The following is a 57671-nucleotide window of genomic DNA, read 5'->3' as shown; positions in this document are numbered from 1 at the left end:
TAGAAAAGACTTTTCGTATTAATATTTTTTCTTATTTTCACGTTGCGAAAGCAGCCCTTTCTCATTTGAAGAAAGGGGATGTCATTATAAATACGGCATCTATCGTTGCATATGAAGGAAATGAAACGTTAATTGATTATTCCGCGACGAAAGGAGCAATCGTAGCTTTTACAAGATCACTTTCTCAATCGTTAGTGCAAAAAGGGATTCGGGTAAATGGTGTTGCACCAGGACCGATTTGGACACCGCTTATTCCATCGAGCTTTGATGAGAAGAAAGTCTCTCAGTTTGGGAGCAATGTCCCAATGCAAAGGCCTGGTCAACCATATGAGTTAGCGCCGGCATACGTATATTTAGCGTCTGGTGATTCTTCTTATGTTACTGGACAAATGATACATGTAAATGGGGGCGTTATTGTAAATGGATAGTTTTCATTTATAAGAGCAAAGTAATGTTAATTCCACTTATTATAGTGAGCGCTAGGGGGGATATAGCTGAAAAAGTTATGTTTCGTCATACTATTATTTTTCATCCTACCGGTTAGTGCTTTTGCTAATACAGATCATTTAATATTAGTGAATCTTACGACAAATCAGTTGTCTTTTTTTGAGAATGGAAATTATACAAAAACATTTCCAGTAACGACTGGAAGAGATCGTACACCTACGCCTGAAGGTAACTTTTGTATTATAACTAAATTTAAAAATAAAGAATACCATCGAAAAAAAATACCTGGGGGTGCACCGAATAACCCTCTCGGTACGAGGTGGCTTGGACTAGATAAGAATGAATATGCGATTCACGGGACGAACCGGGAATGGACGATTGGAAGTAGGGAATCAAATGGTTGTATTCGCATGCATGACAGGGATATACAATGGTTATATGACAGAGTACAATTACAAACAAAAGTAATCATTTCTCGTTTTCATACGAGCCCCGAATATGAAGCGAATAAGCTTGGTTATCGCGTTGTGAGCTGGAATGGTCGAAAAATAGAAGAAGAACAAATTGGAGTACTAACGCTAGTAGACCGCGCGGATATATATTGGCAAGAACCAAATGGACAGTTAACGAAAGTGAAAACGGTATTGCCAAATGAAAGATATCCAGTGTACTCAAAACGCAAAGACGGAATATATTATATAGGAAACAATTCGTATATTATAGATGAAACAGGAGAGAAAATTCGTTACGAGCAAATTCCTTCTTCGATTTTAAGTAATATATATAAACGGAAATACAATGTTCCGTAATGGCTACCGTATTATAGACGGTAGCTTATTTATACTTGGAGTTTAACTGCAACTATTGTATTTTGCTGAATATAATACAGTACAGATAGGGGGCGGTTATATTATGAAAAGTGAATTTGCGTTTAAAGTTTTTTTAGTAACGACCTGTTTATTTATCGTGTATTTATATGCGTTTCTCGTCTTTTCTTTTTATGTTCCATATGTTGATTTAATATTGTTCTTCGGATTTATTTGGGCGTTTGTGAAAGCGAGGGAAGGAGAGAAGAGTATATATCGGCGCATTACCTTATGCGGGACGGCCGTTCTCGTTATTTTGTACTTTTTTATTATGCATGATTTTTGGAGGGGAATGTAAAAAAGCATACGATGAATCGTATGCTTTTTTGTTTAATATTTAGGCTTAAATGTATGACAACAAGTCTCTACACTCGTTGCTACAGAACTTTCTAGCGTCTCGTTTGTTAAAACAGCAGCTGTATATGAATCATTTTCAGTTTGACCAGTTTCATCTGCATCAGGCTGAACGATGATCGCACTTGCTTGACAAAAGTTACCTTGTCCCCAAAAAGAACAGTTGGAAACAGAACATCTTACTTCTGGCATAAAAACCCCTCCTTATACATTAGTGTGGGATTTTACACCCATTTCATGTGTAGAAGGAGTTTCCTTTTCTCGTTACTTTTTCGTTTGCTCAAGCCATTCTTTTAATTTATCTTTCGGCTGTTCACCGCTAATACGGCTCACTTCTTTGCCATCTTTAAAATGAATGATTGTTGGTGTTCCTTGAATTTTATATTCATCCCAAGGAGCATCTAATTTTTCAATATCCATAACTTTCATATCAACGTTTAAGTCTTTAGCCATTGGCACTAGGACAGGAGATAATTTTTGGCAATGAACGCAAGATGTTTGATAAAAGTATACTGTTTCTTCTTTTTTCTCTTTTAAGTTCTTTTGAAGATCTGAAAGAGAGATTTTATTTGTGTAGTAGTCAGGACCGTTTGTCTTACTTTCAGTAGGATTATCAATCTTTTGGCTAGTTGAAGCGTTTTTTTCTTCCATTTGTGTTACAGCGAAAATTGCCGCAAACAAGGCGATAATAATACCACCAAATATAAGCATTTTTTTCATTCTTTCATCTCCTTATTTGTTTTTGATGACAATAAAGCTACAAACAGCGATTGTAATAAAGCCGATAAGTGCTAAAAACGGGATTGTAATAAAACCAAACCAGTTTATAAATTCTCCGGTGCAGGGTACACGACCGCAAGCTGCTCCAGCAGCTGAAAACGCTGGGACTTTTTGAATTGCATAGTGATATAAAGAAATACAAGCACCAATACTTGCAATTGGTAAAGAATAACTTGCGATGCGATAATCTTTTTTTGCTACAGCGATACCGAGCCATAAAACGAATGGATACATAAAAATACGTTGATACCAACAAAGTACACAAGGCTCAAATTTCATGATTTCGGAAAAATAAAGACTTCCCAGTGTAGCGATAAAAGAAGCTCCCCATGCGGTAAGTAAAGCATATTCTTGCTTTTTTTCTCGTCCCATATTTTATACCTCTCTTATAATAGTTACATACTAAATTATAGTATGAAGTGGTATGGAAAAGAAAGAAAAAATATGTTTATCAATAAAAGTTTTATGAGGAGAAACTTTTATTGATATAAAAATTTAAAAAAAGCGCCATTCTCCGGAAGAGAATAGCGCTATAGTTTACATTTGAATTTGTTCTACTTCTTCTACATGCGACTTTTGGGATGCGTGGTCAATATATTGAAATAGGAGCTGCAATTGTTTATCAACTTCTGGCAGTTCCTTGCTGTATTGATAAGCGTGTAAAAAATGCTCAATACGCTTAGAAAATAATTGATCGTTCGTTTGAACCATGAGAACGAGTAATTTATCCCAATTACAGCAATACGTGTAATAGAGAGCTTTATCATAGTCGTTATATGTTTGCACTGTGTACCCTCCTTACCGAGAGTTATATATAGTGTGTGATAAGTAAGGAGAAATACACTTGAAAGAATTTGTTAAGAAAAAATGAGAATGAAAAGAAAAAACGAGGAATTCCCTCGTTTTTTAAGCTTTTGGCATTGGCGTAGGTGTTGGTTTGCCATAGCCTTCTTTGTATTTATTATCGATATAGTTACGAATTTCAAGCGTTGATTTTCCTTTTTGTTTCATGGAAGCAGATTCAACTGCAATTTCTAGGCAATTGACGCAAGTCGTTGCATGGGAGTCCCAAACAACTTCACCATTCTTTTTAATTTCACGAATAAAGCAGTTTTTATTATTTTTATGTCCTACACTTTCACCGCAACCACAATAGCATGGAATCCAATCTAATAGCTCTGCATTTTGTCCAGCGACGGTGTAGATATCTTTCATTTGTGGATCAAGCTTATCTAGGAAGGTTGGAAGTGTGTCGACTCCTTTTGTTTTCTCTTGAATGTCAGCTTGCTGAGTGTGCGATGCGTGGTCATGTTCTTCTTGTTTTGATTCAGAAGATTTTTGGTCATTTGTACCAGTACTTCCGCATCCAGCAAGAATTAAGCTTAGTACTGCAAGTAAAGAAAATACATACTTTTTCATTCGCTTGTCCCCTTTACAAATGTATTAATCAAATTGTATCAGAGATTACGGTGTATCGGTTGAAGATTTTTTTGACTGATTTTTGAAGCGCCATCTTAGCGAATGGAATAGAAATAAAATTGGGATATAAGCGTATACAATATATAAACCCGCTTGAGATAGTACGGTATTTAATGTGTTGATACTTTCACGGTTTGTGAAAAGTAGAGAAGCTGAAAATATGATGAAAATAAAAAACGGTAATGTAAATTTAAATGAAATATGAAAGGAACGCTTCATCGTTTGACATGATGACCAAATGGTTAAGCAAAGGTTTGGTAAAATAATTAAAAACCAAACGAAAATAATAATATATTCAAAGCGCTGAATAAAAGGAACTTTAATTATTTTTAACATCGTTAAAGTAGGCCAAATAGTACGGTTTAATTGTCCCTCGCTGTAATACATAAAAGATACGATAGCTAAAACTACATAAATTAAAGTGCTAAAAGCAATTCCAGCATGGGCCCATCTTTTTAAAGATTTTCCTTTTTCAATAAAGGGATAAAAGATAAGAATTGTTTCAAACCCTAGAAATTCCAATGCAGAGTGTTTTGCAGATATAAGCATGTCAAAAGGTGAATGTGTAAAAATAGGTAAAATATTACGAAAATGTGCATACTTCATCGGATAGACTAAAAAGAATACAACGAACATAGGAAGAACAATACCCCAAAAACATATCCCTGTCACAGAACGGAAGCCACCTTTTATAATGTAGTAAGTGACTAATAAAAACATAAGCGTAAGCTTCCATAACTTAATGGTAGGGAAAATCCAAACTTGTATCACTTCCATATATGTACGAAGAACAGTAAGGCAAAATAATAAGCAATAAAGAGTGAAAATTACAGAAAATATAGAGCCAACCCATTTTCCAAAGGTTGTTGTATGAATACTAATTAAATCTCCGTCTTTTTCAAGCATTTTTAACATACAAAACAGTACAATATGAGTTGCAATACCTGCAATAATAAGAGAAATCCAAGCATCATAACCTGCATTTTTCAAAATTACACGTTGATATCCGAGAATTCCTATACCAATCTGGAGAGAATGCAATAAAATAAATGCAAAATATGGAGATACTGTCTTTGTTTTATTCATTGTATTCATTGCTTATTTCACCTCACTATTCTCCGATTCCAGATTGTACAATATTAAGATCTAAATTTATATCTACCGCTACATTTTTATACATATTTCGAATTTGTCTTATATTCCATTTTCTCGTATGGCTTCTAATTTCATCTCGTATTCCTAACGGATCAATTTCCTTTTCTTGAAATTGTTTTATTAAATCTTCACAGTCTTTTTCGACATTTCGTTCAATTTGTTTTTTTATATAGTTGATATTTGTTTCTTTTCTTAAATCAATCCAATTAGGAGAGTTTTTAATTAATCCATTTAATTTTAAATGGATTTTTACTTTTGGTATGTCGCCAGTTTGATCTATATCATATTTGTTTTTCCCAGCTAAGTTTTGTATCACAACCATACCTTTATGTTTATCCTTTTTTATTGCTGCTTCGTAACGTCCATTTTTCGTAGGATTAATAAGTAATTTTGCTAAAACAGAATGTCTTTTATCCGTATACATGACGACTTTATCGTCTTTTAAAAAGGCAAGTCCTTTGACAGCGACAGAATGATTATCGTCCATTTTAATATAAGGAACATAGGCATCACATACAGAAGAGTAATAATTATATAAAAAAATGTTTAATTCAGTTTGTGGAATGTTCTCATTTCTTATATTTTGCTCGAGTAAATCAGCAATATATAAAGACCCATTTTTTTTCCCGTAATTTAAAAGCTCTTCAGCCGATCCATCTACAATGGCTAGTTGTACATCACGCCCGATATTTGGGTCACGTTGTAAGTTAGTAATAACCTCTCCCATTCCGCGTTCCCCTAGAGCCTTTCCAAATAGGACGACACGCATTTGACCTACAACAACATTGTGAGGAGATTTCGCATTTAATCGTGAAGCAATTGTTTCAAGTGAACGGGCAGATGTTGTTTGCGTCTCTGGTTTAGACTTTACACCATGTGTGTACTCTGGGAATAGAATAGTTCCTTGGAATTTTTTGTTTTTTGTGATGTCAAATCCAGCAATATGAATAATACGCTGTGCATCCACTATATACGTTTGTGTACAGCCAGTTTGTAAAACGAAGAAGATAATGATAAGGTGCAATAAAATTTTTTTCATTCATTCTCACCATCACGTTTTTGCTTCGATTTGTTTGGATTGTAGCGCCATTTTGATTTTGGTCTAAGAAAAGAAGGTCTTTGTGCCGTTTGACTAAATGGTAATCGAAGAAAACCTTCTGCTGTACCTAAACCACGAAATGGATATAAAGGTAACAAATAAGGTGATCCAAGCGATTTTAATTTAATTAAATGAGCTAAAATAAATACAAATCCGACAGCGAGGCCTAATCCTCCGAATGCACCGGCTAAGAGAATAAGCGGAAAGCGTAACAACCGGATAGTAGAAGACATCTTTACAGTCGGTGTTGTGAAAGATGCAAGGGCGGATAAAGCAACTGCAATTAATAAAATTGTACTTGTTAAAGCTGCTTCAACAGATGCTTGGCCAATTACAATCCCCCCAACAATCCCGATCGTTTGTCCGACTTTTGTTGGTAAACGCGCCCCTGCTTCACGAAGCAATTCGATTGTAATTTCTAAAAAGAGTGCTTCTAGAATAGGAGGGAAAGGTACGTTAGCTCTCGAGAAAATAATAGGACCTAGTAGATCGGCAGGGATCATTTGATAATGATATGTTAAAGCCGCTGTATAAATAGCGGAGGAAAAAAGAGAAAATATAGCTCCGAAAAAACGAATAATACGAAAGAACGATCCAATCATCCACGGTAAATAATAATCTTCTGGTGAAATGAAAAAATCCAGTAACGTTGTTGGTCCTGATAAAGCATATGGAGAGCCATCTGTTAAAATTAAAACTTCCCCGTTAATTAATGCAAATACAGCTCGATCTAATCGTTCTGTAGGTAATAGAACAGGAAAAGGTGAATTGCTATTATCACTAATAAATTGCTCAATCATAGTTGAATCAAATGGGACATCAAAGTCAATGTCTTCTAGCCGTTGAATTGCGGTGTTGACAAATTGTTCATTTGTAATTCCTTCTATATAAGCAACTGCTACTTTCGTTTTTGATATAGATCCGACGGTAACTTCTTTAAAAATGAGTTGCTCCGTTACGATATTTCGGCGTAATAAGTGGATATTTGTATCAAGGTTTTCAACGAAACCGATTTTAGGCCCGATTACGCTATACTCATTTTCTGTATCGTTATATAATCGTTTTCCTAAAACAGTACTTTCGGCACGAATTAAAGCATATTGATCAGGATTCGAATTGTTTTTTAAGCGTATTAAAATATATCCACCTAATAATTTTTCACGAATATCATCAATAGAAGGGGAGGTAATAATGTCTTCAATAGAGATAATATTACATAAATCAGAGATGTTTTGGATTTGTTCCGATTCCTTTTTTATAGGAGTTAAAATGAATTGTTTAATAATAAGTGCTTCCACGACAGATTTATAATAAAACAAGCACAACGTTTCATCTTTAAGTATATTATAAGAGACAAAATCGCTTGATTCTTTCATGGTTTGTATAAATTCTGGAATAGAACAAAGTGTTTTTGTATTAGTCTTTTTTGATTTCTTAGATGATAAACCGAACATTTTCTCACCCCTAACTTACATCATTTACTTGTGTTAGTTTTTGGGAAAGACGGGAATTTATACTTAAAAATTGAAAGTTCATAAAGAAAAGGAAGAGTGGTGAAAGCCTCTTCCTTTTTAGCAGTTTAATTTGTTTTTTGTTCTTTAATAGACTTCACTAATTTCATCATTTCCGCTCGTATATCTTCTCTTTTTACATTTAATTTTTCGGCAATTTGTTTAATGTCCATTCCATCTTTTTTCATCTTTAATACATCATCAAGAGGGGTATTGCTTTTTTGAGAGATGATTGTTAACACAGTAAGATGACGCAATTTGATGTTATATTCTTTCATTTTTTGCTTTAGCTGATCAGGTGTGGATTTTTGCATAGTTGCTAACTGTTGTAGCAGTGCTTGCTTTGTTTCTTTATTCATATGATGCTTTTTCAGCTTACTTGGATCTACACCGAAATGCTCGGCTGTTTTCTCCCAAGATTTATTTTGCTTATAGTAAGCTAAAACATCTTTTATTTCTTTATTACTAATTCTTGCAATATGAGCAGCTTTCCAAATTTCATGTTTGTTATAGCCGAGTTTTTCTAGCGATTGCACTTCTTCTTCTGGAATTGGTTTATGGTGATGCATTGTTACTTCTTTTGGTGTGGCAGCGGATGTAGGGAAGGTGGATATCCCGCATAATAATGCTGCCATAGTCATACAAACAGCGATTTTTTTGTACATGTAAACTCCTCCTAGATGGATAATGTAGAAAACTGTACACATATCATTTCCATAAAATGTGAAATACTTGTGAACAAATCAAGTTTTTTTATTCACAGTATGAAATGACGTTTTTAGAAGTTTTCCAACATAAAACATTGATTAATAGTAAAAAACTAAGGTATAATCGAAATTGAAAATCAATATCAATGATGACGATAAACTTATACATATAGATAAAAATAAGGGAGAGATAAATATGACTACATATACTTCCATCGCTAATGTGATTAAAGAAAGACGCTCTGTTCGTACATTTACAGACAAAGCAGTAGAAAAAGATTTATTAATTGAACTATTAAACGATGCAACATGGGCACCAAATCATAAGCACCGTGAACCATGGAATTGTAAACTATACATCGGAGAAGGCCGCAAGAAATTAGTAGATGCAGTATTAAACTCTTTCACGGAAGAAGAAAGAGCGAAACGCGGTAAAATTTTATCAGATCGTTTTTTAAGCACGCCTGCACAAATCGTTGTATATATAAATGAAGATCCGCGTCAAATTCAACGTGATGAAGATTATGCTGCAACATGTGCATTCATGCAAAACTTCCAACTTCTTGCTTGGGAACGCGGATTAGGTTGCGTTTGGAAATCAGGCGGATTAAACTACAATCCATTATTTATAGAAGGAATCGGTTTAACAAGAGGCCAACGTATCGTTGGAATTCTTCATATCGGCTATTTCGATAAAGCGCCAGAAGGAAAAGCACGTACTCCGATTACGGAGAAGATGGAGATTATTGAAGGTTAATAGATGAGACATTCTCGTTTTTGCGGGGGTGTCTTTTTATTATGCAATCAATCCTCATGAAAGCTTGTTCTTCATCATACACTTTCTTAAGGGAAAGTGTAAGGAGGGAAAATAATGAGAGCAAGTGACGATAAAGCACTGCAATATGCGATTGCGGAAATTACGGAAATTGCGACTGGATTTGGGCTTGATTTTTATCCGATGCGTTATGAAATATGTCCAGCGGAAATTATTTATACATTTGGTGCATATGGGATGCCGACAAGGTTTTCACATTGGAGTTTTGGAAAACAATTTTTCAGAATGAAATTACAATACGATTTAGGACTTAGTAAAATATACGAACTCGTTATTAACTCTGATCCATGTTACGCCTTTTTATTAGATACGAACTCTTTAATTCAAAACAAATTAATTGTAGCGCACGTTTTAGCACACTGTGACTTCTTCAAAAATAATATTCGTTTTTCAAATACGAAGCGAGATATGGTAGAGAGTATGGCCGCAACAGCGGACCGTGTGAAAGCTTATGAGCATAAGTATGGAAAAGCAGAGGTAGAAACATTTTTAGATGCCGTACTTGCCATTCAAGAGCATATTGATCCGTCGCTTATGCGTCCGAAGCTCGCATGGAGTATTGATGATTTAGAAGAGGAAGAAGTAGAAAAGAAAAAGGTATCGCAATACGATGATTTATGGAATTTAGATAACCGAAATAAAAAACAAGAGCGCTCTAATATACGTAAAAAGAAGAAAATCCCACCGCAACCAGAGAAGGATTTACTTCTCTTTATTGAAGAATATAGCCGTGAGTTAGAAGATTGGCAGCGTGATATATTAACGATGATGCGCGAAGAAATGTTATATTTTTGGCCGCAGCTTGAAACGAAAATCATGAACGAAGGCTGGGCATCCTACTGGCATCAACGCATACTTCGTGAAATGGACTTAACCTCTGATGAAGCAATTGAATTTGCGAAACTAAATGCAGGTGTCGTTCAGCCATCAAAAACAAGTATTAATCCATACTACCTCGGTATTAAAATCTTTGAAGATATTGAAGAACGGTACAACAATCCGACTGAAGAAATGAAGCGACGGGGCGTAAAACCAGGATCGGGCCGTGACAAAATGTTTGAAGTACGCGAAATTGAATGGGACGTATCGTTCTTAAGAAACTACTTAAATAAAGATCTTGTTATGCGAGAAGATATGTACTTATTCCAGCGCCAAGGAAAAGAATATAAGGTAATAGATAAAGAATGGGAAAATGTACGTGATCAACTCGTAAATATGCGTACAAATGGTGGGTTCCCGTACTTAGTAGTAGAAGATGGAGACTACTTAAAGAACGGAGAATTATACATTAAACATAGTTACGAAGGAATCGAGCTCGATTTAAAATACTTAGAAAAAGTATTACCATATCTTCATCAACTATGGGGAAGAACGGTGCATATGGAGTCCATTGTGGAGAGTAAGGGCGTTGTGTTTTCTTATGATGGTAAGATGGTGCATCGGAAGTATGTGTGAGGGGAAGAACGGACATAGGATACTGTGTCCGTTCTTTTTATTTGGAACCAAGTTAAATATGCTATTCTTGAAAAAAGGGAGTTATATAGAGAAATGGAGTGATTTAAATGAGCAAAATAGGGGTATGTAAGGTTGATATTACGCCGCCTGTAGGTATTGATTTTGTCGGATATCATAGAGAGACAGGAATAAATAATATTGAAGAGCGTATTTATGGGACAGTTTTTGTATTTGAAAAAGATGAAATGAAAACTGTGTTTATAAGTATCGATAATATTGGGATGTTAGTAGAAGATACGAATATGATTCGTGAGCGAGTAGCAAGTAGGCTTCATGTGCCATTTGAGCGAATAACGGTTGTTTATACTCATACGCATTCCGGTCCAGAGACAGTCGGTGATGATCCGCTAGTGCAGTCGTATAAAATGATTTTAGTAAATAATGTAGTACATGGTGCTGTTACTGCAAATAACAATTTAAAGCGATGCGAAGTTGGATGGGGTGTTACGACAGGTGATATCGGTGTAAACCGACGAGAGAGAACATCTGATGGAAGAGCAAAGATGGGAACAAATATTGAGGGTGTTGTAGATAAACGAATTGGCATGTTGGCAATCAGAAATGCTGAAACGAAGGAGCTATCTGGGATTATAGTATTTTGTACTGCGCATCCGAATGTTTTAAAAGGTGATAGCGATGAATTATCAGCAGATTATCCTGGAATAACGAGAGAGATTCTAGAGCAGATAGTGAACTGCCCTGTTATTATTGTTCAAGGTGCCGCTGGAAATGTGAATGCGAAATATCGCGGTTCAAGGGAAGCGTTAAAACAAATGGCTTACATACTTAGTGGACATGTATTAACGATGTTACCAACAGTTACATATAGTCCAATTGTAAAATTAAGGACAGTTTCAAGTATGATGCAAATGAAGTTGAAGGATATTCCTGAAATTGATGAGATACGAAGCATGGCTCGATTAGCCGAGAAGCAGTGGGGCGTGAATACGGATGAATGGCTTGCTATCGTATTAGAGAAATATAGGCAAGGTATTCGGAAGTTACGTATAGATTTAGAAGTTCAACTGTTTCAAGTTAATGGTGGTATGTTTTCAGGTATACCGATGGAACCTTTTTCAGAAACTGCCTTAGCAATGAAAGAGAGCCTTCAAAATGAATTGGCTTTCTTTGGTGGATATATGAACGGATATCTTGGTTATTTACCGACAAAAGACGAATATGCATATGGCGGATATGAAGTAGAATTAAGTCCTATTGTGTATGGAACAGTTACAAATTTGTTAATGCCACCGGGAGAGAATACTGCGGAGTTGATTGTGAAAAAGGTTATGGATTTATGTAATATGGTGAAACTTTAATGAGACAGGTTTTTGAACGCAGAGTAAAGAATATGACTTATTGTTTGATTTTGTTAAGTCAATGTAATTAATGATGATAATCATTATTAATTACATTGACTTCTAAAAAAAGAAAAACTAGAATTTATAAAGGGATCTTCAATTGTTCGCTATCATTTGTATAGGAGGTAAGTTATGTTGGATAGCTTTATTTCTATAAGATGTAGGTTGGCTCTTTATAGTTTTGGTGTTCTTTTTATCTTTTTTTGTACAGTATTTTTGGTGAATCAGAAGGTGTATGCAGAAGATGTACCGTGGACATCAGTTTCAAATGAGGGAGAACGTGTACTTTTTCAAGAACAATCTTTGTATAGTAATGATCGAAGGGGAGAAGATCTTGTTTCACCTTCATTTGAAGGGCGTAAACATGGTGGGGAAGATTGGGGAGCCTTCTTAGAAAATACGAAGTTAAATTATTCACCTAACATTCTTACCTATTCTGTTATAGGAATAGATGATCGAATACGGGTTAATGATACAACTTCATATCCGTATAGTGCTGTAGTCCATATAGCAACTCAGTATAATAGTGGAGAAATTTATGGATGTACAGGAGCACTAATTAGTAAAGATACAGTGCTGACAGCTGGACATTGTATTTACAATAAAGAAATTGGTGGATGGGCGACAAATGTTATTGTAACTCCAGGACGTAATGGAGGACAAGCACCGTATTTACCTTATAAAGGAACAAAACTTTACTCGGTAAGTGGATGGACTGATAACGAAAATTCAAATTATGATTATGGAACGATTAAATTAAATGGGTCTCCAGGAGATTATACGGGTTGGTTTGGATATAGAACTACCTATGTAGAATCACCAAAAGGTTTACTTGCGGTGATTCCTGGATATCCAGCTGATAAAATAGGAAATGAACGTTACACAATGTGGAGAGATTATGGTCCAATTGAAGGTGTTAATCCTAGCAGACTAACATACAAGATTGATACTTATGAAGGGCAAAGTGGATCACCTGTATATCATTATTTTGATACAGGTATCAAAATAATAGCCATTCATACAAGAGGAAATAAAAATATGAATTTTGGAAATCGGATAACAGACAATGTGTTTAATAATATTAAAAGATGGTCTGAATAAATATAGTAAATCCATTTGGAGTCATTTTCTTAGATTGTGGTATTTAAGAATTTTAAGCGAAATATATTCAACTTCAAGTGAAACTATTGAGTTTGGAAATTTAAATGTAGGTGTAGTTCAGTTATCTAAAACAAGTATTCCCTCATACTACACCATCTTTAGGTATTGATGTAATAGTAAAGAAAGTTATAGAACAGAACTATATGAAAAAGAACTTGGAAATATCTAAGTTCTTTTTTGTTTCAAATTTGTGAAAGAAAGACATATTGATTGAAATTAAATTTTTCATACTCTATTATATACCCATACAGGTATAGGTTTTTGTGTGATACATGAAAAAATTAAATAATAAATAACATGGAGGTTTGAAATATGTCTAGAAAAATTGTTGTAGTAGGCGGAGTTGCTGGCGGGGCATCAGTAGCTGCAAGGCTTCGTCGTTTAAGTGAGGAAGATGAAATTATTATGGTTGAACGCGGTGAATACATTTCGTTCGCAAACTGTGGATTGCCATATTATATTGGCGGTGTCATTACAGAAAGACAAAAGTTATTAGTACAAACTGTTGAAAGGATGTCAAAACGTTTTAATTTAGATATACGTGTATTGAGTGAAGTTGTAAAGATTAATAAAGAAGAGAAAACAATTACGATAAAGAATGTAACTACAGATGAAACATATAACGAGGAATATGATGTTTTGATTCTTTCACCAGGGGCGAAACCAATTGTTCCACCTATTCCGGGCATTGAAGAAGCGAAGGCGTTGTTTACGTTACGAAATGTACCTGATACAGATCGTATAAAAGCGTATATTGATGAGAAGAAACCACGTCATGCGACGGTTATTGGTGGAGGATTTATTGGAGTGGAAATGGTTGAGAATTTAAGAGAACGCGGGATTGATGTTATTCTTGTAGAGATGGCGAATCAAGTAATGCCACCAATCGATTATGAAATGGCAGCATACGTACATGAACATATGAGAAATCACAATGTTGAGCTTGTTTTAGAAGATGGTGTAGATGCGTTAGAAGAAGACGGGGCTATTGTACGTTTAAAAAGTGGCTCAGTTATAAAAACAGATATGATTATTTTAGCAATTGGTGTACAACCAGAGAGTAGTTTAGCGAAAGAGGCAGGATTAGCATTAGGAGTTAGAGGAACGATAAAGGTAAATGAGAAATTTCAAACATCTGACCCATATGTATATGCAATTGGTGATGCGATTGAAGTGAAAGATTTTGTTACAGAAATAGAAACGATGATTCCTTTAGCGTGGCCAGCTAATCGTCAAGGTCGCATGTTAGCAGATATTATTCATGGTCATACGGATTCTTTATATAAAGGTACGATGGGAACTTCTGTGGCTAAAGTTTTTGATTTAACAGTTGCTTCGACTGGAGTGAATGAGAAAATATTAAAACGACTAAATATACCCTATGAGGTAGTACATGTACAGGCAAATTCTCATGCGGGATATTATCCGAATGCTACGCCTGTGCTAATAAAATTAATCTTTAATAAAGAAAGCGGAAAAATTTATGGAGCGCAGGCGTTAGGGCGTGATGGTGTAGATAAGCGTATTGATGTTATTGCAACGGCAATGAAGGCAAACTTAACTGTAATCGATTTGCCGGATTTAGAATTATCATATGCCCCGCCCTATTCTGCTGCAAAAGACCCAGTAAACATGGTGGGGTATGCGGCAAGTAATATAGTAGATGGTTTTGTGGACACAGTGCAATGGCATGAAATAGATCACATTGTTAAAAATGGTGGATATCTTATTGATGTTCGAGAGCCTAATGAACTAAAACAGGGAATGATTAAAGACTCTATTAATATTCCGTTAGATGAATTACGTGATCGATTGGATGAAGTGCCAATGGACAAAGAAATATATATCACTTGCCAACTTGGTATGAGAGGGTATGTTGCAGCGCGCATGTTAATGGAAAAAGGATATAAGGTAAAGAACTTAGATGGTGGCTTTAAATTATACGGAACAGTAGTACCAGAATGTGTTGTATATTAATATTTTTTCATCTTCCACTTCAAAATTTGGTGGAAGATGAAAGCCTATATAGTAAGGTTTCACTTCTTGTTTTGTGAACATATAAGATAAATATTAAAAATAGGGGTTTACAAAATACCCTATAGGGTATAATATATTGTCATAGGTTATAAATAGTGACATAATGGTAATGAGGTGATTATAGGATGGAATATAATCAAGATATGAAAAATAGATTGAAACGTATTGAAGGTCAAGTTCGTGGTGTGCTTCGTATGATGGAAGAAGGAAAAGATTGCCGAGAGGTTATTACACAGTTAACGGCATCTCGTTCTGCCCTTGATCGTACAATTGGGCTCGTTGTTGGGACTAATTTAGAGCAATGTTTGCGTGAGCAGTTTGAAAGTGGTAATGGTTCAAATGAAGAGTTAATTAAAGAAGCTGTTCAATTACTTGTAAAAAGCCGATAATCTGTCAAATATAATTGTTGACAGATTTTCAAAAACATTTTAATATACCCCTACAGGTATATGTATATAAGTTGTGGAGGAATCAATTATGAGTATAAAAGTGGATATGAGTTTAGATTGTAAAGGGTTGGCTTGTCCGATGCCGATTGTGAAAACGAAGAAGGCGATAGAAGGATTAGCACCAGGGCAAGTGATTGAAGTTCAGGCAACAGATAAAGGATCTACGGTAGATATAAAAAGTTGGGCGGGTAAAGTAGGACATCAATATATCGGGACGAAACACGAGGATGATGTATTGGTGCATTATGTTAGGAAAGCAAAAGAGCATGAAGTGAATGAAATTGTGAAATATCCACATACAATTACGAATGCAGAATTACAGTCTATATTGTCTCATGGAGAAGAGAGCATTGTATTAGATGTTCGCGAAGCAGCGGAATTTGCTTTTGGTCATATTCCATCCGCCATTTCGGTACCATTAGGTGAATTAGACAGCGCAGTATTAGATAAGACGAAGCAAATTTATGTTATTTGCCGAACTGGTAATCGCAGTGATATAGCTTGCCAAATGTTGAAAGAGAAAGGTTATTCAAATGTGAAAAATGTCATTCCAGGTATGTTAGAGTGGCAAGGGAATATAGAGAAATAAATTTTTTGAATAAAAATATACCTATGGGGGTAATAGAGTGAGTGTTAAACCGTTACAAGCAAAAGATGTGGCAGAGAAAGTGTTATTCGGAGAGTTATTCATTTTAGATGTTCGTAATGAGGCGGATTATGAAGATTGGAAAATTGAAGGGAAACAAGTTTCTTCTATTAATAAACCTTATTTTGACTTGTTAGATGGTGTAGATCATATTGTCAGTGAACTACCTAAAGATAAAGATGTTTTAGTAGTATGTGCAAAAGAAGGGTCTTCTATATTTGTGGCAGAGCAATTAACAGAGGCTGGATTAGAAAATATTTACTATTTATCTGGTGGTATGAAGGCTTGGAGTGAATATGTAAAGCCTATAAAAGTGGGAGATTTAAAAGATGGCGGAAGTATGTATCAGTTTAACCGTCTTGGAAAAGGTTGCTTATCATATATGGTTATTTCAAACGGTGAAGCAGCAGTTATTGATGCAGTAAGAACAGTTGAAGCGTACGAAGAGTTTGCGAAAGAGCATGGCGTTACGATTACGAATGTAATGGATACACATTTACATGCAGACCATATTTCCGGAGGACGTAAGTTAGCGGAAAAGGTAGGTGGTACGTATTGGTTACCACCAAAAGATGCAGAGGAAGTTGTTTTCTCATACGAACCGCTTGTTGAAGGATCTGTTATTACGGTGGGGGGTACTAAAATTGTAATTGACGCATTATACTCACCAGGGCATACGATTGGAAGTACGTCATTCATTGTAGATGATTCTTATTTATTATCAGGCGATATTTTATTTGTAGATTCAATTGGGCGTCCTGATCTTGCTGGTAAGGCTGAAGATTGGGTGAGTGATTTACGTAATACTTTGTATAGCCGATATAAAGAGCTATCTCAAAATTTAGTTGTGTTACCGGCTCATTATTCAAAAATAAGTGAAATGAACGAAAGTGGTATCGTTAGTGCAAAATTAAAAGATTTATTTGAGCATAATGCAGGATTAAATATTGAGGATGAGGGAGAGTTCCGTAAAGTTGTAACAGAAAACTTACCACCTCAGCCAAATGCATATGAAGAAATTCGTCAAACCAATATGGGTAAAATTCACCCAAGTGTGGATAAAGAGCGTGAAATGGAGATTGGTCCAAATCGTTGTGCAGTGCACGAATAATGAAATAAATAAAAAATGGAGGAATTGATGATGAATATAAAACAAGTGTTAGATGCGAAAGGTTTAGCATGTCCAATGCCGATTGTAAGAACAAAGAGATCAATGGATGCTCTACAAACTGGAGAAGTGTTAGAAATACATGTAACGGATAAAGGGTCAGTTAAGGATATTCCAGCGTGGGCAAATAAATGTGGCCATGACATCGTAAAGCTTGAAGAAGAAGGCGATGTGCTGAAGTTTTGGATTAGGAAGGCGTAGTGAAGCAATAGTTTTGTAAATATAGAGAGGTTGGTTATATGAACACAATATTAAGTACGCTTTTCATTGTACTTGCTGCATGGTTTGTTATTTCACGATTTTTACCAGTGAAAGGTGTTCAAAATATAAATGGCAAAGAATTGAAAAGTATAGTGGGGAAAAAAGGGAAGTATTTTATTGATGTCCGTACAGTAGGTGAATATAGAGGGAATCATATGAAAGGCTTTCAAAATATCCCCCTAAATGATCTAGCAAGTAAGGCGAATCAATTAGATAAGAATAAGGAAGTAATCGTTATTTGCCAAAGTGGAATGAGAAGTAAGCAAGCAGCAAAGGTATTAAAGAAATTAGGATTTCAGCACGTTATCAATGTTTCAGGCGGTATGAATGGTTTGTGAGGAGGGAGTTTAAAATGAAAGAAATGACAGTAAAAGAATTGGAAGAAAAATTGTTACGTAAAGAAGCAGTAAATATCATGGACGTACGTGAAGTAGAAGAAGTAGCCGAAGGGAAAATTCCAGAAGCGTGTAATATTCCACTAGGACTATTAGAGTTTCGTATGCATGAGTTGGATAAAAAGAAAGAGTATATTATCGTTTGTCGTTCTGGCGGAAGAAGTGCACGAGCAGTTCAGTTTTTAGAGAGCTACGGTTTTCAAGCAATTAATATGGTAGGTGGTATGTTAGCATGGGAAGGTAAAGTCGTATAGTACAGGGATACATGATTTGAGCCTTTTTATAAATGATAAAATACCCCTATAGGTAATCGGAGGGAGAACAACATGGAACAACAGAAGAAAACAACAATCGTTTTATTTAGCGGAGATTATGATAAAGCAATGGCTGCTTATATTATTGCAAATGGTGCAGCGGCGTATGATCAAGAGGTAACTATTTTTCATACTTTTTGGGGATTAAATGCTTTAAGGAAAGATGAGCATGTGAAGGTAAAGAAAACTTTTATAGAAAAAGTGTTTGGAAAAATGATGCCACGCGGTGCGGATAAGATGGGATTATCAAAAATGAATTTTGCAGGTATGGGACCAAAGATGATTAAAGGTATTATGAAAAAACATAATGCGATGCCTTTACCAGATTTAATCGATTTGGCGAAAGAACAGGGGATTAAACTTGTCGCTTGTCAAATGACAGTAGATTTATTAGGGTTAAAGGAGGAAGAGATTATGGAAGGGGTAGAGTTTGCAGGAGTAGGAGCTTATTTAGCAGATGCTTCGGATGGGAATGTAAACTTATTCATTTAATTCATCTTCTTTCTAGAAGGGAGGGGATGTAAGATGAGCTTAGTCGTATTACTTTTTATAATTGGATTTATAGGATCGTTTATATCAGGAATGGTTGGAATTGGCGGTGCGATTATTAATTATCCGATGATCTTATACATTCCGGTATTGCTAGGATTTTCTGGCTATACATCACATGAAGTGAGCGGTATTACAGCGGTACAAGTATTCTTTGCAACTTTTGCAGGGGCATGGGCCTATCGGAAAAGTAATGATATGGATAAAACGCTAGTTGTATATATGGGAGCTAGTATATTAATAGGAAGTTTCATAGGGAGTTTTGGTGCTAACGTATTAGCGGAACATACGGTCAATGTTGTTTATGCAGCTTTAGCCACAATTGCTGCTATTATGATGTTTGTACCGAAACAAAATAATAGTGGAGATGTGAAGTATAATAAATGGTTAGCAAGCTTGTTAGCGTTCGTTGTAGGGGGAGCTTCAGGCATTATAGGAGCTGGAGGTTCGTTCCTTTTAGTTCCCATTATGCTAGTTATTTTAAAATTACCACTGCGCATGACGATCGCAACATCTATCGCTATTACGTTTATTTCCTCAATAGGGATTACTACAGGAAAAATGGTTACTGGGCAAGTAGTTATCATTCCAGCTCTAATTATTGCGGTTGCAAGTATATTTGCTGCGCCACTTGGAGCACGAGTCGGGAAGAGGCTAAATCAAAAAGTACTGCAATATGTATTGTCCACTTTAATTGTAGGCACTGCTGTTAAAATGTGGATCGATATGATATCAAAATAAAAGGATGGTGCTGCTTACAGCCCATCCTTTTATTTATTGCCCGTAAACCTAACGGATTATAGTTTTACTTTATGCCCAAATAACTTTCATTAAGTTTTTATATTCGTCATTTGCTAATTTATATAGCATTCTCGTATGTTCAAAGACAAGTGCTGGATTAAAGTTTGGTTCTGAGAATGCAAGAGATGTTGAAATATCAATTGCATTTTGCTTATTTAATGTGAATTTTGCAAAGCGATAAGATGTATTTAATTCATTGATGACATGTAAAATATCATTTGTTGATGTTGCATCAGGCACGTGAGCAACATTGAAGCAGTATATATCCACCGTAGGATGTTCGTTTTGGAAAGCAGCGATAAGTTGAATCTTTGCGCCAGCTTCAGTCTCTAATCCTACTGAAAAATGAACAGAGCCATCATTTTCATCTATATTTTCTTCCATGTATATATCGTTAGATTTTAAGTAGTCTTTAAAATCTGAGATGTTATGTTTTACTGCAGCTTTCATATGTATGAGCCCCCTGATAATTGGAATAGATTGCTACTATTTATTATAATTTAAAAATATTAAAAAAGATAGTTAGAAAGTTCTGATTTTTATATTTGGAAGAATATAAAGAAGCGGTTCTCTACCTCCATAGAGAACCGCTTCTATATTATTCATTGTCATTAGACGATGTTTCTGTATCTTCACTGCTATTTTTGTTCTTATTTTTCACTTCATTGTTATTTGATTCGCGTTCACTTGAATTTTCAGACTTAGATTCTTTTGTCTTTTTCGAATCAGAGTTTGAGTCAGACTTTGTATATGCAGGTAGCCCAAGATGAGTACGAAGTTCATTTGTAACATTAGCTAATTCTTTTTTATCTGGATTGTAGTAGTAAGTTCGACCACCACCAGCAGATTTGCTACAAGTATCGTCACCTTTTGCCATGTAGCAATCATCACCTTGGATTTGTAATTTCTCAATTTCCGAATCCGATCCATATTTATAGAATGAAAGCATATCATCAAATGTTAAGTTTGTAACGAATTGTCCGTTAATATCATCAATGATGTTGCCAACTTTTGTTACAGAACCAACACTTGTTAGTTTCTTTAAAATAGCCTCGATAACGAGTTGTTGACGTTGTCCACGCATTGCATCACTATCGATGTGCCTTGTTCTAGCAAGAGCAAGAGCTTCTTCGCCATTTAGCTTTTGAACACCTTTTTCTAGATGAATAGCCTCAGCATTATCATTGCTATCTTGCTCAGTAAATTCAACTGGTACATCAACTTCAACACCGCCCAAGTCATCGACGATTTTTATAAATGATTTAAAGTTGAATTTTACAAAATAATCGACAGGAACATTCATTAATTTTTCAACTGCATCAATGCTTGCTTGTGGTCCACCATTTTTTCCGTTTTTAGCAGAACCGAATGCATGAGCGTGTGTAATTTTATCTTTTTTCTTTTCTATTGGAATATAAGTATATGTGTCACGTGGGATACTTAATAGTTTAACAGTTTTGCTATCTTTATTAAATGTTGCAAGTAAAAGCGCGTCTGTTCTTATAGCTTCACCATATTCTTTTCCACGGACATCGCTTTCATCGACACCCATTATTAAAACAGAGACATTGTTTGTAATAGGTTTTACAGCCTTATCACGTAAATCAGATTTATCACCGCGTGCTAAATCGTGTGCGGCATTTCGAACAGCAGAAGATGCTTTATTTACTAAAAACCAAGTATAACCGCCGCCTATTAATAAAACGAATAGTATAGCGCTTATAATAATTTTTATTTTTTTCTTATTTTTTTTCGGTTTATTGCGTGTATTTTCTTGCAAAGATGGGTTTTGCTCCATTTCCTGTACTCCTTCATTTGGATTGAAATACGACACTCATATCCACTTATTATAATGAAATTTAGCGAAAAAAAACATTACAAAACATTTACATTTCGTAAAAATTCAATATATTTATAAAAAGTCAGATTTTCTATATATTATTTGTCAGATGTAGAATAAGTATAAGGGCTTTTAGTAGAAATGAAAATATATATTATGAGAAAGTGATAGGGAAGTAAGATTTGTTGAAATATAGCCAAGAAGAAATGAGTAAGCTTACTTATTTCTTCTATATAATAAAGAAGAATTTGACGGATAAAGGAGAGAGCATAATGAATCATACATCATTCCGAGCAATCGTTGTGAACGAAAAGGAAAATCATCAGTTTGTAAGAAAAGTTGTTGAGAGAGAAGTAAGTAGTTTACCTGAGGGAGACGTATTCATACAAGTTCATTATTCTTCATTAAATTATAAAGATGCTCTTTCAGCTACTGGTAATAAAGGTGTTACGAGAACATATCCTCATACGCCAGGAATTGATGCTGCAGGAGTAGTTGTGAGTAGTGAAGATGCTACCATTAAAGCAGGAGATCAAGTTATTGTAACGGGATATGACTTAGGTATGAATACCTCTGGTGGTTTCGGAGAATATATTCGCGTGCCATCATCTTGGGTCGTGCCTTTACCAGAAGGAATGTCATTAAAGGAAAGTATGATGTATGGGACAGCAGGTTTTACTGCGGCGTTGTCGGTATATAAGCTTATTGGGGCAGGAATCAAGCCTAATATGGGAGATGTTTTAGTAACGGGTGCTACAGGCGGCGTAGGCAGTGTAGCTGTTAGTATATTAAGTAAGTTAGGGTTTAACGTAGTAGGAGCGACAGGAAAAATGGAAGAGAAAGATATGCTACTACGTCTAGGAGCGAAAAAAGTGATTCATCGCGCGGAATTGAATGATGAATCAGGAAGACCGATGTTAAAAGGGATATACGCCGGAGTTATTGATACTGTAGGTGGACGTATGTTAGAAACAGCTTTAAAAACAGTAAAGTATGGTGGTTGTGTAACGACATGCGGTAATGTGGCAGGCCAGGAATTACAAACAACGGTATATCCGTTTATTTTACGAGGCATAAGCCTTTTAGGGATAGATTCTGTGCAATGTCCAGCAGATGTGAGAAGTGATGTGTGGACGCTCTTAGCAAATGAATGGAGTAATAAAGAGTTAAGATCTTATACAGGAGAATGTACATTAGAAGAATTAGAGGAGAAGTTTACACTTATATTGCAAGGAAAGTTAAAAGGAAGAACAGTTGTTAAAATATAATAAGAAAGAGACGCTTACATTAGCGTCTCTTTCTTATTATAATGATTGTTTTAAATTGATTTTTCCTTGTTCACCTAAAACACCGTCAGCGATATTTACAGCGTGATCGCCAATGCGCTCTAAGTTACTTACCATATCGACGAAGATGATACTTGCATCACCTGAACAGCTGCGTTCGTTTAGACGTAATACGTGACGTTTACGAAGAACACGTTCCATTTGGTCGATTTTGCGTTCTTTTGCAATAACAGTTTGAGCTAGTTCAGTATCGAAGTTTGTTAAAGCTTCAACTGAGTCTTGCAGTGTTGAAATTGTTAACTCAAGCATTTCGTTTAATTCAGCTAATGCTTCATCTGATAGTGAAACACGGTTTGAAATTTGGAAATCTACAAGTTCTACAAGGTTTTCTACATGATCACCGACACGTTCAATATCTCCAACAACACCTGCTAAAACAGAATGTTTTTCAGAATCCGTAGGTGAAAGTGGCTTTTCTGATAGTAAAACTAAATACTCGGTAATTTTTTTATCTAAATTGTTAATAGCTCCTTCTAATTGAGTAGCCATGTTTGCGTGTTTTTTGTCTTGTGTATTTAAAAATTGATTTGCTTCTTTTAATCCATGTAATGAGAACTCAGCCATACGGATAATCTCTTTTTGAGCTTCAGTTAAAGCGATGGCTGGAGATTGTTCAATAAAGATTGGATTTAAATGTTGTGGTTTGAAGTCAATCGCTGCATCTTCACCACGAATAATTTTTGTTACGATCCATGCTAACACTGCAATGAACGGGAATTGAATGATTGTATTTGTTACGTTAAATGTTCCGTGTGCAAATGCAATAGTCATTTCTGGGTTCAAGTTTAATGATGTTTGGAAATATTGAATTAAACTTGTAAATGGTACTAATAAAATTGTAAAGATAATTGTACCGATAATATTAAAGATAACGTGAACTAATGCTGCACGTCTTGCGGCAATAGAAGTACCGATTGCTGCTAATACAGCTGTAATTGTTGTACCGATGTTATCACCGAATAATACAGGAAGAGCTGCTTGTAAATCGATTGCACCTTGACCAAATAGTTCTTGTAAAATACCGATAGTTGCACTTGAGCTTTGTACAATTAAAGTAAAGACTGTACCGACAACAATTCCTAAAATTGGATTATCACTCATGCTAACTGTTAATTCTTGGAATGATTCTAAAGAACGAAGAGGTTTCATACCTGCACTCATTAATTCTAAACCGAAGAATAACATACCAAAACCGAATACAACTTGACCTACAGAATGTACTTTTTTATTTTTAAAGAAGAATAGTAAGATTGCTCCAATTGCCATAACTGGGAGAGCATATTCTCCGATTTTAATTCCGATAATAAATGCAGTAACTGTCGTACCGATGTTTGCACCCATAATAACACCGATTGCTTGTCTTAATGTCATAAATCCGGCACTTACAAGTCCGACTGTTAAAGCAGTTGTTCCTGAACTGGATTGGATTAATACCGTAACTAACATACCTGCTAGTACACCCATAAGTGGGTTTGTTGTAAAACGATCTAGAATATCGCGAAGACGATCTCCAGCTGCTTGTTGCAGTCCATCGCCCATGTATTTAATCCCGAATAAGAAAATACCTAATCCACCAATGAACTGGAAGATCATATCTTGAACATTATATTCCACGCATTCCACTCCTTAAATTTCATGTACGATGTAATTATTAACTGAACCTTGAGGCACTGTAAACGGTTTGCTAGTAAAATTTACACTAAATTTACAAAGAGAAGAAAAGTTTACAATCCCTTAAAGAAACAGCTGTGTTCTATTGGTTTTCATCTTGTATAAATCTTAATTTTGTAAAGAAATCACACTTTTTAGAATAATGTTGTTCAGTCGAATATTAAGGAAAGCGTCTGCGAGTTCATCGTATATTTTTTGATGAAAGTTAAAAAAATATGTAGGAAAATGCATGTAGTTTTATAACAGCAAAACGAGGGGAAATAATTCTTTTAACACGATAAAAAAGCCACTGAATTATCCAGCAGCTTTTTCCGTGTTTTTATCGCCATGCTTTTGTTTTCTTATGCTTGTAATGTAAATGAAGAGAAAAGCAATAAGTAATAGAGAGGAGTAACGATATACAGTTGCATAGTTTGTAAAATGAGCAATAAATCCAAATATAATCGCTCCAGCGCCGATTCCAAGGTCAAATGCGGAGAAGAATGTAGCTGTTGCTACGCCGCGTCGATGCGGTGCTACGCGGTCAATCATCCATGCTTGTAGTGCAGGTTGGATCGCTCCAAAACCACTTCCGTAACATGCTGCAGCAATAATTAAGCTCGGAATTGTCGTCGTATACGACAATAAAATAATGCCTGTAAAAGTTATAATAACTCCCGGAATGATGACGAATGTATGGCCTTTCGCATCATATAGCTTTCCAGAGAATGGACGAGTTACAGCGATTGCTAGTGCGTTACATAAAAAGAAGAGACTAATATCAGCTATGCCGACTTCTGTAGCAAATAGAGTGATAAAACTTCCGATTCCTCCGTACATTAATGTAATACATAATATTAATAATGAAGGAAGTAAAGCTTTACGCTCAATAAATCCATCGAGAAAAGTACTAGATGATTGTTGTGGAGGCTGTTTCGATTTTTGGATTTGAAGTAGTTTCGTTAATATTAATGAAACTACTGTGCACGATAATGCACATAAAAAAAGAATTGTGAAGTTATATGTTTGCATAAGCCATAGTCCGATAAGTGGACCGAGGGCCATTGCAATTGTTCCAGAAAGGCCAAAATATCCCATGCCTTCTCCGCGGCGAGCTGAGGGAATTAAATCAGAAACGACAGTTCCATATGTAGTCGTTGTAATACCGAAACCAGCTCCGTGTAAAATACGAACAGCAAGCAAGAGAAAGATAGTTGAGGCGAAAAGGTAACTGCCCATAGCGAGTAAACAGATAGCAGTGCCGATCATTAAAATGATTTTTTTATTGAATTTTTGCAAGGCGTTCCCAGTTAGCGGTCTAACAAAAAGTGCCGCAACGGTAAACATGCCGACAACAAATCCGATATTGGAACTTGTGCCACCAATTTCTTTCACATAAACAGGTAAGGTTGGAATTAACATTTGAAACCCTAAAAACATACATAAGTTTGCAAAAATTAAAGCAACAAACTCTTTCGTCCATAACGGTTCTCGTTTTACGAGTATTGCTTCTCCCATATATTCATCCCCTATATAAAATTTTCTCTTTTCTTTCGAGTATATGTATTGGCCAATGCAACAGTCAAGGAAGGTGTCTTGAAAACGGATAACAATTTTTAAGATGAAAAACTGACAAATTTGTGTAAAAGCTACACAACTATGAAAAAAAGATGTAAAGTATAGATGTATAGACTTGTAGGTGTTAAGAATGATAGAAATTGTTTTTTCTTTAAAGAAAGCGGATTCAAAAGAGTAGTGAACAAGAAGGGGATATATACTTTTTCACTACATATATTTGAAAAGGTTTACAATATGATGAAGAAAGAGGCGTGTACATATGAGACGATTAGGTATTTCTATTTATCCAGAACATTCAACAGTAGAGAAAGATAAGGAGTATTTAACATTAGCAAGTAAATATGGATTTACACGTGTGTTCACATGTTTATTATCTGTGGATGGAGAAAAAGAGAAAATTATAGAAGAATTTAAAGAAACGATCTCTCATGCGAATGCATTAGGGTTCCAAGTATTAGTTGATATTAGTCCATCTGTTTTTGAACAATTAGGTATTTCGTATAATGATTTATCATTCTTCCATGAATTAGGTGCGTACGGTATTCGTTTAGATGTCGGTTTCTCAGGATTAGAAGAATCAATTATGACTTATAATCCGTATGGTTTGAAAATTGAGATTAATATGAGTAATGGTACGAAGTATGTAGATAACATTATGAGTCATAGACCAAATCGTGAAAATTTAATTGGTTGTCATAATTTTTATCCGCACCGTTATTCAGGATTATCATACGATCATTTCATTAAATGCTCGAAACAATTTAAAGATTACGGTATGAGAACGGCAGCTTTTATTTCATCATTTGATGCAACATACGGACCTTGGCCAGTAACAGAAGGGTTATGTACATTAGAGCAGCATCGTGAATTACCGATGACAACACAGGCGAAGCATTTATTCGCGACTGAATTAATTGATGATGTTATTATTGCAAACGCATATGCGTCAGAAGAAGAATTACAAGCACTAGGTGCATTAAATAAAGAGAAACAAACATTTGATATAGAAATATATGATACAACGACAGAACTAGAAAGAATTATCGTATTAGACGAACCACATTTTTATCGCGGAGATGTATCTGAATATATGATTCGTTCTACACAAAGTCGTGTGAAATATAAAAAAGAAGAATTTAAACCTCATAATACGCGCGAAATTAAGCGTGGAGATTTATTAATTGATAATGAACAATATGGCCAGTATAAAGGCGAATTACAAATTGCATTAAAAGATATGGTGAATACAGGAAAAACAAATGTAGTTGGTCGAATTGTAGAAGAAGAGATTTTCTTACTAGACTATTTACAAGCATGGGATAAATTCGGATTTACATTAAAGAAATAGAGAGAATATAAAGGGGAAAAACTACTGATTTCAGCAGCTTTTCCCCCTTTATATATAAAGAGCGAGAGGAAGAGCTATGACAAAGGTGCATCAGCGATTAATTTCTATTTTAGAGGAATTTTTAGAAGAGAAATCGATGTTAAATCGAGCTTTTTTAGCAGGCCGTTTACATGTATCAACGAAGACGATTCAAAAGGATATAAAATTATTAAATGATATATTGGAAGAAAACGGAGCGAAAATCGAATCGCAAAGAGGGAATGGGTACGAATTAGAAATTATACAAAAGAAGAAATTTGAAGACTTTTGTGTGAGTCTATTTCAAAAACAGACGGAAAAGATCCCAACTTCTTATGAAGAAAGAATAGCGTACATTCTGCAGCGTGTTTTAATGACAGAGGGATATGTGAAGCTTTCAGAATTAGCGGAAGAGATGTATGTGAGCAAATCAACGGTCAATTTAATTATGAAAGATGTTACAGATATATGTGGTTGCTATGAATTACAAATTGAGAAGAGACCATATTATGGTATACGTATTGTTGGAGAGGAATTTAATATTCGTTCTTGTTTATCACAATATGGTTTACCGCGTTATGACCATACTCCGTTCCATGAGCAATTTGAGCAGACGGAGACATATTTATCGCTACCTCATATATCACTTATTCGTTCAATTATATTAAAGTATATTGAAGGCGGAACAATATATTTATCTGATATAGAAATTGATAATTTAGTCATTCATATTGCAATCGCATTAAAGCGTTGTCAAAGTCAACATTATATGAAAGGACTGCATGCGGAGCAATCAGAACTTATACTAAAGAAAGAATATACAATTGCGAAGCAGATTTTAGGAGATTTAGAGAAAGAGTTGAAATTTTCATTTCCAGAAGAAGAAGTATTATATGTGACGATGCATTTATTAAGTACTGCTGTTACAACGAGAGATTGCTATGAAAATGTAGAAGAGCTATTAGGGAAAGATATATATGCATTTATGCAACATATTCTTTTTAAAGTAGCGGAAGAACGGAATCTTATTTTTTATTATGATGAAGAATTATTATTTGGATTTGGTATTCATTTAAAAACGTTATTAAATCGTTTGAAGTATAAGTTAAATACGAGAAATCCTCTTTTGGCAGAAGTGAAAAAGAATTATCCGTATGCTTTTGAAATTGCGGTTCTTGTTGGAGATATCATTGGTGAATATACGGGTGAATCGATCCCTGAAAGTGAAATTGGTTATATTGCAATTCACTTCGGCGGAGCGATGAGCCGTTTGCAGGAGCAAAATCAAAAGAAAAGATGCTTATTAGTTTGTGCGACTGGTCAAGGAAGTGCACAACTATTAAAATATAAAATTTTATCACAGTTCCGAGATAAATTAGAGATTGTAGGTATTACAGGCTATTATCAATTGAAAGTAGAAGATCTTTATAAAGAAAAAATAGATTGTATTATTAGTACGATTCATATACCGAGTGGCTTGCCTGTTCCAGTTATAAAAGTGAATTCAATATTTGATGATAAAGAGATTAAATCGATTGGTCAGCGGTTGTTTACGCATGTGAATACTAGTGTGCAGCCTTATATTAAGGAAGATTTAATCTTTTTAAATCATAATGCTTCTACGAAAGAGGATGTTATTCAGTTTTTATGTGAGAAAGCTGCTGAGAAACGCTATGTACCAGAAAACTTTTATGCTTCTGTTATAGAAAGAGAAAATACGTCTCCGACAGCGGTTGGGAATTCGGTTGCAATCCCGCATCCGATGCAGTTATTAAGTGAGGAAACTTTTCTGATGTTTTGCACACTTGAAAAGGCTGTTGATTGGGGAGATAAAAAAGTACAAGTAATTATTTTATTTAGTGTAAAGCGCAATAATAATGAAGATTTGCAAAGGCTTTATGATTTTTTATATGATATTATGTCTAGTCAAACTACGATAGAGAAACTTACTCAGACCGAGGTAATTGAAGATTTTCAAGAGATTTTATTATCATTTTGAAAAAGTATATAAAAACTTCCGTTACATAACGGAAGTTTTTTATGTTTAATTGTATGCGTTTTCATAATAAGATAAAAATATAGAAAACATATAGCTTGGGGGAATTTAAAATGGCTGATATGCAAACTCCATTTGCGTTAATTTTACATGGTGGCAATGCGAGAAGCGCGGCGCTTGAAGCAATTGCTTTTGCAAGACAAGGAGATTTCGGGAATGCCGGTGAAAAGATGAAACTTGCTAGTGAGGAAATTTCAGCAGCGCACCGTATTCAAACGGATTTAATTCAAGAAGAGGCAAGAGGAAATCATGCAGAAATTAGTTTACTGTTAGTGCACGCACAAGATCATTTAATGAATGCAATTACAGTGAAAGAACTGGCTGAAGAATTTATTGCTCTTCATAAACGAGTAGAAGAGAAAGTGACCGTATAAGATGTACATTTTATTATGTTGTGCAGCAGGTATGTCAACGAGTATGGTCGTAAGAAAAATGCAAGAAGAGGCAAAGAAACAGGGGAAGAATTATAAAATTAAGGCGGTTGATTCAGAACTAGTGAAGCTTGAAATTAAGGAAGCCGATGTCGTTTTAATTGGCCCACAGGTGAAATATTTATTTCCAGCTGTAGAGTTTCTTGCAAATTCATACAATATACCAGTTGCGATTATAGACCAACGAGATTATGGTATGTGTGATGGTTTGAAGGTGCTTAAGCAAGCAGAACAATTAGTTTTAGCATAATTATATCTTTTTAAATATAAACATTATAATGTTATAAAGTTTATTTCATTCTTTTATAGTAGAGAGAAAGAGGAGGGCTATTGATGAATGGGTTTATGAGTTTTATGGAACAAAAGATTATGCCAACAACGCAAAAGATTGCAGGACAACGACATTTATTAGCAATTCGAAACGGGGTTATTTCTACATTACCGTTAACGATCGTCGGATCATTTTTCGTTATCTTTTTAAATTTACCAATTGATGCATATATGGAATGGATTGCACCGTTTCGCCATATTTTAGATATTCCATTTCGATTTACAGTAGGACTAATGGCATTATACGCAGCGTTTGGTGTAGGGGCTTCGCTCGCGAACTTTTATCAGCTCAATCAGTTAAGTGCAGGGTTATTATCTGTACTCGCCTTTTTACTAGCATCAGTTGAACCAATTCAAATTACGAAAGCTGTACCAGGTGTTATTGATGCAGGTAGATATATTTCAGTAGGAACATTAAGTGCAACGTCTTTATTTGGCGCAATTGTTACAGCATTAATTGCAGTAGAAATTTATCATTTTATGATTAAGCATAATATCTCGATTAAATTACCAGATAGTGTACCACCAGCAGTTTCAAATTCGTTTGCAGCATTAATTCCAACATTAGCAGTTATTCTTTTATTCTGGGGCATTCGCTACGGTTTGAAATTCGATGTAAATACAACAATTACATATTTAATCGCACCATTAAAATCAGTATTAGTAGGAAATAATTTATTCGGTGGTTTATTAACAGTATTCTTAATCGTGTTTTTCTGGTCATTCGGTATACATGGACCAGCGATTTTAGGACCAATTATTCGTCCGATGTGGGATTCAGCAATTCTTGAAAATATGGAAGTATTCACGGCTACAGGAAATGCACATCAGTTACCAAACTTATTTACAGAGCAGTTCATTCAATGGTTCGTATGGATTGGCGGATCAGGCTCAACGTTAGCTTTAGTTATTATGTTTATGTTCTCTAAATCTAAGTTCTTAAAAGAGTTAGGTAGATTATCATTCGTGCCAGGCTTATTCAATATTAACGAACCAATTATTTTCGGTGCACCAATTGTAATGAACCCAATCTTAATTATTCCGTTCGTTATTACACCGTTAGTGACAACGACAGTATCATATTTCGCAGTTGTTTCAGGTATGATTCCACTTATGATGGCGAAACTGCCATTTACGATGTTAGCACCAATTGCAGCGGTGATTAGTACGGACTGGACAATTATGGCTGGTGTACTTGTACTTGTTAACTTTGTTATCTCGTTCGTTATTTACTATCCATTCTTCAAAATGTATGAGAAACAACAATTAGCAGGAGAGGAGAAAACAGAATGCTCGGAGCAATTATCATCTTAATTACATTCGTGGTCGGACAGTGTATTGCCCATTATTCGAAATGGGTACAAAGTAAATCTTTATTAGTGTTACTATTAGTATCAGTTTTATTTATCGGTTGTTCAATGGGTGCATATGTAATGTTAGGATTGCAATCACCGTACGTAATTATTGTACCGACAATTTTATGTGCAACGTGTTTATCTGCAAAATATAGATTTACGAGCATGGCATTAATACAACGTGTGAAGGAGATGCAAAAGCATGGAGCGTAAATTAGGAATTTCACTTTACCCAGAACATTCAACGAAAGAAAAAGATATGGCTTATATTTCCGCAGCGGCACGACACGGTTTTTCAAGAATATTTACTTGTTTGTTATCTGTGAATCGTCCGAAAGAAGAAATTGTAGCTGAATTTAAAGAGATTATCAATCACGCAAAAGATAACAATATGGAAGTTATTTTAGATGTAGCTCCGGCTGTGTTTGATCAGCTTGGTATTAGTTATAGCGATCTATCATTTTTTGCAGAGTTAGGCGCAGACGGTATTCGTTTAGATGTAGGTTTTGACGGATTAACGGAGGCGAAAATGACGAATAATCCGTACGGTTTAAAAATTGAGTTAAATGTAAGTAACGATATTGCGTACTTAGAAAATATTCTTTCGCATCAAGCGAATAAATCAGCTTTAATTGGTTGTCATAATTTTTATCCACAAAAATTCACTGGTCTTCCGTACGATTATTTCATTCGCTGTAGTAAACGCTTTAAAAAGCATGGTATTCGCAGTGCAGCTTTTATTACATCACATGCCGCAAACATCGGTCCATGGGATATTAACGACGGATTATGTACGTTAGAAGAGCATCGTAATTTACCAATTGAAGTACAAGCGAAGCATTTATGGGCAACAGGGCTAATCGATGATGTCATTATCGGAAATGCTTATGCGAGTGAGGAAGAGTTAGAAAAACTAGGAAACTTAAATCGCTACATGTTACAGCTAAAAGTGCACTTTGTAGACGAAGTGACTGAAGTAGAAAAGAGAGCCACGCTGCAAGAATTACACGTAAGACGCGGCGACATAACAGAGTATATGATACGTTCTACAGAAGTGCGTAAAAAATATAAAGACTATGACTTCCCAGTGCGCGAAAGTGTGCTACAGGAAAGAGGGCAAGTTGTAATTGGTAATAACTCATTCGGAAAGTATAAAGGTGAACTGCAAATCATCTTGAAAGAAATGTCGATAGATGAACGGAAAAATATTGTCGGTATAATTGCGGAAGAGGAGTTATTCTTACTAGATTATGTAGGAGCTTGGACGCAGTTTACTTGTGTGGAATAGAGAAGAGAAGGAGAGGATGCTGTGGCATCCTCTTTTTTCTGTTGAAATGAAAGTCTATCATATATAGAATGCAAAGAGATAGATTTAATCTGGACGGGAGAGAAGGAGATGGAAGGGTATATAGATAGTTTATTAAGGCGGATGGCTGATGAGGATACAGAGGTTAGGCATCGTGCTTATGATGAAGCAAAAGAGCTAGATGACCTATTAACGTTTCCTTATTTACAGCAGAAGGTAACCAAAGCAAAAAAAATATCTATGAAGAAAGATATGTATTATGTAATGACGAAACTTGCTATTAATACGAAAGAGATCAGTATTGCTGATTATCTTATAGATTGTTTGGAATGTGAACAAAACCCGACCTTGTTAAGTGAACTGCTTAGTAATATTTATACATTGCCAGAAGTAAGTGATACAAATAAAATTATTCCGTATATTTACCATAAAAACGATAGTGTTCGTTATTGGGCTATTTCTTCCTTAAAGTTATGTAAATCATTAGAAGCGGAGAGTGCTTTACTAAAGTTGCTGGATACTCAAGAAAATAAAGATGAGATTACACATATTTGTTATACATTGTTTGAGATTGGAACGAAGCAATCGATTCTGCCGTTAACAAAGCTTTTATATAGTAATAGTGCCTATGTTCGTTCAACTGTTATTGAGGTGTTAGCAAAAATAGGGGAATCGGACTTACAAATAGTTTATATTGAAGCTTTACAGGACAGAAATGTGATGGTGAAATATGAAGCTGTTCGAGCTATTTATACGTATGGCGACGAAATGGCAATGAGACCAATTTGCGAACGTGTGAATAAAATTGTTGCTAGAAGGCGGAAAAATGAAGCAGAGCCTACGGATGAAGCAGAGATTATCATTGCTCTTCGTTTCTTACATAAGTTTGCTAATCATGAAGAAGTTTTAAAGATATTTGATAAAGTGTATAAAAAACGTGGAAACTTGTTTGTGTCGGAGAGGAAGTGGCTTCGAGACAATATTACTTACTTTCAAGAGAAAGAAAGAATGTAAGAATCATAAAAAAAGAGCCAGCCTCAACGATGAGACTGACTCTTTTTTACTAACTAGTTTAATACTTTAACTGTAACTGTTTTACGTCCCCAGCTACTTGATGTACCTTTATCTGGCATTAAAACGTCGATTTTATTACCTTTAATAGCTCCACCAGTATCACCAGCGATTGCTACTCCGTAACCTTCAACCCATACTTTTGAACCTAATGGAATTACACTTGGATCAACTGCAATAAGTTTCATGTTTGGATTAGCTGTTAAGTTATGACCTAAAGCTGATTTTACTTGGTCGCCTGCTTTATAACCATTTTCAAGTGGATCTGCTGTGTAAGCTGTTGCTACAACACGTAACTCACGAGAAGATGATGGTGCACTTGTTTCAGTTTCTTTTGCAACAGGTTGTTGTGTAGCTGGTTTTTGAGCTTTAGCAGCTTCACGAGCTTTAGCAGCTTCTTGAGCTTTAGCAGCTTCACGAGCTTCAGCTGCTTCTTGAGCCTTAGCTTCTTGAGCTTTAGCAGCTTCACGAGCTTTGGCTGCTTCTTGAGCCTTAGCCGCTGCTTGAGCTTCAGCATCTGCTTGAGCTTTAGCTGCTTCACGAGCTTTAGCCGCCTCTTGAGCTTTAACTTCTGCTTGAGCTTCAGCATCTGCCTGAGCTTTAGCTGCTTCTTGAGCCTTAGCTGCTTCACGAGCTTTAGCTGCTTCTTGAGCTTTAACTTCTGCTTGAGCTTCAGCTGCTTCGCGAGCTTTAGTTGCTTCTTGAGCTTTAGCTTTTGCTTGAGTTTCAGCTACTTCCTGAGCTTTAGCAGCTTCACGAACTTTAGCTGTATCTTGAACTGTAGTCGTTTTTTCAACTTTAACTACTGGTTGAACTTTAACTGGTGCTTTACCTGTTAAGTAAGGAACATGAACATAAGCTGTTTTTCCGTTATATTCAAATTGAATCCAATCATTCTGTACTTGGTGTGTTGTTTCAATTACATCATCTTTTTTCAACTTACCAAGAATCTCTGAGTCTGTGTTTGCTCCAGCACGTACGTTTAATACGTTTGCTGTTACGTAGTAAGTGTCTTTTGTATAGTCAGCGCTTATGAAAGCTTCTTTACCGCTATTCAATTGAACTTTTGACCAACCATTTTCTGTATGTAAAACATTTACTTTATATCCATCTAATAATTTTCCTACAACTTTTGATTCAGTAGTTGGGTTTTCTCGTACGTTTAGTACGTCAGTCGTTACGATTGTTTCTGCTTTAGCAGATGTTGTGAAAATCCCAAGACCAAAAACCGCTGCTGTTGCTATACCCATAAATTTTTTCATAATAGCCTCCATTGCATTTGTTTTCGTTGACCTCATTATAGCAACCATTATTTTCTTATTTGCGAAAAACATAAAATTACAAAGCTTTCGTAACGGGGCATTAATATTCTGTAACAATTCCATAAATATCCTGATAGCGCTTCCTTGTTGTTTTTTGGCGTATCAGGGCATATGAAACACAAAATGAGTAGTATTTCAATTACTGTAACGTTAATAATGTTACAGTAATATTTCTATGTGATATCTATAGTGTTACGAAAGTAGCGTATTTTACTGTTTGAATGGAAATTTAGTTATAAAACGATAATATTTTTAGGCGTGAAAATATATAAATGAGGTGAAATTTAATAAAATATCGATATAATTGTTACAAAATCAGTCGAAGTATGGAAAAAATTACGCCTTGATTTTCGTCTGTTACATAGTATTTTTGCAATAATAGAATTAGATAATAGCCTTATTACCTATAAATAATGAAGAGTATGAGAATGATAGTTGTAACGTGAAACATATATAATAGAAGAAACTCAATTTAGTAGATAAATAAAAAACGCAGGAGTGTAAACTCCTACGTTTTTGTTTATTCATATCGTAAACATTCAATTGGATCCAGTTTGGCAGCTTTGTTAGCTGGTAGTAGTCCGAATGCAATACCGATTAGCATTGAAATACCTACTGCAAGAAGTCCAAGTTCTTTTGAGACAACGAGTGGCCATCCAGCAAAGATTGAGACGATCCAAGCGAAGAAAATACCGAGCATGAATCCGATGAAACCACCAAGTCCTGTTAAAATACAAGATTCGATTAAGAATTGTGTTAATACTTTACCACGTGTTGCACCAAGTGCTTTACGAATACCAATCTCACGTGTACGTTCTGTTACAGATACGAGCATGATGTTCATTACACCGATACCACCAACAAGTAAGGAGATAGCAGCAATACCACCAAATACCATTTTCATCATACCAATTGATTCGTCTAGTTGTTTCGTAAATTCACCTAAGTCTTGTGCTTCGAATTTGTGCTCAAATTTAGGAGCTTTCATTTCGTTTAAGACAGAAACGGCTTGTTTTTCTACACTTTTACGTTCTGTCGGAGAGGTCATTGTTAATCTTACAGAGTCATACTCATTTACTCCTGAAATGACAGGCGCATTTTCAAGTGATGTATAACCTTCAGGCATAGGCATTCCAAAGTCGTTTTTCGTTTCGTATACACCAACTATTTTATACGGCTTTCCTTTTATATCTGTGTATTGATTTGATTCCCAACCACTACTAAATAATTTGTTGAAAGCTTCTTCATTTAATATAACAGCAGGGATTGCTTGGTTTAGTTCACTGTCATTTAATTCACGACCGTGAACTAATTTTATTTTCGAATCTGTCATAAAGGCGCCTGTTCCACCTTTTAAATCAAGATTTACATCTTTTGAACCAGCAGATGCTTTTACTTTCATACTTACGTCTGGATACACATCTTTAACGCCTGGTACAGTTTGCAGACGGTTTAGCATATCAGGTGTGATTTTGGCACTATCTGTTCCGTAATCAGGATTGTTGTAGTAAATCGTTACTTCGTTATCTTTTCCTTGGCCTAATTCTTTTTTAAACTTTGCGTTTGTACCATCACCCATTGAAATGATAGTAATAATGGCACTAATACCGATAATAATACCTAACATCGTTAAAATAGAACGCATTTTATGAGCAAAGATAGAGGAAAGGGCCATGCGTATATTTTCACTCGTATTCAAAATTAACCTCTCCAATCTTGGACGATATTTCCGTCACGAATTACAATTTGACGTGCTGCAGCTTCCCCGATTTCACGGTCATGGGTAATCATAATGATTGTTGAGCCTTGTTTATTTAATTCGTAAAAGAGGTCCATAATTTGTGTGCTTGTTTTTGTATCAAGTGCTCCCGTCGGTTCATCGGCTAAAATGAATTTTGGGTTATTTACGATTGCACGTGCAACAGCGACACGCTGCTTTTGTCCACCTGATAATTCGTTCGGTAAGTGAGTAGCGCGATCAGCTAAACCGACTTTTGTTAAAGCAGCTAATGAGCGCTCGCGTCTTTCTTTTTTATCGACTCCAGCGTAAATAAGAGGTAGTTCTACATTTTGAAGCGCTGTAAGTCTCGGTAATAACATGAAGTTTTGGAATACGAATCCGATCTCTTTATTACGTACGTGTGCAAGTTCTGTTTCAGTCATGTTTGAAATATTTTGACCGGCTAGTTCGTACGTACCTGTCGTCGGTTTATCTAAGCAACCGATAATGTTCATTAATGTTGATTTACCAGAACCAGAAGGTCCCATAATAGAAGTGAATTCTCCTTGGTTCAGTGTTACGTCAATTCCGTGTAATATTTGAACGGATTCTGCACCATTTTGGAAGGATTTCGTGATGCCTTTTAAGTTAATCACTGGGCGACAACCTCCATACCATCTTTTAAGTCTTTTTCAGGTTTAGAGATAATTTCCTCTCCTTTTTTCACTCCAGAAACTTTTGCTTCGCTATCAGTCTCGAATTCAACAGTAACTGCTTGTTCTTTCGCCTTACCGTCTTTTACAACGAAGACAACATTTTTGTCACCTTTTTTCACGATACTGCTTTTCGGAACAATTGTACCAGTTGCTTCGCCAGATTTACTTGTTACGTAAACGTGGAAGCCGTTTTGTAATTCGTCACTATTATCTAATGTGACAGTGAATTGATAGTTAGAAACAGTTTTATTTTCATCCATGCTCTTTAATGGTGTAGAACCGATTTCTGTTACTTTTCCTGTCCAAGTCTTACCAGCGACAGTTTTTGATGAAATAGTTACTTCTTGCCCAACTTTCATACTAGCAAGCTCATATTCAGAAAGTTGACCTTTTACTTTAAATTGACCAGCGTGACGAAGAGTAATTCCGCTCATACCTGTTTTTTCGTCAGCAGTTTTTACGATATCATCAATTACGCCATCAGCAGGACTTGTTACAGAAAGAGTGTTTACTTTCTCTTTTGCTGCTTTAATCATTTCATCAGCTTTTTCAACTTCAAACTTTTTCATTTCAAGTTGTGATTCTAATTGCCCAACTTCAACTTCTGATGCTTTTAATGCTTCAGCAGGAAGGCCTGCATTTTTATCTTTTTGTAATTTTTGTTTCGCCGCATCAATTTGTTTTTGGAACAACGTTACTTCTTTTTGTGCGATTTTCTTTTGCATTTCTGCTTCTGTTATACCTTGTTTCGCAGTCGGATCATTGTATTTAAATAGAAGCTGACCTTTTTTCACTTCATCGCCTTTTTTTACAGCTAATTCATATGTTCCTTTTGTTGGATCGAATGAAATAGTTTCAATTCCATTTGGAATAACTTCGCCACCAAATTTTTGCGCGTTTTGGATTTGTTTTTCAGTTACTTTATATCCGCTATATGCCATTGCTACTTCTGAACCGCCCCCAGCAAATGCAAAGTATGATCCAGCTGCAATTCCGATTGCTACTACACTAGTAATTAACACCTTATTTTTCTTTTTCATCTATTTATCACCTTTTCGTTCGTTTTAGTATCTACATTAAGTATAGAAGAGGTGAAGAATCTGACAAATCGTTTTAGCTTACAATAACCTTACAGTTTTGTAAGGTATGAATATGTAAATGTAAGGTAGAGGTTGTCCTATTGTAAGCAAATGAATTGACTCGTTGTTTCTTTCTTACAATAATATTGTATGAAGGAGAGGAGGAAGGAAGATGGAAGCTTATTTTAGTGCGCATCCATTAAAACCGTTTATTCCATACTCAAGGCAACATGCCATTATATTATTTATTATGTTGGTGGGGATATTTTTTCTGTATCAATACCAAGATTTATTACGTCAAAATGAGTGGAATATAACGGTTCGATATGCGATTGCATTTTTATTTATAGGTAGTGAAATTGGGCTTCATATGTGGGAGTGGAAAGCGGGGATTTTTGAGCTAGCTACTTCATTACCGTTTGAGTTATGTACAATTAGTTTATTGTTAGCGTCGATTATGATTGTAACGAAAAGTTATCGAATATATGAGATTGTATTTTTTACGGGAATTATTGGTGCATCACAAGCCATTTTAACACCAAATTTGCAATATGCTTTTCCGCATTTTCGTTTTATTGAATATTTTATCGCGCATGTATTGCTTATTTGGGCACCACTCTTTATGACTTGGGTGGAAGGCTATAGACCGACCTTGCAATCTATTAAGCGTACGATGATATTTTTAAACATATTGATTCCGCTTGTTTCGTTTGTGAATTACAAAACAGGTGGTAATTATATGTTTTTAGCTCATAAGCCAGAAACAGCTTCATTACTCGATATGTTAGGGCCGCATCCTTACTATATTATTTCATTAGAAATAGCTGCGCTTATTGGATGTTTCATTTTGTATATGCCGTTTGCGAAAAGAGAAAGGCATGCGCATAAAGAATCACTAGGATCATAGCCTAGTGATTTTTTGCCTTTAAAATATTTACAATTCAGAAAATTAAGAATAAAATTAAGAGGTAAATTATAGAGAGAGAAGGGCGAAAATGGTCAAAAAGGTATTTTTGAATGGGATGGAAGTGACGATTCAATTTCTTATTTCGATTTTGGGGATTATTTGTTTAGGAGCACTGCCGAAATTATTTTATGGATTTGAGCTGCATGCATCAGAGTACATACAGAGTTTAAAAGAAGTGTTTGTGAACTTAATGGATATTTCCAATTTGCAATATGTGAAAGGTAAATTTTTATTTCCGCAGCTGTTCGTCCATTATAAAGAAACGATTATTATTTTTTTGGCTGCTTTTTTTATTTCATTATTTGTAGCATTTTGTATCGTTTATGTAATTATGAGTAGTTCACCGCGTATACAACATCGAATTAAATCATTTCTTATCTTCCTAGAATCCATTCCAGATATTCTTCTTATTTTAGTATCACAAATTTTAGTTGTATGGTTTTTTAAACAAACAGGTTTTTTACCTTTTCAAATTGCTTCAATTGGAGGCGAGTCGATTAGGGGGTTGCCAATATTGTGTTTGAGCATCCCGACTACGATTATGTTTGTAAAAATGGTCGTGCTTCGTTTTGAAAATGAACTAGAAAAAGATTATGTACTATTTGCTAAGGCGAAAGGGCTGGGGCGCTTTCATATTTTAAATCGTCATATTTTACGAAATGTGTTGCTTAGTACATTATTTTTTGCAAAAACGAATATCTTTTTTATGTTATCTAATTTATATATTATAGAATGGATTTTTAATACGGGTGGTATTTTTATGTTTTTGAAATCGTATTTTGGTATTAGAGTTGAGGTTTTCATCGTTAGTGTGCTTCTTATATATATTCCGATTTTTATTTTATTTAAATTGTTTCATTATCTCATTCCGGCTGCGATGAAGGAGAGATTATAATATGTGGACGTATATAAAACGTGATAAAAGATTTTGGATAAGCATTGGGTTTCTTCTCCTATTAGTTCTTTTGAGCATCGGAAATACGTTATGGAATGATGGACATATTAGACAAGTTACATTGCAATATGATGCGGATGAAAATCCACAAGTGCCACCGTTTCCACCTTCATTCCAATTTTTACTCGGGACAGACCGGAAAGGGTATGACCTGTTACATTTAGTCATTGAGGGCGCGAAGTGGACGATTGGTATATCTATTTTAATTGCGGCACTTAGAATGGTAATAGGTGTGTTTTTCGGTGTCGTACTCGGAACGTATATAAAAAGAGGATTTTCAAAAATTGAGGCTTTCTTTGATAGTTTTACAGTTATTCCGACAGTTATGATTGCGTATTTTTTTCTTCAATCTGCAAATGCATTTGGAAGCGGAGAGGAGACAACAACCTTTTTTGAAAGGGCTTCGTTTCAAGTGGTATTACTTGTACTGCTTGTAATGCCAGTTATTGCACTGTATGTTGCGAAGGAAGTTCGTAAATTGCGAACGGAAGAATTTGTTGATGCCGCGCGCATATTAGGCGGATCGAGAAGACGTATTGTTATAAAACATCTTTTTCCGCATCTCTATATGACTTTTATACTCGTATTTCTTCAACAGTTTACGCAGAGCCTTACTATTTTACTGCACTTAGGATTACTTGAAGTGTTCTTTGGTGGGACTGTTACGTTTGGTGGACCTATAAAAGAGGTGGAATCTTATACGCATGAATGGTCAGGTTTAATTGGAGTATACTTTAGATCATTAACAGTGCATCCATGGATTCCTCTCGTCCCAATTACATTTTTTGGGCTTACTATTTTTTCAGGAAATATGATTGTGAAAAGTATAGAAGAGGCGATGTTGAAAGTAAGGTTAGGCGGAGAGCTAAAGAAGGATGTTGTAGAAGAGGAACAATCTGTTGTGCAGTCAAAAGAAGAGTTATTTACTTTTAAGCATACGATGTGAAGAGAAAGAAGAAGCAAGCATGGATTTCATGCTTGCTTCTTTTCTTTATTTTGTAGAAACTTCACCTGCAGCTTCTGTTTGCGGAATAAAGTATCCAATTATACCACCGATTATTGCTGGAATGATCCAGCCAATTCCTAAGTTATAAAAAGGAATGATGTGTACGATATTAGCGATAAAATCTGGTATCATTTCCACATTATCAAGTGCGTGAATACAGCTAATAATAAATGCTGCGATCATCGCTCCGATGTAGACAGAAGGTTTACGTTTCGTATATTTATCGATAAATGATACGAAAATTAAAATGATTGTAATTGGGTACAAAATAATTAATACAGGTAGTGTGATTTTAATTAATAAGCTTAATCCTAAGTTTGAAATAACGAAACTAAAGATACAAACGTATAGCACAAGCTTTTTGTATGAAACATTTGTTAGCACTGTTGTGAAGTAATTTGCAAATGCACTTACAACGCCAATTGCCGTTGTTAAACAAGCGAAGATAATGGCGATACTTAATAAAATATTACCGCTTGTCCCAAAGAATTGATACATAACAGTAGCTAATAGTTGACCACCGTTTTCGAATTGCCCTAAGTTTCCGTTTGAAGCTCCGATATAACCGAGTAAGAAGTAAACAATTGTTAAGAATAGAGCAGCGATACTTCCGCAAATGATTGTATATTTCGCGATAGATTTCTTCTCTTGTATACCGTTTTGACGAATTGCATTTACAACAATTGTTGATAGTACGAGAGCGCCAATTGCATCTAACGTTAAAAATCCTTCAAGAAATCCTTTGAAAAACGGGATGTCTTTATAGTCACCGATAGGTTCTGCAAACGTCCCTGGTGAAAGAATCGCTTTTGTTGCCATAATTGCAATAATTACAAGTAAAATTGGCGTTAATATTTTACCGATATGATCTACTAGCTTGGATGGATTTAATGATAAGAAGTAAACGACTGTAAAGAAAATCGCACTAAAAACTAACATAGAATACCATTGATCTGGGAAAAGTGGTGCAATCCCGATTTCATAAGATACAGATCCAGTTCGTGGAATAACAAATAGTGGGCCGATTGAAAGATAAATAATGATAGCGAATACTGCTGCGAATTTTGGATGAACACGGCTCGCTAAAGTGTTAAAACTACCACCAGCAAGGGCAACAGCAACGATAGCAAGTAAAGATAAACCGACGTCTGTAATAATAAACCCTGTAATGGAAACCCACATATTTTCTCCGGAAGAAAGACCGAGAAGGGGCGGGAAAATCATATTACCAGCACCGAAGAAAACTGCGAATAGTAATAAACTAATCGAAAGTATTTGCGCTGGTTTTAAAGTTGTATGCATATAAAGAAAATCCTCCTAATGAGTGTTTTTGTCGAAAATTCAAATAATTTGTCGAGTAACTGTTATTATTTTAAAGGTCTGATGACTAGAAAGCAATAGGGAATTTTGAAAATATTAAAAAATAATGCATTAAATCGAATAAATATACTATTTATATGTTTAATAGGAAGGATTTAACTTTTAACATAAAAAAACACATATCGCTAGGATACGTGTTTTAAAAAAATATTTTTTTATCGCGTTCTTCTTTTAAAATTTCAACTGCTTCTCGGAAACGTTGTGAATGGACAATTTCTCGTTCACGTAAGAAGCGTAGGCTGTCATTTATATCTGGATCATCTGATAAGTTAATGAGCCATTGATATGTTGCGCGTGCTTTTTCTTCAGCTGCAATATCCTCGTATAGATCGGCAATTGGATCACCTTTAGCCTGTATATAGGTTGCAGTAAATGGAACACCAGCAGCGTTATGGTAATGAAGAGCACTGTCATGATCAGCGTAATGAGGGTCAAGACCAGCAGCTTTCATTTGTTCAGGGGTCGCATCTTTCGTCAGCTTATAAACCATTGTAGCAATCATTTCAAGGTGAGCAAATTCTTCTGTACCAATATCAGTAAGTAGGCCAATGACTTTATCAGGAATTGTATAACGTTGATTTAAGTAACGTAGTGCAGCAGCTAATTCTCCATCTGCACCACCGTATTGCTCGATTAATAATTTTGCAAGTGCGGGATTGCAAGTTCCCACTTTAACTGGGTATTGTAATTTCTTTTCATAAATCCACATAGTTTCTCTCCTTTATATTTGCCATGGCCAAGGACCTTTGCTCCATTCCCAAGGGGCATTAGAATAGCTATTGCCAAACTGTTGGAGTGGTCCGTATTTTTCTTCCATCTTTTGTTTTAATACTCTCCGTTTATAGGAAAAATCATTAAATTGATTAATCGCAGCGGTGTCATCTGGATGTGTATCTAAATAAAGAGTGAGTTCAACTAGTACAAAGTCTAATTCTTGAAGCTCCAGTAAAAGCTGATAGTATTCTTCTGGTAGCGATTGATTCACGTCAGTAGTCACCGCCCTTTTTTATAAGGATTTTCATAATAGTCATAAAAAACAGGCCATAAAGTCCCTTTTTGTAGTGCTTCTTTTGGTGTGAATTGCGGCAAGTTTGGCGGTTGAAAGCCTAAAAATAAATTAGGAGGAGTAGAATAATATTTTTTTCCGATAGGAGGACAAGGATCGAGAGGGCTATGATAGGGCACGAATGATCTCATATATTTATTCACGAATAAACCTCCTTACATGTTCATTACTACGTATTGTATTCAGACATAATAGGCATTTATGACACATATAAAAAAGTAATAGGTACGGGGGGAATGAATGTGGAGACTGTGAAACAATTCATTGTATTGGAAGTAAAGAACTTAAAGGAAACTCTGTATTTTTATGAAGGGATTTTAGGGATAACACCTAGTTCAGAAAGGCCGCAATTAGATATTACAGGGGTTTGGTATGATACTGATTCAACGAGAATTAGTTTTGTGATGAATCGCAGTTTGGGCGGGCGTGAGAAGAGTGTTACGGACTCAGTTGATGTTCTAACCTTTTCAATTTCTAACATAGGGAATGTAAAGAAGAGGTTAGTATTTTATAAAATCGCATATACAGAAAACAAAAGTGAGAAGAGTATTGTGGTACAAGACCCGGATGGATATAAACTTCAAGTGATAGAGAAGGATGAATAGACGGAGGGGATTTAGTGGAGAGAAATTATGAAGAAAGTGCGTTGTTTGAGCATCAATTTTGGTTAAAGGTACTTACTGATCATGCACAATTTTTACTGGATGCATTAGCTCCGAAGGAAAAAGAGGATATAAAAAAAGCTACTTACTTTGTTGAAACATTTACGAATTTGTTAAATAAAGTTCGGAATGTGAATCTGATGGCATTTTCAAAAGAGGCAGAACAAGCCGCTAAGGAGATTCGGGCGTTTAAATTAAATATTATACAGAAACAGCTGGAAGGGAAAATTACTATTCATTTTACGCCAACTTTTATTAATCATATGGTAAACGAAGTGGAAGAGTATATAACAGTTTTAGAGTTTTTGAAGAAAGGGGAAGTTCCGCCTGTTTTTCATGAATTACATTATCATCTCGTTTGGTTAACGGATGCGGCTGGTCATGCAGGCTCTATTTCTGGTGGATTAGATCTTGTTGAAAAAAGATTGAAAGAGAAAAGCGAAGAATTTACGAAGCATTTTGAACAATTTTACTTAAAGGCAGTTGAAATGACAGGGTATTTACGGACAGAGCTGCATCATTTTCCTGCATTAAAGAAGTTTACGAAAGATGTTTCACTTGAATTGAAATTATTTTCGCATTTTTTACATGAAGTGGAAGAGCTCGAGTTATCTCATGAAGTATTAAGTGCATTATCAGCTAGAATGGCAGATCATATGGCAAGAGAAGAATGTTACTACTTATTAAAACTAGCTCAATCGTCTGGACTTGAAATGCCGAAATGTAATCCGCTTTAAAGAAAAAGAGGTCAATTTTATTTGGCCTCTTTTTCTGTTTTATTGTCTCTTTTTATTTTTGCTTGTTCAATGCTTGCCTGTAATGTCTCCATAATATTAATGATGTTCGGAGCTGGAGAGATTGTTTCGGTTTTTTCCTGCTGTTCAATTTTGTTTTCGATTAGTTCGGTAAGGGCTTCTTTATACTCATCTGTATACATCTCTTGTTCAAAAGGATTTGTAAGATGGTGGATTAAATTGATTGCTGCTGTGAGTTCTTGTTTTTGAATCGGATAATTTTCGTTACTTGGTAAGTTAGGTGTATTTGTTATAGCGCGAATTTCATTAGGGTAGTGAATAGTTTGCAACATAAGACCATCCTCAAAGTTACGGATAATAGCTAAATGTTGTTTTTTTCTAATAGAAATATGAATAAGCCCAAGTTTATTTGTACGTTCAAGAGCTTCTTTTAATAATAAATACGATTTTTCATGTCCTGGGGTAGGACCTATAAAATAAGAGCGATCATAAAGAACAGAATCGATTTCGTTATTTTGGACAAAAGATATAATACGAATGGATCGTGGTTCATGAGCTTGTTGTAATTCAGCTAATTCTTTTTCATCCATAATAATATATTTATGAGGTGCGTATTCATAGGCTTTTACAATATCGTTATCATCAATTTCTTCATCCGTACAATCAGGAGCAAATTTTTTATATTTAATAGGTGTTAAACATTCTTTATGGAGGCTTAAAAATTTTATATCGTTTTCTTCTACGGCACTGTATAGTTTAATTCCTATATTTAATAGTCCAAGTGAAAGTGCACCTTTCCAGACGGTATGCAAATGAAACATCTCCTTTCGTTCAAAAATGATTATGTATATTATGAGATAGTAAGAAATTTCCTATACGTTTTTTGTTTTTTACGAAAGGGATTGGGATATAAAATATATTGACAAGCCCTCTGAAATATTTTAATGTGAGTGTATAAAATTGTGTATAAAGGGGAGTAACTTATTACAGTAAAGTCGTCATTACAGGGAGAAACCCTCGGCTTTATTGGCAACGTTTCGTTGTTAGTGAGACCTTTACCAGCAATGGTAAAGGCCCCTTTCTGTCTTTTTGAGGACCCTTACCATATTTGGTAGGGTCCTTTTCGTATACAAAGAGAGGAGATATAAAAATGAAAAAACTTATTAGTAGATTAAGAGTTGTATTTCATGTTCGCCGATTTGTTCCATTCCTATTTGACTTTTTTACTTCAAAAGAGGTTTCAATAAAGAAGAAAATTTTATCTGTTGCTTTTTTAGTTGGTTATGTTGCGATGCCGCTTGATTTAATTCCAGACTTCCTACCGTTTATCGGTATTTTAGATGATATTGGAATTGTGTTATTTATTTTGAACCGAATTGTAAAAATGGCGCCAGTTCAATTACAAGAAAAGCATAACGTAAACGTAGGATAGGAGTTAAAATATGGAGCAAATGATTTTAGATATAATCGAGTTTTTAAAGCAGTTTTCTTATTTTGGAGTTGTATTGGCTTTAACGTTCGAATTTATTCCGGCAGAAGTTGTTTTGCCTATGGTTGGGTATTGGGTATACGAGGGAGATATGAATTTTTGGCTAGCTGTATTAGCTGGAACACTTGGCGGAACGACAGGACCGTTAACGTTATACGCACTTGGTTATTATGGTGGTCGTCCGCTATTAATAAAATACGGAAAATACTTCTTTATTAAAGAAGAACAAATTCAAAAAGCAGATGATTTCTTTGAGAAATATGGACCAGTTGTAGCATTTGTTGGACGCTTTGTACCAGGGGTTCGAACGCTTATTTCTGTTCCGTGTGGTATGGCGAAAATGAACATATGGAAATTTAGTATATATACATTTGTAGCAATGTTCCCGTTAACGACTTTGTATGTTTATTTTGGAATGAAATTAGGTCCGCATTGGGAAAAAGCAGCGGATGTTGTTGGACAATATATGCTACCGATATTAGGAGGCGTTATTCTTATTGTTGCTAGTATCTTTGTCTATAAATATATGAAGAAAAGAAACAAAACGGAATCTATCTAGTCATTTGAATATTTTTTGAAAATAGATGAATAGTACAGGCAAAAGACTCTGAGGGACATACACATATAGGGAATATAAAAGAGAGAGGGGAAACAACTATGTCTTGTGAGTGCTCAGGGTCAGCATTAACTTGTTGTCCAGATAAAAATTATGTGCAAGATAAAGTGTGTAGTCCGTGGTCTGCTACTGTAGTTGCAACAGCAATTGATAATGTTCTCTATACAAATAATATTAACCAAAACGTAGTTGGTACTGGTTTTGTTAAATATGATGTTGGACCAGGCCCAATTACTGTAGAAGCGCTTGATTCTGCTGGGGGTACAATTGATACACAAACATTAAACCCAGGAACGAGTATTGCTTTTACGTATCGTCGCTTTGATAGTATACAAGTTGTGTTACCTGCAACACCTGCTGGAACGTATCAGGGAGAATTTTGTATTACAACACGTTATCCACTTTCATAGCAGAATAGGAGAGGATCGAAATGGGAATGAGAAGTTCCAGTTTGTCTTGTTGTTCTAATAAAACACTTGTGCAAGACCAAGTATGTACAGACTGGTCTATTACAGGTGCTGGTACTCAAATTGTATATACAAATAATATCACGCAAGAAGTATATGGTTCAGGTTACGTGAAATATGATGTAGGTGCGAACCCGATTACAGTTGATTTTTTAGTTGGAGCTACAGTAATTGATACAATTACTGTACAACCGCAAAGTAGTGGTACTTTCACTGTCCGATATTTTACGACTGTTCGAATTACTACGACAGGAACAACTGTTAATCAAGGAGAGTTTTGTATTACTGTACGTTATCCGATTTCATAAAAAAGCATACCGTAAATGGTATGCTTTTTTATTGAGAAAGCAATGAAATTGGTATTCTATAAGCAACATGTAAATTCGCAACAGTACTTACCTTCTAAATATAGTGAAGGGTTACTTTGTATATTGATAATACTGACTGACTCTAAGTCTTTTCCTGTGTAAGATATTGTATTACCAGGAAACACAGTGAAAACATTAGTTACTGCTCCAACAATTTGAATCATAATTGCTTCCGTGCTGCTAGTACTATTGTAAACCGAGACAGTACCTGATATAAGTAGTATCCCATCACTTTGCCACAGTATCATTGATTGTGATCCATCTTTGACAGAGGGGATGGTGTTATTCGTTATGAGGAAATTTCCTGCAAATTCATTTGTTACTCGTTCACAATTTGGATTTGGAGGAGGGGGCGGTGGACAAGGGTCTGGACAAATGATAGATAAAGGAGCGAAACAGCCAATATTTTTTTTGTTCTTCAATACAACCCCTCCTTTTAAGTTGTCTTTTATTACTATTAAATGTAAAAGCATGGCCGATGTGTTAACAAAAGAAGGAAATATTAAAAATTAAGATTGTCTAATAGGCTTAAACCTTAACTTATCATTAGTGTTATAGAAAAGATTATATGTAAATGGTCATAGGAAAAGAATGATTAGACTCTTTTAGACAAAAGGTGGTTGTATACCATAGTACGAGGAATGTTGGACTTAATTTCTAATTAACTGTATATTTACAAAAATCTAATAAAGTTCATTTGTTATTTAAACGACATTAACATATATTAGATAAAATAGCCCTTGTAATGAATCAATTATTATGAGGAGGATTCACGTGGACAGAAATGCTTTAAGAAAAGTAAAAGGCCTTATTGGATTATTAATGGTTTTTGTATTAGCATTCGTATCATTTCCGTGGAGTACATCAGTCAAGGCGGAAGAGAAAAAGCAAGAAAAGGCATCAAGTGAGAAGAAGATAGTTTTTCCAGTTGTAAGTGATGTGCATATTAAAAATAGTGGAACGGATGATACGTTTCGCTGGAAAAGAGCGATTGAACAGTTTAATACATTAGCACCAAAGCAAGATGCGTTTGTTATTGTAGGTGATTTCACAGATACAGGATCAGTGCAGCAATATGATCGTTTCATGCAAGTGTATAATGAAAATGCAAATAAAGATGCAGTGCGAATGAATTCTCTCGGTAACCATGATTATTGGAACGGTTTATCCGTAGAGGGTGCACAGAAGCGTTTCTTAGAAAAAACAGGTATGGAATCAATTTATTATCATAAAGTGGTAAAAGGTTATCACTTCCTTGTTATGTCTCCAGAGAATGGAACAACACATGGTTATTATTCGGACAAGCAAATTAATTGGTTAAAAGAAGAAATGGCAAAAGCACAAAAAGATGATCCAGAAAAACCGATTTTTGTATTTTTACATCAACATATTAAAGATACAGTGTACGGTAGTCAGGAATGGGGAACACAAGATAGCGCAAAAATTAATGCAGTGTTAAAAGAATATCCACAAGTTATTACGTTTTCAGGTCATTCACATTATCCGTTAGATGATCCGAGATCGATACATCAAAAAGACTTTACATCAGTTGGTACATCTTCAGTAAGTTATATGGAAGTTGAAGGTGGTAAAGTACAAGGGAATATCCCGCCAGGAGCTAGTACGTTAAGCCAAGGTTTATTAGTAGAAGTAGATGATAAAGAAGTGACGATTAATCGCCGTGATTTCCATACGAATTCTTGGACAGGCGAGCCTTGGAAAATTAAATTACCAGCAAAGAAAGAAACATTTACACATGTAGAAGATCGTGATAAAGAAAAGCCTTACTTTGCTAAAGATGCAAAGCTTGCTGTATCAAATGTAACAGAAAATGCGGCAACAGTAACATTCCCGCAAGCATTGGACAACCTCCTTGTTCACTCTTACCGTGTGCAGGCTAGAGATAAGCAAACGGGTGAAATAAAAAATAAATTGTTAGCATTCTCAGAGTTTTATCGTGATCCAGTGCCGAAAGATCTTACGTTTACGCTTGCAGGGTTAGATGGCGGGAAAGCATATACACTTGAAGTAGTTGCGATTGATTCATTCGGCAATGAAACCGCGCAGCCGTTAACTGCGGAAATTACTACGAAAAAAGATAATATTGACCCGAATGTGAAAGTACCAAAAGCTGATGTTTTCGATGTAAACTTTGCAGATGGTACATTTAAAGACAATTCACCATTTGGTACAAAAGGTGATGTGAAGGGCAATGTGACTATTGAATATGATAAAGCATTGAAGAAGAATGTTATGAAGTTAAACGGAAAAGCAAATACATTTGGATATCTTCCATTTTCAGCAGCACAAAAAGAGAAAATAGTAAATACGTTTACATTAGAAACTGTATTTTCAATGAATGAAATTCGCGGACAAGGTATTTTGCAAAATACAGAGAGCGGCGGAATTGGATTTGAGTCTACAGGAAGTGGATATGTTGAATTATGGGCTCACATTGGAGGTAGCTATAAACGTGTTGGTGTTCAATTAGAAGCGAATAAAACGTATCATTTAACAGGAACGTATAACGGAAGCGAAGTGGCAATTTACGTAGATGGTAAAAAAGTAAATAGTCAGCCAGCTACTGGGAAAGTGTATCATCCGAACGTACCATTTGCATTTGGAGCGGATCCTGATAGTAACGGAAATGGTGGTATTCCGTTAAATGGACAAATCGCGCTTGCGAAATTATATAGTAAAGCGTTAAGTTCTTCAGAAGTATTAGCAGCGTACAATGAGTTTTTTAACCGTACGAAGTTAGAGCAAGTAACTGTGTTATTTGAAGAGCTTGGAAAAGTAAAAGAAGTGTTAGCGGGTACGTATGAATTTGGTAATAAGCCAGGTCAATATTCAAAGGAAGCATTTCAAGAACTAGAGAAAAGCTATAACATTGCAAAGCAAGCATTTGAAAATGTAGGAAGTACTGGGGAACAAATTATTCAAACATATAACGAATTAAAATCAGCTAATGTAACATTCGTACAATCAAAAGTGGCAGAAGAACAACCAAAAACAACGAAAGAAAAATTACAAATCAATATTGAATCTGCAAAAGCAGTAGTGAAGAAAGCGCAAGCTGTAAATGTAACAGATGGTTCAGTGAAATCATTACAACAAAAAATTACAGTTGCAGAAGCTGTATTACAAGATGTGCAAGTAAAAGATGAACAGGTAGAAACGATGAATCGTACATTAGAGTATGCGATTTCACTTGTTGAAAAAAGTATGAACAAATAAGAGAGAAGAAAAGAAGCTTATCATGATAGGCTTCTTTTTTGTTATACTAAAAGTAGCATAGAAAGAAGGAGCGAATAATTTGGAACAGAAAAAGCTAAAAAGAATTCTTGAATATGTATGGATCGCGGTTGTGCTCCTTGTAGGATATTATTTATTAAAAGATAAAAGTATTTGGGTTTTATTCTTAATGACGTTTTTATTAGCAGGATTAGGAACGTTATTTATTAACTTCTTCTTTGATAGTTTGAATGCCTGGAAGAAGAAAAAGAAGGGGACGAAGTAAAGGAGGGAATATATGCAAAAGTGGAAGCTCATATATCAGGTGATTATTTTCTTAGTGCTTGTGGGTATTGGAATGATCAAATACTCGACACCAATAGGAAATTGGGCATGGTTTACAGCTTGCATCGGCATATTTTTCATTTTACAATCGTTAACGAAAAAATATAATAGTACAGAAAGATAGCTCGCCGTTTTATCGGCGAGCTATTTTGTTATGCTTTTTTCTGTTCATCATTTGTTTTTTCAATAGCTAAATGACTATGCTTTCTAGAGTAGAAGAAATAGAAGCATAAGCCGACTATAAGCCAAACTGCAAAGCTAATCCATGTTGTTTTAGACAAATTGATCATTAAATATAAGCAGCAAAGAATCGCAACAACTGGTAATACAGGTACGAAAGGTGTACGGAATCCGCGTTTTAAATCAGGGTGTGTTTTTCGTAAAATAAGTACTGCGCAGCAAACGAATGTAAAGGCTGTTAATGTGCCGATGTTTACTAAATTCGCTAGCAAATGTAAGTCTAAAAGGCCTGCTAATAAAGCAGCAACAACGCCAGTAATCCACGTATTTAATAAAGGGATTTTTACTCTTTTATTTACACGTGCTAACGCTTTTGGAAGTAGACCGTCACGGCTCATTGCATACGAAACGCGAACTTGTCCATACATAACGACTAAGAGGACGGTTGTCATTCCAGTCATCGCTCCAACAGCGAGTAGTCCTGCAATTGTATCCTCACCAACGAAATGCAATGCAAATGCAACTGGATCAGAAACGTCTAATTGCGTATAAGGAACCATACCTGTTAAAACGAAAGATACAATCATATATAAAACAGTACAAATAAGAAGAGAACCGATAATACCAATTGGTAAATCACGCTGCGGTTTTTTCGTTTCTTCTGCAGCGGTTGCGATTGCATCAAATCCTAAGAAGGCGAAGAACACAGTGGCAGCCCCAGTAATAATACCGTCGTATCCGAATGGAATGAACGGTGTCCAGTTTTCAGGTTTTACATATTTTGCGCCTGCTACGATAAAAGCGATAATAACTGCTAGCTTGATAAGAACCATAATATTATTAATGCGAGCGCTTTCGCGTATACCGAAGCTTAAAAGACCGGTAATGATTAGTAAAATACAAACAGCGGGTAAATCGATGAGGCCACCTTTTCCTACGCCAGGGGCCGAGGCGATTATGGCGGGCAGGTGTATATTGAAACCTTGTAGTAATGATTGTAAATAACCAGACCAACCGACAGCTACTGCTGCAACGGCAAGTAAATATTCGAGCATTAAACACCATCCGACGATGAAGGCGACGACTTCTCCGACTGTCATATATGCGTAAGTATACACACTTCCTGAGACAGGAATAGAAGAAGCAAATTCAGCGTAACAAAAGGCTACACAAGCACAAGTAAATGCAGCAATAAGGAATGATAGCATAATACCAGGACCAGAATGTTTTGCTGCAACAATACCTGTTAATACAAAGATCCCTGTCCCAATTACGGCGCCGATTCCTAAAAACGTTAAATCGAGTGCAGTTAATGTTCTATCTAGCTGCTTTGGTGATTCAGTACTAAGCGCTTTTTTTCGTAATAATGACTTCACTTTGGACTCTCCCCCCGTTTTTTCATTTCCATAACTGCGACTATAGTATGAGCCCATTAAAAAAGAGTAAGTAAGGAAGTGGAGGTGCAGTTATGGTATGTAGTTTTTTAAAATTGCTGGATTAATCTTAATATAATTCAGAATATTTTGTCAAATAAAAATATGACAAATAAAATGCGGATCAATAGGGGAAACTACTTGCAGAAATGGACGAGGGTTAACGACCCACTGATTAAAGTTAAAGTAGGAGCAGATGCTATGTTATTTTATTTTGAACTTGTCGTCATTTTACTTTGTACGAAATTAGCTGGTGACATTAGTGTGAGACTTGGTCAGCCTTCTGTACTTGGTAAGTTAATTGTCGGTATTATTATCGGTCCGGCTGTACTCGGTATTATTAATAGTTCTGAACTGATTGATGAACTGAGTGAGATTGGTGTTTTGTTGCTTATGTTTATGGCGGGACTTGAAACGGATTTAGAAGAGTTAAATCGGAATTTGAAATCGTCATTTGCAGTAGCGGCTGGTGGAATTATTTTTCCTTTCATCGGTGGTTATGTAACAGGATTGCTGTTTGGATTAATACAATCCCATGCCATTTTTTTAGGGTTATTACTTTGCGCGACATCGGTTAGTATTACGGTGCAGACGCTACGTGATCTAGGAAAAATGAATACGAGAGAAAGTACAACAATTTTAGGTGCTGCCGTATTTGATGATGTCATTGTCGTTATTTTATTAGCATTTGTAATGAGTTTTTTAGGAACACAAGATGTGAATATAACACTTGTCATTGTAAAGAAAATTATTTTCTTTGTAAGTATTGTTTTTATTGCTTGGAAAGTCGTTCCTTGGATTATGAAAATACTTGTCCCGCTTCGTGTAACAGAAGCGTTAATTAGCGCGGCTCTTATTATTTGCTTCTCTTTTTCTTATTACAGTGAAATGATGGGAATTGCAGGCATTATTGGAGCATTTGCAGCAGGAATTGCTATTTCTCAAACAGAGTATAAGCATGAGGTGGAACATAAAATTGAACCGATTGCTTATGCAATATTTGTTCCAGTATTCTTCGTAAGTATCGGAATGGAAATTACATTTCAAGGCATTGGAAGCCAGCTTTGGTTCATTATTATTATGACTCTCATTGCAATTTTCACAAAGTTAATCGGATCAGGTTTAGGAGCGAGACTGACAGGATTTAATCTCCAATCTTCTATTAGTATTGGCGCGGGGATGGTATCACGTGGTGAAGTAGCGCTTATCATCGCTGCAAATGGACTTACGGCGAATTTATTAGCGAAAGAAAATTTCACAGCGATTGTTATTGTTGTTATATTGACGACGATTATTACACCGCCACTTTTGAAGAAATATTTTGTATAGAGAGGAAGGGCTTATCTGATGTAGGTAAGCTCTTTTTTTATTCCCAAAAGCAATGATCATATAGCATGAAGGGTTTGTAATTATGGTAAAATCTATGTATGTGATATGACAAGGAGAGGGAAGTGTGAAGATTACGAAGGAGAAGGTTATCGGTGTAATCGTACTTATTGCAGTATGTATACCATTTACTGCATGGAAAGAATCAAAAGTGAAAGATTTTCCGGTTTCTATTTTTTCGGAAGAAGCAGATGGTGAGTACGGTCAGAAGCTGAAATATACTGCTTTTTTACCTGATGTTGCGATTTGGATGAACGGTTGGGAAAAGAAGTGGACAGAAGGGGAAAGAACTGTTTATCAAAAAGGGAATCGCATTGTAAATGTGTTTCATCCTCCTGGCGATGATGGTTATTACCTTCTTGAAGCAAGAGAAAATAAGTGAACGCAACCGTAAGAAGTGGAGGTTAAATAGTGAAAGCTTCAACATTACTATTTAAAATTGAAAGTAATATGGATCAATTTTCACCAGCTGAGAAGAAGGTTGCCATGTACATAATGGAGAATGCAGAGATTGTTCCGAACTTAACGACGAAAGAAGTGTCAACGAATGCAGGCGCAAGTGAGGCGAGTGTCGTTCGTTTTTGTAAGTCGATTGGGATTGGGAGCTTTAAAGCATTTAAGATAGCACTCGTTCGTGAATTAACGATTGCTGATTATAATATTAACGATTTTTCAGTGATGAATACAGAAGATGGACCGTACGATTTATTTAATAAAGTTACTTATGTGAATAAAGCTGCAATTGAGGCGAGCGTGACGGCGATAGATAAAAAAGAACTTGAAAAAGCTGCAGATCGTATTGTAAATGCCGATAAAATTATCTTTTATGGAGTAGGCGGATCAGCTACTCCGGCGATGGACGGAGCTTATAAATTTACAAGGCTCGGATTTACAGCGATGATGCTATCTGATTTTCATATGATGTTGCCGCTTGTGACGAATTTAAAAGAAGGCGATATATTTGTTGCGATTTCAACATCTGGTCGAACGAAAGATGTGCTTGAAATGGCGCAGTATGCAAAGAGACAAGGTGCAACTGTTATTGGAATTACGAAACTAGATCAATCATCACCGTTATATAAAGAAGCGGATATTCGCCTTTGTATGCCAGATGTAGAACAAGATCATCGTATTGCGAGTATTGCTTCGAGAATGACGCAATTGAATATGATCGATGCTTTATATGTGATTACTTTCAATCGAATTGGTAATAAAGTATTGAATCAATTTATGGAGACACGAGAAGAAGCGTTGCGGTTACGGAAGTTAAAGTAGAAGAAAAGATGAGGAGACTCATCTTTTTTTATCCCGCTATTTGCCGTGCAGTAAGACCCTCACTTCAAAATTCAGCGGAAGCAAAGAAAGTTAGGTGGGGATCAACTGCCCGTTAATGCCCGATTGGTGCGGGCTAATAATCAGTGGGGATGAACAAAACCCCCACTGATTAAAGTTTCACTTTATGATCTTTGACAAAAATATGTCATGTTGTGAAATTTTATTTCATAAAATAAGAAAGAGTCATTGATTTTTAGTTTCTTAAAGTTATAATAAAAGTGTGAAATATAATTTCAAAGAGGGTGGCAATATGTTAGAAAATTTATCGACAGAACATCGTAATGAGAAAACAATGAATTTGGATGAGATGAGCATAAAAGAAGTGTTGCAAAGTATGAATGAAGAAGATCGAACTGTTGCGTTAGCAGTTGAAAAAGAGATAGAACAAATTGAAAAGGTTGTACAGACTGTTATTAAATCTTTTGAAGAAGAGGGACGTTTAATTTACATTGGTGCTGGTACGAGTGGTCGTTTAGGTATTCTAGATGCAGTGGAATGTCCGCCGACATTTGGCACGGATGATAAAATGGTGCAAGGATTTATAGCAGGTGGATTGAAAGCGTTTACTAAAGCGGTGGAAGGTGCCGAAGATCGAGAAGAGTTAGCAGAAGAAGATTTAAAAAGTATTGGATTAAATGAGAAAGATACAGTGATTGGAATTGCTGCAAGTGGCAGAACTCCTTACGTAATTGGCGGCTTGAAATACGCACAGAGTGTAGGAGCGAGTACAGCGAGTATTTCTTGTAATAAAAATGCTGAAATAAGTAAATATGCAAAGTTAAATGTGGAAGTAGAGACAGGTGCAGAAATATTAACAGGATCAACGCGTTTAAAAGCTGGTACAGCACAAAAATTAGTGTTGAATATGATTTCAACAGCTTCGATGATTGGTGTAGGAAAAGTATATAAAAACTTAATGGTAGATGTTCAATCCACAAATGAAAAGTTAGTAGAACGATCAAAACGAATTA

66 protein-coding genes (2 of these 66 cut by a window edge) are annotated in these 57671 nt (G+C 35.5%); 42 read left to right on the top strand and 24 right to left on the bottom strand.

What is annotated here, in order from left to right:
- From ACK1U5_RS14860 to ACK1U5_RS14850, 3 genes are all read left to right on the top strand, one after another.
- Positions 1–428, top strand: the 3' end of a protein-coding gene (locus ACK1U5_RS14860) for an SDR family oxidoreductase (protein ID WP_001136259.1). It extends 439 nt beyond the left edge of the window; only the last 428 of its 867 coding nucleotides appear in the window; its start codon lies beyond the left edge, outside the window; the stop codon is at positions 426–428.
- Between the two features lie 66 nt (positions 429–494).
- Positions 495–1256: a L,D-transpeptidase gene (locus tag ACK1U5_RS14855; protein ID WP_033682769.1), complete on the top strand. Its 762-nt coding sequence runs from the start codon at positions 495–497 to the stop codon at positions 1254–1256.
- 103 nt (positions 1257–1359) lie between these two features.
- Positions 1360–1611 carry a hypothetical protein gene (locus ACK1U5_RS14850; RefSeq protein ID WP_000834195.1) on the top strand — a complete coding sequence of 84 codons (252 nt, stop codon included), beginning with the start codon at positions 1360–1362 and terminating at the stop codon, positions 1609–1611.
- A gap of 32 nt (positions 1612–1643) precedes the next feature.
- On the opposite strand, the gene ACK1U5_RS14845 is transcribed toward ACK1U5_RS14850, so the two are convergent.
- The 9 genes from ACK1U5_RS14845 to ACK1U5_RS14805 form a co-directional block, all read right to left on the bottom strand.
- Entirely contained in the window at positions 1644–1859 is a 216-nt protein-coding gene (locus ACK1U5_RS14845; RefSeq protein ID WP_001115481.1) for a DUF1540 domain-containing protein, read from the bottom strand.
- 72 nt (positions 1860–1931) lie between these two features.
- Positions 1932–2387 (bottom strand): thioredoxin family protein, encoded by a 456-nt coding sequence (locus ACK1U5_RS14840; RefSeq protein WP_000738440.1) that lies wholly within the window; start codon positions 2385–2387, stop codon positions 1932–1934.
- Between the two features lie 12 nt (positions 2388–2399).
- Positions 2400–2819 carry a disulfide formation protein C gene (locus ACK1U5_RS14835; RefSeq protein ID WP_000532264.1) on the bottom strand — a complete coding sequence of 140 codons (420 nt, stop codon included), beginning with the start codon at positions 2817–2819 and terminating at the stop codon, positions 2400–2402.
- Positions 2820–2984: 165 nt separating this feature from the next.
- Complete coding sequence (locus ACK1U5_RS14830) at positions 2985–3233, bottom strand: YhdB family protein (protein WP_001195459.1); 249 nt, start codon at positions 3231–3233, stop codon at positions 2985–2987.
- 120 nt (positions 3234–3353) lie between these two features.
- Positions 3354–3866 (bottom strand): PCYCGC domain-containing protein, encoded by a 513-nt coding sequence (locus ACK1U5_RS14825; RefSeq protein WP_000761029.1) that lies wholly within the window; start codon positions 3864–3866, stop codon positions 3354–3356.
- Positions 3867–3911: 45 nt separating this feature from the next.
- Positions 3912–5021, bottom strand: a complete 1110-nt coding sequence (locus ACK1U5_RS14820; RefSeq protein WP_001095041.1) for a GerAB/ArcD/ProY family transporter — start codon at positions 5019–5021, stop codon at positions 3912–3914.
- Positions 5022–5037: 16 nt separating this feature from the next.
- The gene (locus tag ACK1U5_RS14815) at positions 5038–6120 is read right to left on the bottom strand and encodes a Ger(x)C family spore germination protein (RefSeq protein ID WP_113710804.1); all 1083 of its coding nucleotides are present in this window, start codon (positions 6118–6120) and stop codon (positions 5038–5040) included.
- Complete coding sequence (locus ACK1U5_RS14810) at positions 6117–7634, bottom strand: spore germination protein (RefSeq protein WP_000467489.1); 1518 nt, start codon at positions 7632–7634, stop codon at positions 6117–6119. The genes ACK1U5_RS14815 and ACK1U5_RS14810 overlap by 4 nt, the downstream gene beginning before the upstream one ends.
- A 125-nt stretch (positions 7635–7759) precedes the next feature.
- The gene (locus ACK1U5_RS14805) at positions 7760–8356 is read right to left on the bottom strand and encodes a hypothetical protein (RefSeq protein WP_000276968.1); all 597 of its coding nucleotides are present in this window, start codon (positions 8354–8356) and stop codon (positions 7760–7762) included.
- Positions 8357–8594: 238 nt separating this feature from the next.
- Here ACK1U5_RS14805 and ACK1U5_RS14800 point away from each other — a divergent pair, with 238 nt between their 5' ends.
- The 13 genes from ACK1U5_RS14800 (at position 8595) to ACK1U5_RS14740 (ending at position 19830) form a co-directional block, all read left to right on the top strand.
- Complete coding sequence (locus ACK1U5_RS14800) at positions 8595–9155, top strand: nitroreductase family protein (protein WP_000214819.1); 561 nt, start codon at positions 8595–8597, stop codon at positions 9153–9155.
- A 114-nt stretch (positions 9156–9269) separates the two neighbouring features.
- The gene (gene spoVR, locus ACK1U5_RS14795) at positions 9270–10688 is read left to right on the top strand and encodes a stage V sporulation protein SpoVR (RefSeq protein WP_001202701.1); all 1419 of its coding nucleotides are present in this window, start codon (positions 9270–9272) and stop codon (positions 10686–10688) included.
- Positions 10689–10795: 107 nt separating this feature from the next.
- A complete protein-coding gene (locus tag ACK1U5_RS14790; RefSeq protein WP_113710803.1) occupies positions 10796–12067 on the top strand; it encodes a neutral/alkaline non-lysosomal ceramidase N-terminal domain-containing protein in 1272 nt (423 codons plus the stop codon).
- Between the two features lie 174 nt (positions 12068–12241).
- On the top strand, positions 12242–13210 hold the full coding sequence (locus ACK1U5_RS14785; protein WP_000887279.1) for a trypsin-like serine peptidase: 969 nt from the start codon (positions 12242–12244) through the stop codon (positions 13208–13210).
- 372 nt (positions 13211–13582) lie between these two features.
- Complete coding sequence (cdr, locus tag ACK1U5_RS14780) at positions 13583–15247, top strand: CoA-disulfide reductase (RefSeq protein WP_000087580.1); 1665 nt, start codon at positions 13583–13585, stop codon at positions 15245–15247.
- Between the two features lie 185 nt (positions 15248–15432).
- On the top strand, positions 15433–15696 hold the full coding sequence (locus ACK1U5_RS14775) for a metal-sensitive transcriptional regulator (protein ID WP_000456206.1): 264 nt from the start codon (positions 15433–15435) through the stop codon (positions 15694–15696).
- An 88-nt stretch (positions 15697–15784) separates the two neighbouring features.
- On the top strand, positions 15785–16345 hold the full coding sequence (locus tag ACK1U5_RS14770; protein ID WP_113710802.1) for a sulfurtransferase TusA family protein: 561 nt from the start codon (positions 15785–15787) through the stop codon (positions 16343–16345).
- A gap of 37 nt (positions 16346–16382) precedes the next feature.
- Positions 16383–17513, top strand: coding sequence for an MBL fold metallo-hydrolase (locus ACK1U5_RS14765; protein ID WP_000114053.1), 1131 nt, complete (start codon positions 16383–16385; stop codon positions 17511–17513).
- Between the two features lie 27 nt (positions 17514–17540).
- A complete protein-coding gene (locus ACK1U5_RS14760; RefSeq protein WP_002098804.1) occupies positions 17541–17771 on the top strand; it encodes a sulfurtransferase TusA family protein in 231 nt (76 codons plus the stop codon).
- Between the two features lie 38 nt (positions 17772–17809).
- Positions 17810–18169, top strand: coding sequence for a rhodanese-like domain-containing protein (locus ACK1U5_RS14755; RefSeq protein WP_001092317.1), 360 nt, complete (start codon positions 17810–17812; stop codon positions 18167–18169).
- Between the two features lie 14 nt (positions 18170–18183).
- Positions 18184–18480 carry a rhodanese-like domain-containing protein gene (locus tag ACK1U5_RS14750; RefSeq protein ID WP_000661814.1) on the top strand — a complete coding sequence of 99 codons (297 nt, stop codon included), beginning with the start codon at positions 18184–18186 and terminating at the stop codon, positions 18478–18480.
- A gap of 72 nt (positions 18481–18552) precedes the next feature.
- Entirely contained in the window at positions 18553–19032 is a 480-nt protein-coding gene (locus ACK1U5_RS14745) for a DsrE/DsrF/DrsH-like family protein (RefSeq protein ID WP_000437728.1), read from the top strand.
- Positions 19033–19065: 33 nt separating this feature from the next.
- Positions 19066–19830 (top strand): sulfite exporter TauE/SafE family protein, encoded by a 765-nt coding sequence (locus ACK1U5_RS14740; RefSeq protein ID WP_000060714.1) that lies wholly within the window; start codon positions 19066–19068, stop codon positions 19828–19830.
- A 69-nt stretch (positions 19831–19899) separates the two neighbouring features.
- On the opposite strand, the gene ACK1U5_RS14735 is transcribed toward ACK1U5_RS14740, so the two are convergent.
- A complete protein-coding gene (locus tag ACK1U5_RS14735; RefSeq protein ID WP_000642362.1) occupies positions 19900–20340 on the bottom strand; it encodes a hypothetical protein in 441 nt (146 codons plus the stop codon).
- A gap of 148 nt (positions 20341–20488) precedes the next feature.
- Positions 20489–21688, bottom strand: coding sequence for an LCP family protein (locus ACK1U5_RS14730; protein ID WP_000437392.1), 1200 nt, complete (start codon positions 21686–21688; stop codon positions 20489–20491).
- Between the two features lie 314 nt (positions 21689–22002).
- On the opposite strand from ACK1U5_RS14730, the gene ACK1U5_RS14725 reads away from it, so the two are divergent.
- Positions 22003–22998 (top strand): YhdH/YhfP family quinone oxidoreductase, encoded by a 996-nt coding sequence (locus tag ACK1U5_RS14725; protein ID WP_001016957.1) that lies wholly within the window; start codon positions 22003–22005, stop codon positions 22996–22998.
- A gap of 36 nt (positions 22999–23034) precedes the next feature.
- Here ACK1U5_RS14725 and ACK1U5_RS14720 read toward each other — a convergent pair whose 3' ends face one another.
- Both ACK1U5_RS14720 and ACK1U5_RS14715 read right to left on the bottom strand, forming a co-directional pair.
- Entirely contained in the window at positions 23035–24690 is a 1656-nt protein-coding gene (locus ACK1U5_RS14720; RefSeq protein ID WP_000456270.1) for a Na/Pi cotransporter family protein, read from the bottom strand.
- Positions 24691–25041: 351 nt separating this feature from the next.
- On the bottom strand, positions 25042–26244 hold the full coding sequence (locus ACK1U5_RS14715; RefSeq protein ID WP_000503243.1) for an MFS transporter: 1203 nt from the start codon (positions 26242–26244) through the stop codon (positions 25042–25044).
- A gap of 319 nt (positions 26245–26563) precedes the next feature.
- Between ACK1U5_RS14715 and ACK1U5_RS14710 the strand changes: the two genes are divergently transcribed.
- The 8 genes from ACK1U5_RS14710 (at position 26564) to ACK1U5_RS14675 (ending at position 34162) form a co-directional block, all read left to right on the top strand.
- Positions 26564–27652: a DUF871 domain-containing protein gene (locus ACK1U5_RS14710; RefSeq protein WP_001253348.1), complete on the top strand. Its 1089-nt coding sequence runs from the start codon at positions 26564–26566 to the stop codon at positions 27650–27652.
- A 76-nt stretch (positions 27653–27728) separates the two neighbouring features.
- A complete protein-coding gene (locus ACK1U5_RS14705) occupies positions 27729–29669 on the top strand; it encodes a BglG family transcription antiterminator (RefSeq protein WP_088046353.1) in 1941 nt (646 codons plus the stop codon).
- A 110-nt stretch (positions 29670–29779) separates the two neighbouring features.
- Positions 29780–30100 carry a PTS lactose/cellobiose transporter subunit IIA gene (locus ACK1U5_RS14700; RefSeq protein ID WP_000774631.1) on the top strand — a complete coding sequence of 107 codons (321 nt, stop codon included), beginning with the start codon at positions 29780–29782 and terminating at the stop codon, positions 30098–30100.
- Between the two features lies 1 nt (position 30101).
- Positions 30102–30407, top strand: a complete 306-nt coding sequence (locus tag ACK1U5_RS14695) for a PTS sugar transporter subunit IIB (RefSeq protein ID WP_000275642.1) — start codon at positions 30102–30104, stop codon at positions 30405–30407.
- Positions 30408–30490: 83 nt separating this feature from the next.
- The gene (locus ACK1U5_RS14690) at positions 30491–31801 is read left to right on the top strand and encodes a PTS sugar transporter subunit IIC (RefSeq protein WP_001013053.1); all 1311 of its coding nucleotides are present in this window, start codon (positions 30491–30493) and stop codon (positions 31799–31801) included.
- A complete protein-coding gene (locus tag ACK1U5_RS14685) occupies positions 31777–32055 on the top strand; it encodes a hypothetical protein (RefSeq protein WP_000900048.1) in 279 nt (92 codons plus the stop codon). The genes ACK1U5_RS14690 and ACK1U5_RS14685 overlap by 25 nt, the downstream gene beginning before the upstream one ends.
- Positions 32045–33130 (top strand): DUF871 domain-containing protein, encoded by a 1086-nt coding sequence (locus tag ACK1U5_RS14680; protein ID WP_113710801.1) that lies wholly within the window; start codon positions 32045–32047, stop codon positions 33128–33130. The genes ACK1U5_RS14685 and ACK1U5_RS14680 overlap by 11 nt, the downstream gene beginning before the upstream one ends.
- Positions 33131–33238: 108 nt before the next feature.
- The gene (locus ACK1U5_RS14675) at positions 33239–34162 is read left to right on the top strand and encodes a HEAT repeat domain-containing protein (RefSeq protein ID WP_088046351.1); all 924 of its coding nucleotides are present in this window, start codon (positions 33239–33241) and stop codon (positions 34160–34162) included.
- Between the two features lie 53 nt (positions 34163–34215).
- Here ACK1U5_RS14675 and entC read toward each other — a convergent pair whose 3' ends face one another.
- The 4 genes from entC to ACK1U5_RS14655 all read right to left on the bottom strand — a co-directional run bounded on the left by entC (position 34216) and on the right by ACK1U5_RS14655 (position 39017).
- Positions 34216–35604 (bottom strand): cell wall-binding protein EntC, encoded by a 1389-nt coding sequence (gene entC, locus ACK1U5_RS14670; protein ID WP_113710800.1) that lies wholly within the window; start codon positions 35602–35604, stop codon positions 34216–34218.
- A gap of 457 nt (positions 35605–36061) precedes the next feature.
- Positions 36062–37216: an ABC transporter permease gene (locus ACK1U5_RS14665; RefSeq protein WP_406741370.1), complete on the bottom strand. Its 1155-nt coding sequence runs from the start codon at positions 37214–37216 to the stop codon at positions 36062–36064.
- A 26-nt stretch (positions 37217–37242) separates the two neighbouring features.
- Positions 37243–37917: an ABC transporter ATP-binding protein gene (locus tag ACK1U5_RS14660; protein ID WP_000609104.1), complete on the bottom strand. Its 675-nt coding sequence runs from the start codon at positions 37915–37917 to the stop codon at positions 37243–37245.
- Positions 37914–39017 (bottom strand): efflux RND transporter periplasmic adaptor subunit, encoded by a 1104-nt coding sequence (locus ACK1U5_RS14655; RefSeq protein ID WP_061139766.1) that lies wholly within the window; start codon positions 39015–39017, stop codon positions 37914–37916. The genes ACK1U5_RS14660 and ACK1U5_RS14655 overlap by 4 nt, the downstream gene beginning before the upstream one ends.
- Before the next feature lie 211 nt (positions 39018–39228).
- Between ACK1U5_RS14655 and ACK1U5_RS14650 the strand changes: the two genes are divergently transcribed.
- The 3 genes from ACK1U5_RS14650 (at position 39229) to ACK1U5_RS14640 (ending at position 41924) form a co-directional block, all read left to right on the top strand.
- The gene (locus tag ACK1U5_RS14650; protein ID WP_000388678.1) at positions 39229–39963 is read left to right on the top strand and encodes a YwaF family protein; all 735 of its coding nucleotides are present in this window, start codon (positions 39229–39231) and stop codon (positions 39961–39963) included.
- Between the two features lie 88 nt (positions 39964–40051).
- On the top strand, positions 40052–40918 hold the full coding sequence (locus ACK1U5_RS14645; protein WP_000239675.1) for an ABC transporter permease subunit: 867 nt from the start codon (positions 40052–40054) through the stop codon (positions 40916–40918).
- Position 40919: 1 nt separating this feature from the next.
- Positions 40920–41924, top strand: coding sequence for an ABC transporter permease (locus ACK1U5_RS14640; RefSeq protein WP_000269948.1), 1005 nt, complete (start codon positions 40920–40922; stop codon positions 41922–41924).
- 45 nt (positions 41925–41969) lie between these two features.
- Here the strand turns inward: ACK1U5_RS14640 and brnQ2 are convergent, their stop codons facing one another.
- The 4 genes from brnQ2 to ACK1U5_RS14620 form a co-directional block, all read right to left on the bottom strand.
- The gene (gene brnQ2 / locus ACK1U5_RS14635) at positions 41970–43286 is read right to left on the bottom strand and encodes a branched-chain amino acid transport system II carrier protein BrnQ2 (protein WP_069605430.1); all 1317 of its coding nucleotides are present in this window, start codon (positions 43284–43286) and stop codon (positions 41970–41972) included.
- A 217-nt stretch (positions 43287–43503) separates the two neighbouring features.
- Positions 43504–44073 (bottom strand): spore coat protein CotJC, encoded by a 570-nt coding sequence (cotJC, locus tag ACK1U5_RS14630; protein WP_000265273.1) that lies wholly within the window; start codon positions 44071–44073, stop codon positions 43504–43506.
- Positions 44074–44085: 12 nt separating this feature from the next.
- The gene (locus ACK1U5_RS14625; protein ID WP_001076510.1) at positions 44086–44349 is read right to left on the bottom strand and encodes a spore coat protein CotJB; all 264 of its coding nucleotides are present in this window, start codon (positions 44347–44349) and stop codon (positions 44086–44088) included.
- 8 nt (positions 44350–44357) lie between these two features.
- Positions 44358–44573, bottom strand: a complete 216-nt coding sequence (locus tag ACK1U5_RS14620) for a spore coat associated protein CotJA (RefSeq protein ID WP_001046257.1) — start codon at positions 44571–44573, stop codon at positions 44358–44360.
- Between the two features lie 33 nt (positions 44574–44606).
- Here ACK1U5_RS14620 and ACK1U5_RS14615 point away from each other — a divergent pair, with 33 nt between their 5' ends.
- Together ACK1U5_RS14615 and ACK1U5_RS14610 are read left to right on the top strand one after the other, a co-directional pair.
- Complete coding sequence (locus ACK1U5_RS14615; RefSeq protein ID WP_113710799.1) at positions 44607–45035, top strand: VOC family protein; 429 nt, start codon at positions 44607–44609, stop codon at positions 45033–45035.
- Positions 45036–45049: 14 nt separating this feature from the next.
- Positions 45050–45829 carry a DUF2935 domain-containing protein gene (locus tag ACK1U5_RS14610; RefSeq protein WP_000440975.1) on the top strand — a complete coding sequence of 260 codons (780 nt, stop codon included), beginning with the start codon at positions 45050–45052 and terminating at the stop codon, positions 45827–45829.
- 17 nt (positions 45830–45846) lie between these two features.
- Here ACK1U5_RS14610 and ku read toward each other — a convergent pair whose 3' ends face one another.
- Positions 45847–46659 (bottom strand): non-homologous end joining protein Ku, encoded by an 813-nt coding sequence (ku, locus tag ACK1U5_RS14605; RefSeq protein WP_000557745.1) that lies wholly within the window; start codon positions 46657–46659, stop codon positions 45847–45849.
- A 338-nt stretch (positions 46660–46997) separates the two neighbouring features.
- Between ku and ACK1U5_RS14600 the strand changes: the two genes are divergently transcribed.
- From ACK1U5_RS14600 to ACK1U5_RS14585, 4 genes are all read left to right on the top strand, one after another.
- Entirely contained in the window at positions 46998–47279 is a 282-nt protein-coding gene (locus ACK1U5_RS14600; RefSeq protein WP_000733852.1) for a YkvA family protein, read from the top strand.
- A gap of 10 nt (positions 47280–47289) precedes the next feature.
- On the top strand, positions 47290–47895 hold the full coding sequence (locus ACK1U5_RS14595; RefSeq protein ID WP_000437066.1) for a DedA family protein: 606 nt from the start codon (positions 47290–47292) through the stop codon (positions 47893–47895).
- A 98-nt stretch (positions 47896–47993) separates the two neighbouring features.
- Positions 47994–48362, top strand: coding sequence for a DUF3992 domain-containing protein (locus tag ACK1U5_RS14590; protein WP_001277540.1), 369 nt, complete (start codon positions 47994–47996; stop codon positions 48360–48362).
- A 20-nt stretch (positions 48363–48382) separates the two neighbouring features.
- Positions 48383–48727: a DUF3992 domain-containing protein gene (locus tag ACK1U5_RS14585; RefSeq protein ID WP_000525814.1), complete on the top strand. Its 345-nt coding sequence runs from the start codon at positions 48383–48385 to the stop codon at positions 48725–48727.
- 56 nt (positions 48728–48783) lie between these two features.
- Here the strand turns inward: ACK1U5_RS14585 and ACK1U5_RS14580 are convergent, their stop codons facing one another.
- Positions 48784–49164 carry an S-Ena type endospore appendage gene (locus tag ACK1U5_RS14580; protein WP_223277264.1) on the bottom strand — a complete coding sequence of 127 codons (381 nt, stop codon included), beginning with the start codon at positions 49162–49164 and terminating at the stop codon, positions 48784–48786.
- On the opposite strand from ACK1U5_RS14580, the gene ACK1U5_RS14575 reads away from it, so the two are divergent.
- From ACK1U5_RS14575 to ACK1U5_RS14560, 4 genes are all read left to right on the top strand, one after another.
- Positions 49052–49300: a hypothetical protein gene (locus tag ACK1U5_RS14575; protein ID WP_313897971.1), complete on the top strand. Its 249-nt coding sequence runs from the start codon at positions 49052–49054 to the stop codon at positions 49298–49300. The genes ACK1U5_RS14580 and ACK1U5_RS14575 overlap by 113 nt on opposite strands.
- A 261-nt stretch (positions 49301–49561) precedes the next feature.
- Positions 49562–52024 carry a LamG-like jellyroll fold domain-containing protein gene (locus ACK1U5_RS14570; protein ID WP_113710798.1) on the top strand — a complete coding sequence of 821 codons (2463 nt, stop codon included), beginning with the start codon at positions 49562–49564 and terminating at the stop codon, positions 52022–52024.
- Positions 52025–52103: 79 nt separating this feature from the next.
- Entirely contained in the window at positions 52104–52307 is a 204-nt protein-coding gene (locus tag ACK1U5_RS14565) for a hypothetical protein (protein WP_000435800.1), read from the top strand.
- A 12-nt stretch (positions 52308–52319) separates the two neighbouring features.
- On the top strand, positions 52320–52490 hold the full coding sequence (locus ACK1U5_RS14560) for a hypothetical protein (protein ID WP_001174850.1): 171 nt from the start codon (positions 52320–52322) through the stop codon (positions 52488–52490).
- A 28-nt stretch (positions 52491–52518) separates the two neighbouring features.
- Here ACK1U5_RS14560 and ACK1U5_RS14555 read toward each other — a convergent pair whose 3' ends face one another.
- Positions 52519–53922, bottom strand: a complete 1404-nt coding sequence (locus ACK1U5_RS14555; protein ID WP_000838711.1) for an amino acid permease — start codon at positions 53920–53922, stop codon at positions 52519–52521.
- Positions 53923–54084: 162 nt separating this feature from the next.
- Here ACK1U5_RS14555 and ACK1U5_RS14550 point away from each other — a divergent pair, with 162 nt between their 5' ends.
- The 4 genes from ACK1U5_RS14550 to murQ form a co-directional block, all read left to right on the top strand.
- The gene (locus ACK1U5_RS14550; protein WP_396125281.1) at positions 54085–55308 is read left to right on the top strand and encodes a cation:proton antiporter; all 1224 of its coding nucleotides are present in this window, start codon (positions 54085–54087) and stop codon (positions 55306–55308) included.
- Between the two features lie 124 nt (positions 55309–55432).
- Positions 55433–55747, top strand: a complete 315-nt coding sequence (locus ACK1U5_RS14545) for a hypothetical protein (RefSeq protein ID WP_000704958.1) — start codon at positions 55433–55435, stop codon at positions 55745–55747.
- Between the two features lie 29 nt (positions 55748–55776).
- A complete protein-coding gene (locus ACK1U5_RS14540; RefSeq protein ID WP_000648164.1) occupies positions 55777–56640 on the top strand; it encodes a MurR/RpiR family transcriptional regulator in 864 nt (287 codons plus the stop codon).
- A gap of 310 nt (positions 56641–56950) precedes the next feature.
- Positions 56951–57671, top strand: partial view of an N-acetylmuramic acid 6-phosphate etherase gene (gene murQ, locus ACK1U5_RS14535; RefSeq protein WP_000892348.1) — the 5' portion only. Its footprint extends 164 nt past the window's final position; the window shows 721 of its 885 coding nt (coding positions 1–721); it begins with the start codon at positions 56951–56953; its stop codon lies beyond the right edge, outside the window.

Source organism: Bacillus sp. XB1 (assembly GCF_053557995.1).
Note: the sequence above shows the minus strand (reverse complement) of the source record. Positions and strands in the feature narration are given on the sequence as shown.

Excerpts from the sequence above, each read along its gene's own strand:
- ACK1U5_RS14850 (WP_000834195.1), top strand. The coding sequence starts at position 1,360 with ATGAAAAGTGAATTTGCGTTTAAAGTTTTTTTAGTAACGACCTGTTTA.
- ACK1U5_RS14840 (WP_000738440.1), bottom strand. The coding sequence starts at position 2,387 with ATGAAAAAAATGCTTATATTTGGTGGTATTATTATCGCCTTGTTTGCG.
- ACK1U5_RS14595 (WP_000437066.1), top strand. The coding sequence starts at position 47,290 with ATGGAGCAAATGATTTTAGATATAATCGAGTTTTTAAAGCAGTTTTCT.
- ACK1U5_RS14560 (WP_001174850.1), top strand. The coding sequence starts at position 52,320 with ATGCAAAAGTGGAAGCTCATATATCAGGTGATTATTTTCTTAGTGCTT.
- spoVR (WP_001202701.1), top strand. The coding sequence starts at position 9,270 with ATGAGAGCAAGTGACGATAAAGCACTGCAATATGCGATTGCGGAAATT.
- ACK1U5_RS14810 (WP_000467489.1), bottom strand. The coding sequence starts at position 7,634 with ATGTTCGGTTTATCATCTAAGAAATCAAAAAAGACTAATACAAAAACA.
- ACK1U5_RS14705 (WP_088046353.1), top strand. The coding sequence starts at position 27,729 with ATGACAAAGGTGCATCAGCGATTAATTTCTATTTTAGAGGAATTTTTA.
- ACK1U5_RS14585 (WP_000525814.1), top strand. The coding sequence starts at position 48,383 with ATGGGAATGAGAAGTTCCAGTTTGTCTTGTTGTTCTAATAAAACACTT.
- ACK1U5_RS14715 (WP_000503243.1), bottom strand. The coding sequence starts at position 26,244 with ATGGGAGAAGCAATACTCGTAAAACGAGAACCGTTATGGACGAAAGAG.
- ACK1U5_RS14770 (WP_113710802.1), top strand. The coding sequence starts at position 15,785 with ATGAGTATAAAAGTGGATATGAGTTTAGATTGTAAAGGGTTGGCTTGT.
- ACK1U5_RS14645 (WP_000239675.1), top strand. The coding sequence starts at position 40,052 with ATGGTCAAAAAGGTATTTTTGAATGGGATGGAAGTGACGATTCAATTT.
- cdr (WP_000087580.1), top strand. The coding sequence starts at position 13,583 with ATGTCTAGAAAAATTGTTGTAGTAGGCGGAGTTGCTGGCGGGGCATCA.
- ACK1U5_RS14800 (WP_000214819.1), top strand. The coding sequence starts at position 8,595 with ATGACTACATATACTTCCATCGCTAATGTGATTAAAGAAAGACGCTCT.
- ACK1U5_RS14790 (WP_113710803.1), top strand. The coding sequence starts at position 10,796 with ATGAGCAAAATAGGGGTATGTAAGGTTGATATTACGCCGCCTGTAGGT.
- ACK1U5_RS14550 (WP_396125281.1), top strand. The coding sequence starts at position 54,085 with ATGACAAATAAAATGCGGATCAATAGGGGAAACTACTTGCAGAAATGG.
- ACK1U5_RS14805 (WP_000276968.1), bottom strand. The coding sequence starts at position 8,356 with ATGTACAAAAAAATCGCTGTTTGTATGACTATGGCAGCATTATTATGC.
- brnQ2 (WP_069605430.1), bottom strand. The coding sequence starts at position 43,286 with ATGCATACAACTTTAAAACCAGCGCAAATACTTTCGATTAGTTTATTA.
- ACK1U5_RS14650 (WP_000388678.1), top strand. The coding sequence starts at position 39,229 with ATGGAAGCTTATTTTAGTGCGCATCCATTAAAACCGTTTATTCCATAC.
- ACK1U5_RS14640 (WP_000269948.1), top strand. The coding sequence starts at position 40,920 with ATGTGGACGTATATAAAACGTGATAAAAGATTTTGGATAAGCATTGGG.
- ACK1U5_RS14695 (WP_000275642.1), top strand. The coding sequence starts at position 30,102 with ATGTACATTTTATTATGTTGTGCAGCAGGTATGTCAACGAGTATGGTC.
- ACK1U5_RS14685 (WP_000900048.1), top strand. The coding sequence starts at position 31,777 with ATGCTCGGAGCAATTATCATCTTAATTACATTCGTGGTCGGACAGTGT.
- ACK1U5_RS14740 (WP_000060714.1), top strand. The coding sequence starts at position 19,066 with ATGAGCTTAGTCGTATTACTTTTTATAATTGGATTTATAGGATCGTTT.
- ACK1U5_RS14725 (WP_001016957.1), top strand. The coding sequence starts at position 22,003 with ATGAATCATACATCATTCCGAGCAATCGTTGTGAACGAAAAGGAAAAT.
- ACK1U5_RS14655 (WP_061139766.1), bottom strand. The coding sequence starts at position 39,017 with ATGAAAAAGAAAAATAAGGTGTTAATTACTAGTGTAGTAGCAATCGGA.
- ACK1U5_RS14760 (WP_002098804.1), top strand. The coding sequence starts at position 17,541 with ATGATGAATATAAAACAAGTGTTAGATGCGAAAGGTTTAGCATGTCCA.
- ACK1U5_RS14730 (WP_000437392.1), bottom strand. The coding sequence starts at position 21,688 with ATGGAGCAAAACCCATCTTTGCAAGAAAATACACGCAATAAACCGAAA.
- ACK1U5_RS14600 (WP_000733852.1), top strand. The coding sequence starts at position 46,998 with ATGAAAAAACTTATTAGTAGATTAAGAGTTGTATTTCATGTTCGCCGA.
- ACK1U5_RS14675 (WP_088046351.1), top strand. The coding sequence starts at position 33,239 with ATGGAAGGGTATATAGATAGTTTATTAAGGCGGATGGCTGATGAGGAT.
- ACK1U5_RS14665 (WP_406741370.1), bottom strand. The coding sequence starts at position 37,216 with ATGGCCCTTTCCTCTATCTTTGCTCATAAAATGCGTTCTATTTTAACG.
- ACK1U5_RS14680 (WP_113710801.1), top strand. The coding sequence starts at position 32,045 with ATGGAGCGTAAATTAGGAATTTCACTTTACCCAGAACATTCAACGAAA.
- ACK1U5_RS14845 (WP_001115481.1), bottom strand. The coding sequence starts at position 1,859 with ATGCCAGAAGTAAGATGTTCTGTTTCCAACTGTTCTTTTTGGGGACAA.
- ACK1U5_RS14775 (WP_000456206.1), top strand. The coding sequence starts at position 15,433 with ATGGAATATAATCAAGATATGAAAAATAGATTGAAACGTATTGAAGGT.
- ACK1U5_RS14825 (WP_000761029.1), bottom strand. The coding sequence starts at position 3,866 with ATGAAAAAGTATGTATTTTCTTTACTTGCAGTACTAAGCTTAATTCTT.
- cotJC (WP_000265273.1), bottom strand. The coding sequence starts at position 44,073 with ATGTGGATTTATGAAAAGAAATTACAATACCCAGTTAAAGTGGGAACT.
- ACK1U5_RS14710 (WP_001253348.1), top strand. The coding sequence starts at position 26,564 with ATGAGACGATTAGGTATTTCTATTTATCCAGAACATTCAACAGTAGAG.
- entC (WP_113710800.1), bottom strand. The coding sequence starts at position 35,604 with ATGGAATTGTTACAGAATATTAATGCCCCGTTACGAAAGCTTTGTAAT.
- ACK1U5_RS14735 (WP_000642362.1), bottom strand. The coding sequence starts at position 20,340 with ATGAAAGCTGCAGTAAAACATAACATCTCAGATTTTAAAGACTACTTA.
- ACK1U5_RS14785 (WP_000887279.1), top strand. The coding sequence starts at position 12,242 with ATGTTGGATAGCTTTATTTCTATAAGATGTAGGTTGGCTCTTTATAGT.
- ACK1U5_RS14745 (WP_000437728.1), top strand. The coding sequence starts at position 18,553 with ATGGAACAACAGAAGAAAACAACAATCGTTTTATTTAGCGGAGATTAT.
- ACK1U5_RS14820 (WP_001095041.1), bottom strand. The coding sequence starts at position 5,021 with ATGAATACAATGAATAAAACAAAGACAGTATCTCCATATTTTGCATTT.
- ACK1U5_RS14590 (WP_001277540.1), top strand. The coding sequence starts at position 47,994 with ATGTCTTGTGAGTGCTCAGGGTCAGCATTAACTTGTTGTCCAGATAAA.
- ACK1U5_RS14750 (WP_000661814.1), top strand. The coding sequence starts at position 18,184 with ATGAAAGAAATGACAGTAAAAGAATTGGAAGAAAAATTGTTACGTAAA.
- ACK1U5_RS14690 (WP_001013053.1), top strand. The coding sequence starts at position 30,491 with ATGAATGGGTTTATGAGTTTTATGGAACAAAAGATTATGCCAACAACG.
- ACK1U5_RS14815 (WP_113710804.1), bottom strand. The coding sequence starts at position 6,120 with ATGAAAAAAATTTTATTGCACCTTATCATTATCTTCTTCGTTTTACAA.
- ACK1U5_RS14700 (WP_000774631.1), top strand. The coding sequence starts at position 29,780 with ATGGCTGATATGCAAACTCCATTTGCGTTAATTTTACATGGTGGCAAT.
- ACK1U5_RS14755 (WP_001092317.1), top strand. The coding sequence starts at position 17,810 with ATGAACACAATATTAAGTACGCTTTTCATTGTACTTGCTGCATGGTTT.
- ACK1U5_RS14835 (WP_000532264.1), bottom strand. The coding sequence starts at position 2,819 with ATGGGACGAGAAAAAAAGCAAGAATATGCTTTACTTACCGCATGGGGA.